Genomic DNA, 57,671 nt, shown 5'->3' with positions numbered 1-57,671 from the left:
CATGTATCCCCCAAGACAAACCCTGCCTGATGCGGCAATGATACATGAACATTGCACGCAGGGATGTATCAATCCTTTTCGGGGCGTTCGTTGTTGGGGCGATTAGAAGAATTTGAGCTTTCCAGTGTCGGGAAATCCGACCAAATCGCCCATTTGTGAAAGAGGTTAAGTATTTGAATTGGTCTTATTTTTGCGGGCGGGCTTAGGGACTGAAATATAAGATAAATTTACATTTTTTCTTCGCTGAATTAAGGTTACATGATAATCGGACAGTCAAAATTCCCTGCACGTCTTAATTGCAGGGAAAGAAGAATATAAACGGGGTATTGAAGGTTGAGTGAAAAGCGTTCAGGTGTTCAGCCGTCCGGCAAGGAACGCCATTTCAAACCAGAAGAACTGATTGTCAGCAAGACCGATCTTAAAGGTCGGATCACCTATGCCAACGAACTGTTTTTGAGCTTGGCCGACTTCAGTGAAAAGGAAGTCCTTGGTCAGCCCCATTCGCTTATCCGTCACCCCGATATGCCGCGTTGCATTTTTAAAATGCTGTGGGATGAAATTGCCGCCGGGCACGAGATTTTTGCCTATGTCGTGAATATGGGTAAAAAGGGTGATCATTACTGGGTCTATGCCCATATCACCCCGACATTTGATGCCGCGCACAAGGTGATTGGCTATCATTCCAATCGCCGGGTTGCCGACCCTAAGATTCTTAAGGAAACGATCATTCCGCTTTATGCGGAGCTGCGCAAGATCGAGGACAGTACGGCCAACCGTAAGGACGGTATGACGGCCGCATCCAAGGTTCTTGCGCAAAAGCTTTCCGATGCCGGTATGGCATACGATAAATTCATCCAAAGTCTTTAAGACCAAGAGGTTCGAGGTTCGCAATGGCGCTATTTGGTGGTTCCAAATCAGGTATTAAAAAGGCACTGGATGTGGTTCTGGCCGCAGCCGAAGGTGATTACGAAGCGCGCATCACCAATGTCGACAGTCATTCGGAGATGCGCGAATTGTTTATCGCGATCAACCGATTGATCGACCGTAATGATGCGTTCTTGCGCGAAAGTGCCGCATCGATGGGGGCCGTTTCGGAAAACCGGTATTATCGTCGGATTGTCGAAACCGGCCTTGTTGGTGAATATCTGTCATCGGCAAAACGCATCAATGCAGCGACCGCATCGATTGAAGAAAAACTGTCGGGCTTTGCATCCATCCTTGATGATTTCAAAAGCGGTTCGTTTGACGTTGTTGACGAAATTGCCAGTGCAGCCTCGGCCTTGTCCGAGGCATCGGGCGATGCCAATTCGATTGCCCATGAAACCAGTGCACGTTCGACCACGGTAGCCGCCGCAGCGCGTCAGACCGCCAGCAACGTGACCGAGGTGTCGCAGGCATCTGAAGAACTGAACCAGTCAATCCGCGAAGTGTCCGATCAGGCCCGTGAATCGGTTGAAATTGCCCATCGTGCCAATGGTCTGGCGCAGGAAACCGATGGTCGGATTGGTCAGCTTGAAGCGGCTGCCGGTGAAATTGTCGAAGTTGTCAGCTTTATCCGTGATATTGCGGCTCAGACCAACCTTCTGGCCCTGAATGCGACCATCGAGGCTGCGCGTGCGGGCGAGGCGGGCAAAGGGTTTGCCGTGGTTGCCAATGAGGTCAAAGGTCTTGCCAATCAGACCAGTAAGGCCACCGAAAGCATCGAAGAAAAAGTGCAGGATATTCAAACCGCGATTGAACAGTCGGTCGGGTCGATCCGTGAAATTGCCGGTGTGATTGATGATCTGGCCGCGCGCTCGGACATGATTTCGGGCAATGTTGAAACCCAAGCCAGCCTGTCGTCAAACATCACCCGCAATGTCGAACAGGCATCAAGCGGCGCACAGGAAGTTACCGATAACATCACGGTTGTTTCCGACATGGCCAGCCGTACTGGCGACGCCGCCGATACCACGCGCGAAATGGCCAGCCGTCTGGCGACACAGTCGGAAAATCTGCGCAATAAGCTGGGCGGGTTCCTCGATACGATTGAAAAGCTGCTCTATACCGCCAAGAAATAACCGTTTTCTAAACATATCGGGGTAGGGTGATGATCCTGGAGCATCCTTAGTGATGCTCTTTCCTTGCCCTTCTCACAGGAGAACTGTGCCGTGCGTGTTTTCTTTAATGCCCGCCACGATGCCCATGACGGTGCTGGCGAAATGCACCACGGGCGCATGGTGCCCTGTTTTGAAAATGCCCGGCGCATTCCCATCATCCGTGATGCGGTCGCACATGCGGTACAGGCGCAGCTTGTTGATCCGGCTGATCACGGCATGGATCCGATCCGTGCCATCCACGACGCCGATTACCTTGATTTCATCGAAAACGCCTGGGGCGCATGGGCCAAGGCGGGTAACAAGGGCGATGCGTTCCCCTATGTCTGGCCGAGTGCAGGGTTTTCTGGCGGCAAACCCGAACACATTAGTGCGCGTCTGGGGCAGTTTGCCATTTCATCAGATACCCCGATCACGCAAGGCACGTGGAAAGCGGCCTACTGGGGCGCGCAGACTGTTACGTCTGCTGCTGATGCGACGTGGCATGACGGCGAGGCATCCTTTGCTCTGACCCGTCCACCAGGTCATCATGCCCATGCCAACCGCTATGGCGGGTATTGTTTCTTGAATAATTGCGCCATTGCAGCCCAGAGGATGATTTCCAAGGGGGCGAAAAAGGTCGCGATCCTTGATATTGATTACCATCATGGCAATGGCGCGCAGGATATTTTCTATCAACGTGGTGATGTTCTGACCATCTCACTCCATGCCGACCCGACCCATCAGTTCCCGTTCTTCATGGGCTATGCCAATGAAACTGGACGTAATGACGGACAGGGGGCGAACCTTAATATTCCGCTTCCCGGTGGCAGTGATTTTGGCGCATGGGGGCAGGGTTATGCCAAGGCCATGCAAAAGCTTGTGACATGGCAACCCGATGCGTTGGTGATTGCACTGGGTGTTGATGCCCACGAAGCTGAACCGATTTGTGATTTCAAACTCCAGACCGATGATTTCAAACGCATCGGTCAAATGATCGGGCGCTTGGGCCTTAAAACCGTGTTTGCCATGGAAGGCGGCTACGCCCATGACGTGATCGGGCATAATGTGGCGGCGGTTCTCAGTGGATATCTGAATGAAGCCAAACGCTGATCACGTGATTAGATGTGGCTTGAAATGAAAATGCCCCGTGCTTCGTGCCGGGGCATTTTCATTTTGGATGGGCTGGATCAGGCCAACGTGTTCAACGGTCCCAAGGTGGTGTGCCGCCAAATTCACCAACCAGAAAATCGACAAAGGCGCGCACGCGTGTTGGCAGATAGCGGTTTTCCGGATACAGCGCATAGACCGCATGTGATGGCGGTTGATAGTCGGGCAGCACGACCTTCAGGCGGCCATCGCGGATATGAGCACCGACTTCCCAGTGTGATTTAAGCGCAATGCCATGGCCGTCCAGACACCAGCGGGTCAGGACTTCGCCGTTATCAGAATCCATGGAGCCCGAAACCGCCAGCGTGGCCGCGCCTTCGTCATTCGGGCCGACCAGCGTCCATTGATATTGTTGCGATCCGGGGAAGCGCAGCAACAGGCAATTGTGATGCAAAAGATCGCCGGGGACATTTGGTGTGCCGTGCTTTTCAAGATAAGCCGGGCTTGCCACCAGCATGCGTTTGTTGGCCGCCAGTTTGCGAACGATGAGCGAGCTTTCCTTAAGCTCGGCAATGCGAATGGCAAGGTCGACCTTGTCTTGCAACAAGTCCAAAAGCCGGTCTGACAGGTGCAGGCGGATTTGCACATCCGGGTTTTTTTCAACAAACTTCGGAATGATCGGCACGACATATTTGTTGCCAAATGCAATTGGGCAGGTCAGCGTTACCGGGCCGCGTGTGGTGTTTTTTTGATTGGCGATGGCATTTTCGGCCTCCTGCATTTCCGATAAGATGCGCAGGCAGTGCCGGTAATAAACATCGCCCTCCGTGGTCAGATTAACCCGGCGCGTTGTGCGGTTGAGCAAGCGAACGCCAAGGCGTTCTTCAAGGCGCGCGATGCGGTTTGACACGACGGCGGCCGAATGACGCAATTCGCGCCCGGCAGCAGAAAGGTTACCAAGTTCGGCAACGCGGACAAAAATCTGGATGTCCTCAAAGTCGGACATGGTGCGGGATGCTCCTGATCTGGTCGTGGCTTGTGGCGTTTATTCTTGCTGTTTGTTCAATTTGGTGGCGCCCACTGTGCCATTTTAAAGAATAGTTTGAAAGTCATTTCGATTATGCTCGGGGCGTTAATAATAGAGGTGCTCTGACGCCTATGGTAGGACTGGATAAGAGAGTGATTGGAATGATTCTTGGTCGGCGTGGGGACAAGCGGCGCTGGTATCATTCCCAAAAGAGGGGCAGCCCAAGTGTGACGTGATTGTCATCTGCCTTGGGCGAGACGGAGGTTTCTAACGCCGTGGATATTCTGTTTCAGGACTGGATCAATTTGATCCTGCGCTGGGCGCATCTGATTACGGGCATCGCCTGGATCGGGTCTTCGTTCTATTTTGTCTGGCTGGATTTGAGTTTGCGCAAGCGGCCAGACATGGATGAGGGTGTCTACGGCGAAGCATGGATGGTGCATGGCGGCGGGTTTTATCACGTCAATAAATGGATGGTTGCGCCCAAATCCATGCCAGCCGACCTGCATTGGTTTAAGTATGAGGCTTACTTTACCTGGCTGACCGGTTTTGCGCTTTTGGTGACCATGTATTACTGGAGTGCCGAAAGCTATTTGATCGACCCAAGTGTTCTGGCGCTGACCAAGATGGATGCGATCCTGATTGGGTTGGGCAGCCTGTTTGCCGGGTGGGTGATCTATGACATCCTGTGCAAAAGTGCGATTGGCAAAAGTACGGGTAAGCTTGCGGTCGCCCTGTTTATTCTGATTATGGTGGCGGCTTATTTCTTTACCCATGTGTTTAGTGGGCGTGGGGCCTTTATCCATGTCGGGGCGATGATTGGTACGATCATGGCCGCCAATGTGTTTCGCATCATCATTCCCAATCAGAAAAAGGTCGTTGCCAGCCTGATGGCCGGGGAAAAGCCTGATCCGGCATTGGGGCTACAGGCCAAGCAACGTTCGACCCATAATAACTATCTGACCCTGCCGGTGTTGCTGATGATGATCAGCAACCATTATTCGATGCTGTTTTCCCATGATCAGTCATGGCTGATTGTCGGGTTGATCCTGATCATCGGTGGTCTGGTGCGCCATTTCTTTAACACGCGCAATGCGGGCGGGACGGGTAAGGCAATTGTCTGGCAACTTCCAGCAGCCGGTGTTGGTATGGCGGTTTTGGCGATGTTTGCATCCTATGACCCCAATGCGGTCAAGCTTGCGGATGAAGACATCATCACCGCTGATCATGCGTTGGCGATTGTGCAAACCCGCTGCACGGCGTGTCATTCGCAAAACCCGCGCGACGAAGGGTTCGATGAAGCCCCGGCGGGTGTGATGTTTGATGATTTGGCCCAGATCGAAGCCAATGCCCAGCGTGTGCTGGCACAGGCCGTGATTGGCCGGGCGATGCCGCTTGGCAATATCACGGAAATGACCGACGAAGAACGTGCCCAGCTTGGCCAGTGGATACGTGCGGGCATGCCGGAATAGACCGTCAAATTTGCCTCAACATAATAAAGGGCGGTCGCATGATGCGGCCGCCCTTTTGCGTTGACGTGCCGGGCAAGTCCCCGGCGGAGACGGGGGATCAGACGTCGGCGCGATAGTTCATCGGTACCCAGTCATACATCGTGGCATCTTCGCGCACGTGACCAATGCCCGGGAAGGCAATGTGACAGCCCGCGACCAGATATTTGTCAGCGACCGCCTCGGCAAAGGCGGCTTCGCGACTTTTGATCGCCTGATCGGGATCGACATCAAACGGGATGGCAACGCCCGGTTCATCAAACTGCAAAACATCGCCGTGCGTGATGTCGCCCCAATAGACGAATTTCTCACCCTTGCTTTCAAACGAAAGTGCACTGTGGCCTGGTGTGTGGCCCGGGCGGTGGGCGGTGTCGATCACGCCGGGAATGGCGGACGCATCGGGCGCGTATGTTTTAAGCATCCCGCTATCGAGATAGAGTTTGGTCGCGGCAACGGCCTGATCAAAGAAAAGCTTGGCCTCATCCGGGGCCTTGTCGCGGTTTGCTGTGCTTAGCCAATAGTCCGCATCAAGTTTGGGGACATGGACCGTGGCATTGGCAAAGACCTTTTTGCCATTGAGTGTCAGCCCGCCGGTATGATCGGTGTGGATGTGGGTGATGACGACATCATCAATCTGATCGGGATGATAGCCCGATGCGATGATGTTGGCCGGCAGTTTGCCAAGGGCAGGGCCCATCAAGTCACTGGTACCCGCATCAAGCAGCACCAGCCGGTCCCCGAAATTCAGCAAGTACGCGTTGACCGATACATGTGTTGGCGTGCCCTGAAACGCATTGGCAAGGGCGGTACGGGCATGGTCGGGCGTGGTGTTAAGATATAAGTCGGCTAGTGGGAAATGGCCGGTGCCATCCGACAGGGCGGTGACTTCGACGTCGCCGACCATCAGGCGGTAATACCCCGGTGCCTGTGTTCCGGCCAAAGGGGCCTTGGCATCCGCACGCAGGGGGACAAATACGGTGCTGCCAACTGCACCGATGGCGGCGGCGGCCAATGACCCTTTGAGCATGTCGCGACGTGATAACATGGATCTTTTCCTCCTAAAGATGCCGGGCAAACCGGCGGGTTGTAAGTTTATGGGCAAAATGTATAGTCCATTTCATCAGTAATCAAATCGATGCGGGTCATGGATAATATTGATCATTTCAATTTACGGTCATTCGATCTCAACCTCATGGTTGCGTTTGACGCAATGATGCAAGAGCTTAGCGTGACCAAATCCGCCGAAAAATTGCGGATTGGTCAATCGGCGATGAGCCACAATTTATCAACACTGCGCGTGTTGTTGCAGGACGATTTGTTTGTGCGGGTCGGGCAGAAAATGCAACCAACCGCCAAGGCCCGTGCTTTGGCCGGGCCCGTGCGTACTGCCTTGTCACAGGCGCAAAATGCGCTTCAGGCGTCAGATTGCTTTGATCCGGCAACGGCGGAACGCGTTTTTCGGTTGGGGGTGACCGGTGAAATGGAAATGATCCTGCTTCCGGTGTTGTTGCGTCATTTGCAGATACACGCACCGGGAACCAAGCTGTTAAGCCGCACGATCACCACCGACAGCGTTGATCCGATGATCAATAATGGCGAGATCGATTTGGCAATCGGATGTAAAAGCCCGTTGCAATCAGGCTATTTCGGCGAGGTACTCTTTAAGTCCGAAGTGGCGTGCTGCTTTAACCCCAATCTTCTTAATCTGGGCCGCCCTTTGTCGCGTGAGGATTATCTGGCGTCACGCCACGCGGTGTTGTCGCAGACAGGTAACGTTGCGGGATGTGTCGGCGATGCGTTGCAGGGGTTGGGGATCAATTTGAACGTCGTCATGGCGGCCCCTGATTTCATGCCGCTTTTGGCTGCGGCGCGCAATGCACCAATTATCGCAACGGTTCCGTGCCGTATTGCCACCCAGTATGCCCCGTTATTTGGGCTGAGCTTTTGCCAGATGCCAATTGAAGTCGGATTTCCACCGGTGACGATGAACTGGGCAGTCTGGACCGACAAGGACGTCGGGCTGGTTTGGTTGCGCGATCAAATCCGAACCGTGATTGCGTCAATCGCCCCTGAAGATCACCTTCTGGCAGCAGAATGATTCCCGCGTTGAATGGATAACGCCCTGCGGGCGAACCCGCAGGGCGAGAAGCCGCCAATGGCAAGGCGGGATTGTGGTGCAATAACCGCAAGCGGTGGCGAAACTTCCGTCCTTGAAATAGGGGCTGGTGGCAGGCGCGTCAATGTGATTAAAAAATAATCAAATTTTAATCTATGATTGAAAAATGGTCAGATAAAATGTGGGTCACGCAAATATTTCCCGAAACTACGATGTAAAATAGTTGGATACTGCGTGGGAATCCCTCGATTCTTGATTTTATTCCATAAGAGGGTGATTCTGGCACGGTTTTAGCTAGTACCACTGCGGTGCAATAAACTCGCAGTGGAGGCTATAAATGAATAAGAAGCTTCAAGCGCTCATGGGCGCTGGGGCCTTGGCATTGTCTGTTATGACGATGTCAGCCGCACAAGCAGCAGATACCATCAAGGTAGGTGTGCTGCATTCTCTTTCGGGGACGATGGCGATTTCTGAAACCACATTGAAGGACACTGTCCTGATGCTGGTGGATGATCTGAACAAAAATGGTGGTTTGCTTGGTAAGCAGGTCGAAGCTGTGGTCGTTGACCCGGCATCTGACTGGCCGCTTTTCGCCGAGAAAGCCCGCGAACTCATCGAAAAAGATAAAGTCGATGTTGTTTTTGGCTGCTGGACCTCGGTTTCGCGTAAATCGGTTCTGCCGGTGTTTGAAGAGCTGAACAGCATGCTGTTCTATCCGGTTCAGTACGAAGGCGAAGAAAGCTCGCGCAACGTATTTTATACCGGTGCCGCGCCAAACCAGCAGGCCATTCCGGCTGTTGATTACCTGATGAGCGAAGACGGCGGTTCCGCGGAACGTATTGTTCTGCTTGGTACCGACTACGTTTATCCGCGTACCACCAACAAAATCCTGCGGTCTTATCTGAACGGTAAGGGTATCTCTGATGAAGACATCATGGAGAACTACACCCCGTTCGGTCATTCCGACTGGCAGTCGATTGTTGCGGATGTAAAAGCATTCGCGTCAGCCGGTAAGAAAACCGCCGTGGTTTCGACCATTAACGGTGATGCGAACGTTCCGTTCTACAAGGAACTCGCCAATCAGGGCATCAAAGCCGAAGACATTCCGGTTGTTGCGTTCTCTGTCGGTGAAGAAGAGCTTGCTGGTATTGATACCAAGCCGCTTGTTGGTCACCTTGCTGCCTGGAACTACTTCCAGTCGGTTGAGTCTGATGCCAACACGGCCTTTATCGAAAAATGGCATGCCTTCATTGGTGATGACGCACGTGTCACCAACGATCCGATGGAAGCAACCTACATCGGCTTTAACATGTGGAAACAGGCTGTTGAGCAGGCTGGCACCACCGATGTTGATGCGGTGCGTCAGGCCATGTATGGCCAGGAAGTTGCAAACCTGACTGGTGGTATGGCTGTCATGAACACCAACCATCACCTGTCCAAGCCGGTTCTGATCGGCGAAGTGCAGGACGATGGTCAGTTTGACACCGTTTGGGAAACCGAAGGTACGGTTGTTGGCGATGCATGGTCGGACTTCCTGCCAGAAAGCGCAAAATTGACCGCCGACTGGACCTATCCTTGGGTCTGCGGCAACTGTGAAAAACCGATGTACTAATCGGTGCTGGGCGGGCCGGTCGTGGGAACGCGACCGGCCCGTTCGCTGTCAGGCAGGCCAAGGTGCCGCCATCGTCTGATCTATTCTTTTTTCCATTTTCCATATTGAATACAAAGGTTTGGTGATCATGCGCAATGACATGTTTTCAGTGCTGCGCCGTTCCCCGTTTTCCATCACGCAGACGCGCCGGTTTGCCGTCCGGATTTGCGGTATGGTTGCCTGTTTGATGATGTTTGCTGTGGTTTCCCCCAATGTTGCGCAAGCTTTTAGCGACGAGGAACTGCGCAATATTGCCGAACAACTTAATGACAAAAGTTCGACCAAACAGGTTGCCATCATCGAAGAAATGGCCGCAGACGGCGATCCGCGCGTCGCGCCAATCCTTAAGGCGATGCTCGAAGGTGACCTTTATGTCCGTGACAGCGACGAACATGTCGTGATCGCCACCAAAAAGGGCAAGGTCTATACCCATATCGACATCATCAGTGGCGAAGAAGCCGGGGAAAGTTCATCCAAGGAACTTGATAAAATCAAGGTCAACAACCGGCTGCGCGGGGCGCTTCGCGATGCGCTGGCAACCCTGAACCTGTTTAGTCCCGACCATGCCGTGCGAACCGCTGCCGTAGAGCAGATCATGGATGCCCGTGATCCGGCGATGTTGCCGTTGCTTTTACGTGCGATTGAGCGCGAAGACGATGAAACGCTTCTGGCGCGGATGAATTTGGCGCGCGCGACCATGGCCCTGGCCGCGGGTGAAAATGCCGAGGAACGGTTGGCTGCCATCGACGTTCTGGCCAGTGAAACCACCCCGCAAATTCGCGCGGTTCTGTCGCAATTTGTTGCCAGTGCCGAGGCCGAGGGGATTGAACCCGAAGTCGTGACTGCCGCGCAGGATGCATTGGATGATGTCGAAGGTCGTCTTTCAAACTGGCAAACACTTGGCGATGTTTATCGCGGGATCAGTTTGGGGTCGGTTTTGCTCCTTGCCGCCGTCGGGCTTGCCATCACCTTTGGCGTGATGGGGGTCATTAACATGGCCCACGGCGAAATGATCATGATCGGCGCCTATACCACCTTTGTCGTGCAGCAGATTTTAAGTTCGGTTCTGCCGTCTGGCTCGCCATGGTCTTTGATCATTGCCGTGCCCGCCGCGTTTTTGGTGGCCGGGATGATCGGCGTTGTTATTGAGCGCTGTGTTATTCGTTTCTTGTACGGTCGGCCGCTTGAAACCCTTCTCGCGACATGGGGTGTCAGTCTGGTGTTGCAGCAAGCCACCAGAACGATTTTCGGGGCCACCAACCAGCAGGTCACTGCACCTGATTTCATGAGCGGTGCGATTGAATTTTCGACCGGTCTGGTCCTGACCTATAACCGGCTGTGGATCATTTTGTTTAGTCTGATTGTGGTTGCCGGGATCGCGTGCGTTCTGCGCTATACCGCCTTTGGTCTTCAGATGCGCGCCGTCACCCAGAACCGCCGCATGGCCGGGTCGGTTGGCATACGTACGGGCTATGTCGATGCGCTGACCTTTGGGTTGGGATCGGGGATCGCCGGGATTGCCGGGGTGGCGCTGAGCCAGATTTCAAACGTCAGTCCGAACCTTGGTCAGACCTATATCATCGACAGTTTCATGGTGGTTGTGTTTGGCGGTGTCGGAAACCTTTGGGGCACGGTTCTGGGCGCGTTCAGCCTTGGTATTGTGAATAAGTTCCTTGAACCATTTGCCGGTGCAGTTTTGGCCAAAATCTTTGTCCTGATTGCGCTGATCCTGTTCATCCAGAAACGACCCAAGGGGCTGTTCGCCCTTAAGGGCCGCGCGGTGGAGGCCTGATCCATGACCGATTACAGTCAAAAATATCAAATGACGCCGGTTGTGGGCTGGTTGCTTAAGGATCGCGGGGGCATGATTTTGCTCACGATCCTGATCGCCGCAGCCATTCTGGTGCCGATTGGAAACCTGTTGGTGCCTGAGACTTCGTCCTTCCACGTGCCGACATGGATGCTGAGCCTTTTGGGCAAATATCTATGCTATGCGCTGCTGGCACTTAGCGTGGATCTGATCTGGGGCTTCTGCGGGATTTTGTCGTTGGGTCATGGGGCATTCTTTGCGCTGGGCGGCTATGCCATGGGCATGTACCTGATGCGCCAGATCGGTGATCGCGGGGTGTATGGCAACCCGGAATTACCCGATTTCATGGTGTTCCTCAACTGGACCGAATTGCCGTGGTACTGGTACGGCTTTGACATGTTCTGGTTCGCCATTGTCATGGCGATGTTTGTGCCGGGATTGCTGGCCTTTGTGTTTGGCTTCCTGGCATTCAGATCACGCGTGACGGGTGTGTATCTTTCGATCATTACACAGGCGATGACCTATGCGCTTCTTCTGGCCTTTTTCCGCAACGATATGGGATTTGGCGGCAATAACGGCCTGACCGATTTCAAGGATTTGCTGGGCTATTCATTGCAATCGGACGGCACGCGGGCCGGGTTGTTTGTCGCATCCTGTGTGTTTCTTGGCATTTGTTACATCGTGGCGCGCGGCATTACCCAGTCTCGCCTTGGCAAAGTTTTAATCGCAATTCGTGATGCCGAAAGCCGGGTGCGGTTTACGGGCTACCGGGTTGAATATTACAAGCTGTTTGTCTTTACCATTTCGGCGGTGATGGCCGGTATTGCCGGTGCGCTTTATGTGCCGCAGGTCGGGATCATCAATCCGGGCGAATTTGCCCCGGCCCTTTCGATTGAAATCGTTATCTGGGTCGCCGTTGGCGGGCGTGGCACGCTTTATGGGGCGGTGCTTGGCGCGTTTATCGTCAACTATGCCAAGACCTTCTTTACCGGGGTAATGCCGGACTTCTGGCTGTTCTTCCTTGGCGGGCTGTTTATTGCGGTGACCTTGCTTCTGCCCAAAGGCGTGATTGGCGCGGTTCCGGCATTCGGGGCGCCTGACAGGCAATCAATCCTATCGTCAATGCGAAAACGCCTGAGTGCAGGAGGCAAAGCATGAGCGAAGCCATGGATATCAAACCAGACGCGCAGGTTAAAAGTGCCCGTGCTGAAACCATTCTCTATGTCGATGGGGTGTCGGTGACCTTTGATGGTTTCCGTGCGCTCAATAACCTGTCGTTTTATGTCGAACCGGGCGAGCTTCGCGCCATCATTGGTCCGAACGGGGCGGGTAAAACCACGATGATGGATATTATCACCGGTAAAACCCGGCCTGATACCGGGGACGTTTTGTTTAAAAGCGAAACGGACCTGACCAAGCTGGACGAGGCCGATATCGCCAATCTTGGCATCGGGCGCAAGTTCCAGAAACCGACCGTATTTGAAAGCCATACGGTGTTTGACAACCTCCTGCTTGCCTGTTCGGGCGGGCGTGGGGTGTTTAAGGCCCTGTTCCATCGTCTTTCGAGTGCCGAAAAGATCAAGATCGAAAAAACACTGATCACCATCATGCTTGATGAAAAGCGCGATGAGTTGGCCGCCAACCTGTCGCACGGGCAGAAACAGTGGCTGGAGATCGGCATGCTGTTGATGCAGGAACCCGAACTTCTTTTGGTCGATGAGCCGGTTGCCGGTATGACCGATTCCGAAACCGAAGAAACCGCCAAGCTTTTGCGCACAATCGCCAAGGAATATTCGGTGGTGGTGGTCGAGCACGACATGGAATTTGTCCGTGACCTTGATTGCAAGGTAACCGTGCTGCACGAAGGATCGGTGCTGGCCGAAGGCCGTCTTGATCATGTGCAAAAAGACCCGCGGGTCATTGAAGTTTATCTGGGACGCTAGGGGAAAGACTTAATCATGCTCGATGTTAGCAATATTGATCTGTTCTATGGTGCGTCCCATGCCCTGCGCAAAGTGTCGCTGAGTGCAAGCACGGGCAAAGTCACGGCCGTGCTTGGCCGCAATGGGGTGGGTAAAACATCCCTGATGCGCGCGGTCGTTGGTCAGCATCCGATTGCCGATGGCAACATCAAATGGGAAGGCAAGGATATCTCGCGCGATCCATCATGGCGGCGCTCGGTCAATGGTATCGCCATTGTCCCACAGGGGCGTGAGATTTTCCCGCTTTTGACGGTGAAGGAAAACCTTGAAACCGGGTTTGCCGCCTTGCCGCGTGCCATGCGCCATATCCCCGATGAGATTTTCGAACTGTTCCCGGTTCTGCGTGACATGCTGGGTCGTCGCGGTGGCGATCTTTCGGGCGGGCAGCAACAGCAGCTTGCCATTGGGCGCGCCCTTGTCACCCGGCCCAGATTGCTCGTGCTGGATGAGCCGACCGAGGGTATCCAGCCATCGATCATCAAGGATATCCAGCGCGTGATCAAACAGTTGGCCAATCGTGGCGATATGGCGATCCTTCTGGTCGAGCAATATTTTGAATTTGCCCATGAACTGGCCGACGAGATTGTCGTGCTGGAACGTGGCGAAGTGGTTTTATCCGGATCAAAGGACACGCTGGATCGTGAAAAAGTTCGGGCTTATCTGACTGTTTGATCAGCATTTGCCGAAAATTTGCGCAGGTTTGGGGTGATTTGCGCGCTTAAACGGGGCCGGAAATCCGTCGGTTGCGATGGATTGTCTGGTTGGCCCGCATCTTGCTGTTATGGCCGATGGAATTGCCGGAAAACGGTATCAGGTTCACGTAAAGAACCAAATCATCAGGTGGCCTTGTGCAACTTCGCAAACTCGAAACCCCGATCTCCGCACCTCAAAACGCGGATACTGGACTGACCGCAGAGAACGCGCGCATCAAAACAGATGGCCGCGCCGAGGTGACATTCCGAACGGGAACCGGCCCGACCCATCAGGGCGGGCATGCGGCACTTGATCATCTGTATTACCGCGATCCGATGAAAATCCTGTTTCCGCGCCCTGTGGCGGGGGATCTGACCACGGCTGTTTTGGTGACAACATCAGGTGGCATGGTTGGTGGCGATAAGCTGGCGTTTGAAGGTCGCGTTTCAGACGGTGCGTCTGCGCTGTTTACAGCCCAGGCGGCGGAAAAGATTTACCGATCTGCCGGGCTTGATTGTGAGATGTCGGTTGATCTGGGCGTTGGCGATGGGGGCTGGCTGGAATGGTTGCCCCATGAAACCATCCTGTTTGATCAGGCGCGCTTGCGGCGCAAAACAACCGTGGCTGCGACCGGAACGGGCATGGTCATGGCCGGTGAAATGATGGTGTTTGGCCGATTGGCGCGCGGTGAAGTGTTTACCACGGGACTTGCCCGCGATGCATGGGATGTGTCGATTGACGGGCGCCCGATCTGGCGTGATGCGCTGCATCTTGAAGGTGATGTGTTGCGGATGCTCGATCACGCGGCGGCATTTGATGGCGCGCGCGCCGCGGCGACCGCCATTTTGGTCGGTCACGGTGCCGAGGATCAGTTGGATAATGCGCGGGTATGTTTAACACAGGCGTGTGACGGTCTGGATGACGCGGCCGTTCTGTGTGCGGCAACCGCGATGAAGGGAATTGTGATTGTGCGCTTTATGGCGCGTGATCCGATGAAATTGCGCCGGGTCTACGGCGCATGGTGGAAACAGTTCCGCCATAAAACACGGGGGCTTCCCGAACGCTTGCCGCGTTTGTGGGAGATTTAAAATGGTGGATCCAAGGAGGAAGCAGGCATGAATTTGACGCCACGCGAAAAGGACAAACTGCTGATTTCGGTTGCCGCCATGGTGGCGCGCAATCGCCTTGCACGCGGTGTAAAGCTTAACCATCCCGAAGCCATCGCAATCATCACCGATTACGTTGTCGAGGGGGCGCGCGATGGTCGGTCGGTTGCCGATTTGATGCGCGACGGGGCCACTGTGATCAAACGCGATCAGGTGATGGATGGCATTGCCGAAATGATCCACGACATTCAGGTCGAAGCAACGTTCCCCGATGGAACCAAGCTTGTCACCGTTCACGAACCGATCCGTTAAGGGGGCTTATGATTATGATTCCAGGTGAAATCATTACCAAAGAAGGCAACCTGATCTTAAATGAGGGTCGTGAAACCAAGACCATCACGGTGTCCAATACCGGCGACCGTCCGGTGCAGGTTGGTTCGCACTATCATTTTTATGAAACCAATCCGGGCCTTGATTTTGACCGTGATGCGGCGCGGGGCTTCCGGCTTGATATTCCTGCGGGCAGTGCAGTTCGGTTTGAACCGGGCCAATCGCGCGAGGTCAATCTGGTCAAATACGCCGGGACCGGCACGGTTTACGGTTTTAACGCCAAAATCAACGGCAAGCTTTAAGCGGGGGAACGAGAAATGGCATACGAAATTGATCGTCCGTCCTATGCGGCAATGTTCGGTCCTACCGTGGGCGACAAGGTCCGGCTGGCCGATACTGATTTGATCATTGAAGTCGAAAAGGACTTCACGACACTTGGCGAAGAAGTAAAGTTTGGTGGTGGCAAAGTCATTCGTGATGGCATGGGTCAATCACAGGTAACCCGTGCGGATGGCGCGGTTGATACCGTGATCACCAATGCGCTGATCCTTGATTATACCGGTATCATCAAGGCCGATATCGGCATTCGCGATGGCCGTATTGCCGCCGTTGGGAAGGCCGGGAACCCCGATATTCAGCCCGGTGTTGATATCATCATTGGTCCGGGCACCGAAATTATCGCCGGTGAAGGCAACATCATTACCGCAGGTGGCATTGATGCGCACATTCACTGGATTTGCCCGCAACAGGTCGAAGACGCCCTGTATTCCGGTGTCACCAGCATGCTGGGCGGCGGGACGGGTCCGGCGGCGGGGACCAATGCGACCACCTGCACACCCGGTCCGTGGCACATTGCGCGGATGCTTCAGGCTGCCGACGGCATTCCGATGAACATCGGGTTCTTTGGCAAGGGCAATGCGACCCTGCCGGGATCGCTGATTGAGCAGGTCAAGGCGGGTGCCTGCGGGCTTAAGCTGCATGAGGACTGGGGCACGACGCCCGCCGCAATTGATACATGCCTGTCGGTCGCCGATGACCTTGATGTGCAGGTGATGATCCACACTGATACATTGAATGAAAGCGGCTTTGTCGAACATACCCGTGCCGCGTTCAAGGGCCGGACCATTCATACCTTCCACACAGAGGGGGCCGGGGGTGGCCACGCGCCCGACATTATCAAGCTGTGTGGGGAGCCTAACGTCATCCCAAGTTCGACCAATCCGACCCGGCCATTTACGGTCAATACGATTGACGAACATCTCGACATGTTGATGGTTTGCCATCACCTTGATCCAAAAATTCCCGAAGACGTCGCCTTTGCCGAAAGCCGCATTCGTCGTGAAACGATTGCCGCCGAAGACATCCTGCATGACCTTGGCGCGTTTTCGATCATTTCATCAGACAGTCAGGCGATGGGCCGTGTCGGTGAGGTCATCACCCGCACATGGCAGACTGCCGATAAAATGAAAAAGCAGCGCGGCGCACTGCCCGAGGATGCCGGGGCTGGCAATGACAATTTCCGGGCCAAGCGATATGTCGCGAAATACACGATCAACCCGGCGATTGCCCAAGGGGTCGGGTCGCATGTCGGTTCGATCGAAGTTGGCAAGATCGCCGATTTGGTGGTTTGGAAGCCGATGTTCTTTGGCACGAAGCCCGACATGGTGATCAAGGCCGGTATGATTGTGGCGGCTGCGATGGGCGATCCCAATGCCTCGATCCCGACGCCGCAGCCGGTCCATTACCGCCCGATGTTTGGCGCCTATGGCAATGCGATTGCCAAAACCAGCTTCTCGTTCGTGTCGCAAGCCGGGATTGATGCCGGAATTGCTGCCGAGTTTGGCCTGTCCAAGTCGCTTTTGGCGGTGTCAAATACGCGCAACATTGGCAAAAAAGACATGAAGCTCAATGATGCCTTGCCGAAAATGGAAGTCGATCCTGAAACCTATCAGGTCAAGGCCGACGGCGAGCTTCTGACCTGTCAGCCGGTCGATACTGTGCCGATGGCGCAGCGGTATTTCCTGTTCTGATTGGGATAGATAACGTCATGCGTCATGCCATTGAACATATCCCGGTTGATCGTGCCGATACCTCGGAAGTCCGCGGCACGGTCACCCTGGTGTTTTCCGACCGCCATCGTCGGCGCATTCGCCTGCATGATGATGCGGGCGATGCGTTCCTGCTCGATCTGCCGCATGCGGTGCGGCTGGCCGATGGGGATCGTTTGCGTCTGGCTGAGGGCGGCGTGATTGTCGTGCGCGCGGCCGATGAACCGGTTCTGACCATCACCGCGGCCGGGCCGATTGCGACCGCCAAACTGGCATGGCACATCGGCAACCGCCATACCCCGGTTCAGGTTTTGAATGATGGGCGTTTACGGATCATTGACGATCACGTGATGCGCGACATGATCCTTGGCCTTGGCGGTGTGGTGGAAAATGAAATCGCGCCGTTTGATCCGCTGAATGGTGCGTATCACGGGCTTGGCGGCGCGCATGGCCACAGCCATGGCAACGATCATTTTGATCAGGATGATGACCCGAAACACACCCATGCCCATGCCGCAGGAATCTCCCATGACCACGGATGACCTGACGCTTAACCCTGCTGGTTTGATGCGGTTGATGACGTGGCTAAGCCCGTCTTTTCCGGTCGGGTCCTATACCTATTCGCATGGTGTGGAATATGCGGTTGAGGACGGTCGGGTTGGCTCGGCCGATACCCTGATCAACTGGGTTGAGGGCGTTTTGGAATTTGGCGCGGGGCGGATTGATGCGGTGCTGTTTTGTGCCGCATGGCGGGCCGCCCTTACGGGCGATGAAGATGCCTTGTTTGACATCGGGGTTGAAGCGGACTGTTGGCGCGGCACATCTGAAATGGCGCTTGAGGCAACCGCACAGGGGCGTGCCTTTGTCTCCACCGTATCAAAAGTCTGGGGCGATGGCGTGCTGACCCGCTGGGCTGATCAAATGCGTGAGAATGATCGCCTGCCATCCTATCCGGTGGCCGTGGGAATTGCCGCTGCCGTTGCCAAAGTTCCGTTGCGCGAAGCCCTGACGGCCTTTTTACATGCCATGGCGGCAAACCTTGTTTCCAGCGCTGTACGTTTGGTGCCGCTTGGTCAGACCGATGGTGTCCGGTCCTTATCATCGCTTGATAAAGCCGTCTCAATCGCGGTCGAACACGCCATGAAAACCGAGCTTGACGACCTTGGTGCGGCCGCACCTATGGTCGACTGGACATCGATGAAACACGAAACCCAATATACGAGGTTATTTAGATCATGAGCTCACCCCTTCGTATCGGTATTGGTGGCCCGGTTGGGTCCGGTAAAACCGCGTTGTTGGAACGGCTGTGCAAGGCCATGCGCGATGAGTTTAACATCGCGGCGATCACCAACGATATTTACACCCGCGAAGATGCCGAATTCATGACCCGTTCGGGCGCATTGGATGCGGACCGCATTGCCGGGGTTGAAACCGGCGGCTGCCCGCATACGGCCATTCGCGAAGATGCCTCGATCAATCTGGCGGCAGTCGAAGACATGGCGGCCAAGCATGCCGGGCTTGAGGCGATCTTTATTGAATCGGGCGGCGACAATTTGTCGGCCACTTTCTCGCCGGAGCTTGCCGACATCACCATTTACGTCATCGACGTTTCTGCCGGTGATAAAATCCCGCGCAAGGGTGGTCCGGGCATTACGCGGTCTGACTTGCTGGTGATCAACAAAACCGATCTGGCACCACTTGTTGGTGCGGATCTGGGGGTTATGGACCGCGATGCCAAGAAAATGCGTGGCACCCGTCCGTTCCTGTTCACCAATCTTAAGGCGATGGACGGCCTTGAAGACGTTAAGAATTTCATCATCGAGACAGGGGGGCTCCGCCAATCCGCAGCGTCCTGATATGGGGATAGATGGACGCAACTCTTAAGCGGATGACGGGAGCACACATCGCCCGGCCAGCAATGGTCGGGCGTTTGTGTTTTTGGGCTTAGAACAAAATGCGCAACTTTTTAGTTGCATAATAAAAAATGCTCAGGCATCTTAAATGCAACCAGGAGGTTGCGTTATGTCAAATACGATTGAAAAGTCTATCGAGATCAATGCGTCACGTGCCCGTGTGTGGCGCGCATTAACCAGTCACACCGAATTTGGCACGTGGTTTGGTCTTGCGATTGATGCCCCGTTTGAGGTTGGCAAGGTTTCAACCGGCAAAATCACGATTGAGGGTTTCACCCATGTGCCGTGGCATTCCACCATCAAGGCGATGGAGGAGCCAGCCTATTTCGCCTATACATGGCATCCCTATGCCGTGGACCCGGACGTCGATTACAGTGGGGAGCCTGAAACACTGGTCGAATTCTGGCTCGAAGAAGGCGATGGTCAAACATCGGTTCGGGTGCGTGAAACCGGATTTGACAATCTGCCCGCTCATCGGGTTGCCGAAGCATTGCGCGCCAACACAAATGGCTGGGGCTTCCAGTTGGAAAACATCAAAAAACATGTCGAAAACTGAAAATAATCAATCAAATGTCACAAATGACGGTGATTTTTCCGTCATTTTTGCCGCCTTAGGGGATTCCACCCGGTTAGCCCTCTTTGATCGGCTGTCGGATGGCAAGCCGCGCTCAATTTCGGTGCTGTCTGATGATGCCGACATGACCCGACAGGCCGTGACCAAGCATCTGCGTGTGCTTGAGGCCGCCGGGCTTGTGCAAAATCATCGGATGGGCCGCGAAAGCCATTATGCCTTTTGCCCTGATCAGCTCAAACAGGCGCGCGCCTATCTTGATCAGGTCGCCGGGCGTTGGGATTCCGCACTGATGCGGCTTAAAACCTTTGTCGAAGGCGATGACGGCTAACATTTTGAAATCGCGCATCTATTGCGAGATGAGCCAAGGCATTTGTCCGAAAGAAGCGTCATTTTGCTTGGCGGGGCGGAAAATTACGGGTATCCCATTGCCCGTTGAGCCGGTCGGGCGGACCGGTTAACAAAAGGTCGTTTTGCGCAAGGGGTTGATTGCAAAACAGCCTTATAACGGGAATGGGAACCGTTACATGAATACCAAGGATATTGTTTATATCGCCCTGTTTGCGGCTTTGACCGCAGTTCTGGGGCTGTTTCCGCCACTTACCCTTCCGGTGACCGGCGTTCCGGTAACTGCACAGTCGCTTGGCCCGATGTTGGCGGGGGCCATTTTGGGTGCCCGGCGCGGTGGTCTGTCGATTGTGCTGTTTCTTGTGCTGGTCGCGGTGGGTTTGCCGTTGCTGTCTGGTGGACGCGGTGGTTTTGGCGTGATGATCGGGGTGACCGGTGGCTTCATCTTTGGCTGGGCCATTTCGGCCTTTGTCATTGGCCTTCTGATCGAACACTTCTGGAATGACCTTACGGTGATCAAAGCGACCCTTGCCATCGGGTTTGGCGGGATTGTCGTTCTGTATGCCCTTGGCAATGCGTGGGTGGCGGTTGCCGCCGACATCAGCTATTGGCAGGCAACTGTCGGGGCGGCTCCGTTCCTGATTGGCGATGCGATCAAGGTGGCGATTGCGGTTGCGGCCTGCCTTGCTGTACGGCGGTCCTATCCCTTGATTTCCAAGGCGCGCTAACGTCTTATGGGTGCCACGCATGGAACGCCATGTGCGACGATGCCTGGCACCCTTTATGCGCATCCTTCCACGCCCTTAAAACCCACGGATACCGCCTTATGATCCGTTTTGAAAATGTCTCTGTGCAGTTTGACCAGCGACGTGTGCTTGACGATATTTCGCTGACCCTGACTGAAAAGCGGATTGCGGTTGTCGGGGCAAATGGCTCAGGCAAAAGCACCTTTGTACGGTTGCTCAATGGGCTGCAAACCGCGACCAGCGGCACGGTGACGGTCGATGATTTCAATCCGGCCAAGGACGGGCGCAAGCTGCGCCGTCATGTCGGGTTTGTCTTTCAAAACCCTGACAATCAGATTGTTTATCCGGTGGTTGAAGAAGACCTCGCCTTTGGTCTCAAGGCGTTAAAATTACCCAAGGACGAGGTTCATCGTCGCATTGATGAAATCCTTGCGCGCTATGACCTGACGGATTTCAAAACCCATCCCAGCCACCTTCTCAGCGGCGGGCAAAAGCAGCTTCTGGCGATTTCCGGGGTGCTGGTGATGAACCCGCGATACGTCATTTTTGACGAGCCGACCACCTTGCTTGATCTTCGCAACCGCAACCGGGTCGAACGCGCAATTGCAAAGCTTGATCAAACCGTGATTACGGTGTCGCATGATCTTGACCTGATTGCCGATTATGACCGGGTGCTGGTGTTTGATCAGGGCAAGATCGCCCTTGATGATACGCCCGCCAACGCCTTGTCAAAATACCGCGAGATGATGGCATGATCGCCGGGCTTTATATCGATGGCACATCGCCGCTGCACCGCGCAGGTGCCGGGATCAAGATATTGGCGATGATTGCCCTTGGCACCGGTGTTTTTCTGATCCCTGATTGGCCGGTGGTGACAGTTATCCTTGCAACGGTACTGGCATTCTACCCGCTGTGTGGATTTGGCCCGTCTGTGATCTGGGCGCAGGTGAAGCCGATCTTCTGGCTGCTTTCGATCTTTTTTGCCGTGCAGCTTTGGCTCAATGACTGGCAGGCTGGATTGCTTGTCGTTACTCGTATTGCCGCGATTGTATTGTTCGCGTCCCTTGTGACACTAACCACCAAAACGTCCGCCATGCTGGCATCACTGGAACGCGCCATGGGGCCGTTGCGTCCGCTTGGCGTTAATCCGGAAAAGGTCAGTCTGGCGATTTCGATGGTGCTGCGGTTTATCCCGGTGATCGCCACTGTGGCATCGGAAATCCGCGATGCCCAACGCGCACGGGGCTTGGATAAATCCATCCTTGCCATGGTCGTGCCCCTGATCATCCGCACCCTTAAAATGGCCGATGATGTTGCCGATGCGATTGAAGCGCGCAGTTTTGATCCTGACGAAACGGCATCTTGATCGCGCCGCAAAAGAAAGCCCCCGGCACACCAAGGTTTGGGCGAGATGGCGTGCCGGGGAACCGCATTGCTGCGGATCTCGTGAAATCAATCCGCTTTGTTAGCTAAGCCCAAGATGCTTGGCATGAAAGCGGATGTGATCTTCGATGAAGCTTGAGATGAAGTAATAGCTATGGTCATAGCCATCCTGCATGCGCACGGTTAGTGGGTAGCTTGAGGATTTGGCCGCTGCTTCAAGCACTTCGGGTTTAAGCTGCTCGGCCAAAAAGCCGTCTGCATCGCCCTGATCGACAAGGGCGGGTGTTTGCGCATCCGGCGCTGTTGCCGATTTCATCAGTTCCGAGCTGTCCCATGCTTTCCACATTGATTTGTCATCTCCCAGATAATTGCCCAGCGCCTTTTGGCCCCACGGGCAATTGATCGGATTGCAGATCGGCGAGAAGGCTGTGACAGATTTGAATGTGCCGGGATTACGCAGCGCAATCATCAATGCCCCGTGACCGCCCATGGAATGACCGGAAATCACCGCATCGTCACTGACTGGGAAGTGATCCTTGATCAGGCTTGGCAGTTCCTTGGTGACATAGTCATACATGCGATAATTGCGCGCCCAGGGTTCCTGTGTCGCATTGACGTAGAACCCGGCACCCTTGCCAAAATCATAGGCCTCGTTCTCGTCATCGGGCACATGATCGCCGCGCGGGCTGGTGTCGGGGGCGACAATCGCAATGCCCAGTTCGGCGGCCAAGCGAAACGCACCGGCCTTTTGCATGAAGTTTTCATCGGTGCATGTCAGACCCGATAGCCAGTACATCACCGGGACCTTGGTGCCATTGCCGGCCTGTGGCGGCAGGAAAATGGCAAAGCGCATGTCACAGCCCAGAACATTGGACGGGTGGGTGTATTGCTTTTGCCAGCCGCCATAGACCTTGTTGCTTGACGCGTTCTCAATACCCATTTCGGGCTCCTCTGATCTTTTTGATCGTCGGCCAATGCCGGGGTTAAATCCGGCATTGGCGTGATAATTCAAAATGTTTTAATTTGATCAGTAATGGATTACCGAACGGATGCTTTTACCTTCATGCATCAAATCGAATGCTTCGTTGATGTCTTCAAGTTTCATGGTGTGGGTGATGAAGTCCGACAGTTTGAACTCACCGGCAAGATAGCGTTCAACATAATCAGGAAGCTGCGAACGGCCCTTGACCCCACCAAAGGCGGTGCCACGCCAGACGCGCCCGGTCACAAGCTGGAACGGACGGGTCGAGATTTCCTGACCAGCCCCGGCAACACCGATAATCACCGACTCACCCCAACCCTTGTGGCAGCACTCAAGGGCGGAACGCATGACATTTACATTGCCGATGCACTCAAAGCTCCATTCAACGCCGCCATCGGTCATCTCGACAATGACCTCCTGAATGGGTTTGTCGAATTTCTGCGGGTTGATGCAATCGGTCGCACCAAGCTGCTTGGCAAGCTCGAATTTTGACTCGTTAATATCAATGGCAACAATGCGGCCCGCACCGGCCATCTGCGCGCCAATGATCGCTGAAAGACCGATACCGCCAAGGCCAAAGACGGCAACGGAATCGCCCTTTTGCACTTTGGCGGCATTGGTGGTGGCCCCCATGCCGGTGGTCACACCGCACCCCAGCAGGCAAACTTCTTCAAGCGGGGCGGTTTTATTGATTTTCGCCAGCGAGATTTCCGGCAGAACCGAATATTCCGAGAAGGTCGAGCAGCCCATATAATGGAAGATCGGCTTGCCATTCTGGGAGAAACGCGTGGTGCCATCAGGCATCAGGCCCTTGCCCTGTGTTGCGCGGATTTTCTGACACAGGTTGGTTTTGCCCGATTTGCAGAATTTGCACTCGCCACATTCGGGAGTATAGAGCGGAATGACGTGATCGCCCACGGCCACACTGGTCACACCCTCGCCGATGGACTCAACAATGCCGCCGCCTTCATGACCAAGGATGGCAGGGAAAATTCCCTCGGGATCGTCGCCCGACAGGGTAAAGGCATCCGTGTGGCAGACACCGGTCGCAACGATCTTGATGCGCACTTCGCCGGCCTTGGGCGGGGCAACCTGAACCTCTTCAATCGACAGCGGTTTGCCTGCTTCCCAGGCAATGGCGGCTTTGCAGGTAATGGTTTCGGCACTCATGATCGTACTCCGGCTTGTATGTAAGGATGCGACCAGTATATTTATTCCATCAAGAATGATAATAATGTGATTTGGTAATTTACTTTTACCAACACGTAATAATGACGAAGGATATGGCGATGAATGCGTGGGACGGGATCAGCGAATTTATCGCCGTGTCCGAGCGCCAAAGCTTTACCGCAGCGGCCAGGCAGCTTGGCATTTCCGTCGCACAGGTCAGCCGACAGGTCACAGCACTCGAAGAAAAGCTTGGCGTGCAATTGTTTTACCGCACCACACGCAAGGTCAGCGCGACCGAGGCCGGGGTGATCTATTATCAGCATTGCCGACAATTGCTTGATGGTTTGGGGGATGCGGAGCGCGCGATTGGCAATCTGACCGAGGTGCCGCGCGGCAAGCTTAAAATCACCGCCCCGACAACCTACGGCGAAACCGTGATTGCCCCGTTGGTCAATGATTTCGTCGCCCGCTATCCTGACCTCGAAGTGCACTGTCGTTTTACCAATCAGAAACTTGATCTGGTGCTCGAAGGCTTTGATATGGCAATCCGTTTGGGGCGACTGGATGGTGCGATGGGCGGCTTGATGCATCAGCAGCTTTCAACCCGGCGGCTTTATGCCTGTGCTGCGCCAAAATACATCGCCAAACGCGGCGAGCCCTATTCACTGTCGGAGCTATCCCACCATAACTGCCTTGTCGGGACGCTTGATTACTGGCGGTTTGAAGAAGACGGGCGCGAACGCACCGTGCGTATCCACGGCACCATCCACGCCAACAGCGGACAGGCGCTTCTTGATGCCGCACGCAAGGGCATGGGGATTGTGCAATTGCCCGACTACTACGTCGATCCATGGGTCGCCAGCGGCGACCTCGTCCCGGTTCTGAGTAAATACCAGCCGTCCGACGAAGGCATCTGGGCGCTGTATCCCACCAACCGCCACCTCAGCCCCAAAATCAGGATGCTGGTGGAGCATTTGGGGCGGTATTTGGGGTAAAGGAGGCGTCGCGAACTTGGCCGTCGCATTTCACAAAATCTGGTTCCCCGCGTCAAACGGGCGATACCAGTTTTTGCGATTTGAGGAGGTAGGACATGGCAAGTTGTCGGGATTCCAACGGCGATCTTTGGGAGCTATATGAAGGCAAGGATGGCTGGCGGTGGCGGCGCACGGCACGCAACGGCAATATCGTCGGGGCATCGACGCAAGGCTATTCCAAGAAAAGCGATTGCATCAACAATGCCGAACGCAATGGCATGACCTGCATGCTTAAGGATTAAGCATGCGACGGCGGGCTACCAAAAAGCCCCTTGGCATCAATGCCAAAGGGGCTTTTCTGTCTTGTGGCGTGTGTGGCGCATTTATTGCGCGGTCCAGCCACCATCGACTGACATGTGCGTGCCCGTCATTTGATCGGCTGCGTCCGAGCACAGGAACAGGGCGGTTTTGCCGATCTGTTCAGGTGTGACGAACTGTTTGGACGGGTGTTTGTCTGACACAAGGTTGGTGGCGGCTTGTTCAATTGAAATGCCACCTTCCTTGGCCTTGGCTTCGATCTGGCGTTCGACCAGTTCGGTGCGTACCCAGCCCGGGCAAATGGAATTTGCGGTGATGCCGGTTTGCGCTGTTTCCAGTGCTGTGACCTTGGTCAGGCCCATGATGCCGTGTTTGGCCGCGACATAGGCGGCCTTTTGCGGGGAGGCGACAAGCCCGTGGGCGGAGGCGGTATTGATGATCCGGCCCCAGTCTTTTTGCTTCATAAACGGCAGGGCAAAGCGCGTGGTGTGAAACGCCGATGTCAGGTTGATCGCAATCACCGCATCCCATTTTTCCGGCGGGAAATCTTCGATCAGATCGGTGTGCTGAATGCCGGCATTATTGATCAGGATGTCGGCCCCGCCGCCAAATTTATCGGCGGCATCTTGCATCATTGCTTCGATTTGATCGGGCTTGGACAGGTCCGCACCATTATAATAGGCGGTCACACCAAAGTCGGTTTCAAGCGATTTGCGGGTGGCTTCGATCTCGTCCTTGTCGCCAAAACCATTAAGCATGATGTCCGCCCCGGCACCGGCAAGTGCCTTTGCCATCGCAAGGCCAATGCCACTGGTGGAGCCGGTTACAAGTGCGCGTTTTCCTGTCAGCATGATGTCTTCTCCCTGAGGGTGAGGCGTTGGGGCCTCTTATTAACTTAGGAGGATCATGCCGCAGCGCAATGTAAAGCGCAACGCAAGACGAAAGAAAGGCGGGTCCGGTGCTGTTTAGGTGATGTTGGGGCGGGTCGCGCGATCAATTGCCGATGCCGTATTTGCGCAGTTTGTTGGCAATGGATGTATGCGATACGCCCAGCCGTTCAGCCAGTTTGCGCGAGCTTGGGTAATCGGGATAAAGCCGGGCCAGCATTTCCCGTTCGATCATGGTCATGCCGGTGGCGAAATCCTCGGCGGCAAGGGCATCGGTGAGGATATCAGGTTGTTGGCGCGCGCCGGGGCGCATATTGCTGCCTGTGGTATCGGATGTGTGCAAGGTCGGTGTTTCGTTGGCGCGCGGCGCGGTGCCGATGGCCGCGTCATTCAGATCGCGTGCGCTTAGCACATCGCCATCGAGCAGGGCGACGGCACGAAACAGGGTGTTTTCCAGTTCCCGCACATTGCCCGGCCAGTCATGGTGCCTTAACCAATCAAGCGCGTCATTGGCAAGATAGGGTGTCGCGCGTTCGGTTTGCTGGGCGGTGCGGTCGATGAAAAACTGGGCCAGATCGTGGATATCCTCGCTCCGCTCACGCAAGGGCGGCAGGGTAATGCCAAGGACGTTGAGGCGGAAATACAGGTCTTCGCGAAACGTCCCGTCATGGGACATGGCTTCAAGATCGCGGTTGGTCGCACTGATGATCCGCACATCAACGGCGATTTCATCCGTCCCCCCGACCCGGCGGAACCGGCCATCTTGCAGAACGCGCAGCAATTTCGCCTGTAAATAGGGCGTCAGTTCGCCGATTTCATCTAAAAACAGCGTGCCACCATCGGCAAGCTCCAGCAATCCCGGCTTGCCGCCGCGCCGCGCACTGGTAAAGGCCCCGGCGGCATAGCCAAACAGCTCGCTTTCGGCCAGACCTTCTGGCATGGCGGCACAGTTCAAGGCCAAAAATGGCTGATCAATGCGGGTGCTGGCCCGATGAGATGCGCGTGCGAAGAGTTCCTTGCCCGTGCCGGTTTCGCCCAAAATCAAAAGTGGTGCGTCAATCGCGGCAAGGCGTTTGGCCTGTGATTTAACCCGCATCATCGCCCGGCTTTCGCCGATAATGTCGTCAAATCCGGTGTGGCTGCGGTCCTGAAGGGCGGTAATCACCCGGCCCAGTCGGGCGGCCCGGTGAAACACCATCACCCCGCCCCAAGGTGCGGTGTCATCCACGTCTGATCCGTCATCGACATGGCCAATCGGTTCGACCTGTAGCAAATAGGTCTGACCACCCAGAATCACCTCGCGCTCGGGTAGGTGAAAATGGCTTTGGCGTAAATCTTCAATGGATGGATCACTTAAAATGAAAGAAATATCACGATCACGAAGATCTTTTTCGGAAGTGCCGGTAATCGTCTGTGCTGCCGGATTGGCTTGGGCAATCTGGCCATTGGCATCCACCGCAATCACCGGGTTGCCAAAGGCGGCCAAGGTCGCATGAAGCTGCGCACGGCGGCGTTCAGTTGGCAGCCGGTCAATTTCGCGGATGCCCGATATGCCGGGAATTTGTTTAAGCGCATGGGACAGCAGCGGAAACCGTTCCGGGCGGATGGCCGGGATATCGGCATAGATGTAATGGGTCGTGACCTCAAAGGCGCGGATATCGAGGCCCTGATCGGTCAGCACATTGACCACATCACGGGTAATACCAAGCCTGTTTTCGCCCTGAATTTCAAACCGCATGACTGTACCGATAAGTTTACACTGTAAATAATAGTGTACAGGCGGGTTTTCAGCAAATCCACATAATTCCCGCGATTATTCAATTTTGGTGAGTAATCGACTGTAAAATATTGTTTACAGATAGCGAGAGGGCATTTTGCGGGAAAATGCCTGAAACCAGCACTTTCGATCATCTGGCACAGACCTTGCGAATATGGCGGCATAACAAACGCAATTTCGGGAGCCTCACCATGTCTGCAGACCTTAAAACCAATGCCAAAACCGGTTTCGCCACCCGTGCCATTCATCATGGGTATGATCCGCAAAGTCATAATGGGGCGCTGAACCAGCCGGTTTATATGTCTTCGACCTTTGCCTTTGAAACTGCCGAGCAGGGCGGGCGGTTCTTTGCCGGCGACGAGCAGGGCTTTATCTATTCGCGCATTGCCAACCCGACGCTTGATTTGCTGGAAAAACGTCTGGCTGTGCTTGAGGGCGGCGAAGCTTCGGTTGCGACTGCATCGGGCATGGGGGCGATTACGTCCGTGTTCTGGACCTTCATTGCGCCGGGGGATGAAATCATTGTTGATCGCACGCTTTATGGCTGCACATTTGCCTATTTCCGTCATGGTCTGGAAAAGTTTGGTATCAAGCATACCCATGTCGATTTGACCGACCCGGCGGAGCTTGAAAAAGCGATTTCCGACAAGACCAAGATTGTCTATTTCGAAACCCCGGCCAACCCGAACATGCGTCTGGTCGATATCGAAGCGATTTCCGAGATTGCCCATAAACATGGCGCGAAAGTTGTCGTCGATAACACCTATTGCACGCCGTATTTGCAGCGCCCGATTGAATTGGGGGCCGATATCGTTGTTCATTCGGCGACCAAATATCTGGGCGGGCATGGCGATTTGATGGCCGGTGCGGTGATTGGCACGGCCGAGGACATGACGCAAGTTCGATTGATCGGCTTGAAGGATATGACCGGTGCTGTTTTATCCGCACAGGATGCCAACCTTGTCATGCGCGGGCTTAAGACGCTGGAGCTGCGCATGGAACGTCATTGCGACAATGCCGAGAAAATTGCCGATTTTCTGGCGAACCATCCAAAAGTCGAAAAGGTCTTTTATCCCGGCCTTGAAAGCGATCCGCAGCACGCGCTGGCCAAAAAGCAGATGGATCGTTTTGGGGGCATGATTGCGTTTGAGCTTAAAGGCGGGATCGAAGAAGGCCGTAAATTGATGAACGGGCTGAATATGATCACCCGTGCGGTCAGCCTTGGGGACGCCGAAACGCTGATCCAGCATCCGGCATCGATGACCCATTCGACCTATACCCCCGAAGAACGTGCGGAATATCAGATCACCGATGGTTTGATCCGTCTGTCTGCCGGGCTTGAAAGCATCGACGATATTCTGGCCGATCTTTCAGCCGCCCTTGATGGGGATGAAATGGCGATTGCAGCCGAATAACGCCATTAATCCTAAGCACGATCAACTGTCGCCAATCGGATGAATGTCCATGTCCGTCAAGGAGCTTGGATTGAGTCCGATTGGCGATTTGATTTTGGGCTGGAATGTGCTGTCCGTTTTTCAGAGCTTAATCAAAAAGGCTGAACTTTTTCATGGTTTGACGTGACTTTTCCGGCAATGAACGGTTTTCTATGCGTAAAAGGTGGATTTCCCGCAGATTCACTTCTTTAAATGATGCTGTGGTTTCGCGGTGATTTTTCAGCAAGTTCAATAGCATGCCGTTTGAATAAGCCTGTTCAAGACCGGTCTGAATTGCATCGCGCAGTTGAGGTGTTTTCGGACTAACAAAGAAATAGATCGGCTGCGGGTAATAAAGCGCGATATCGGGTGATACGACAACGTTTGGCGCCTCTTGCTTCATCCAGTTCCATTCACCGATAATTTGCCAATAGGCCCTTGGGTATAGGTCGAAGCGCCGGAATTCGAGCATCCGGTGCAGTGTCTTGTAACGTCCGGGGATTACATTAAAGCCACTGTCGATCAGAATTTGACCGTCAGGCCAACCAAGCCCCTGTCCCATCGAAAATTTCCGAAGTTCATCAAGCGTTTGAATATGCGCCAATTCAATGCGCGTTTCAGGACGTGTCATGAAAAGCCGGAGCCCTGTGGTGCCAAGATAAATCGGCACGTAGGCTGCCAGAAGTTTGTCTTCACGGTCCTGCGTTGTGCCAAAAAAAACGGTATTGATCTGATCACCTGTTTGCAGCATCGAAATACGGCGTTCTTCGGTGGGGTATTCCATGCAGACCGGTGTGATGGCAATGTCCGTGGGACTGAGCCGCAGAGCCAACCGCAACAGGTCAACATGGTATTCGGAATGTTGATCCCATGTGATGCGACCGAGACAGTAATCGGACGTGGCATCCATCGGCAGGCGGACATCAACAGGGCTTTGTGCTGTGCCTGTATCTGTGGCCTGGGCCGTCGATATGGACATGTCGCCAACTGCAAGCACCACCATTGCTGCCCTGAAAATGGCGGTGCATCGGGCATGAAAACTCAGGATTGGTCGCGGTATGGACGGCAGCATGAATGAGAAAACAGTGTCCAAGGTTTGGAGTGTGCACGGCGATCAAAATCAGATGTGTAGATTTTATATATAGCCTTTCAATCTGTTAGCGATGTCTTAAGTACGCAGATAAATTGGTTCGAAAATTGGTGCGCCAAGCCTGAAAAGCGCCGAGGCAGCATTTTTCATCTGTGTTTGGATGCGGGGGACTCGTGGGAGATGCCGGAATTTCAGTAAGTACATGCATTTGTAAGGGGGCATCGAATCGCGCTGGCGTTGCCGTATTTTGATGCCGCGAAATATTGTTTCAGATGGGAAATTCGAAGGTTTTGGCAGGTTCGTCGCAGCAGATTCCACAGGTTGGTTGAAATCGCCGAATCTTGTGTGAAACTTGATGGCAGCAGCTTGATTTTTGCGCTGTCTGTTTAAAAATCGGTAATTCAATACCGGAATGTTGCGGTGAGCCGGATGGCCGCCGTGCATAACCCACATCAAAAGGTGTTACGTAAGATGTCTGCACAAGATGCCGCCTCGGAAATCGGTGAAATTATCGAAGCAAGCTCAACCGGTCAGGTAAAGGCCGAAGATCTTGAGATGCTCGGTCAAATCGAGAAAAAGGTGCGGTGGCTATCAAGCTGGACCATCCATAATGCCAACCATCTGCGGCCTAAACGCGATGGCATCAAGGTTGGTGGGCATCAGGCCAGCTGTGCGTCGATGACAACCTTGATGACAGCCCTTTATTTCAATGTTCTGCGTCCGCAGGACCGGGTGGCGGTCAAGCCGCATGCCAGCCCGGTTTTCCATGCGATCAATTACCTGTTTGGCCGTCAAACCAAGGAAAAGCTGGAAAAATTCCGCTCATTTGGCGGGGCGCAATCTTATCCATCGCGGACCAAGGATGGCGATCAGGTTGATTTTTCAACCGGGTCGGTTGGCCTTGGCGCGGCGGTAACAAACTTCGCCGCGCTAACGCAGGATTACCTGCGTTACAAGGATATGCTGCCCAAGGGCGAGGTTCCGGGGCGTATGGTCGCGCTTGTTGGCGATGCCGAACTTGATGAAGGCAATATTTACGAAGCACTGCTTGATACGTGGAAGCATGACATTCGCAATGTCTGGTGGGTGATTGATTATAACCGCCAAAGCCTTGATGGCATGATCGATGCCCATCTGTTCCGGGTCATTGGCCGGTTTTTCCGTGCGGTTGGCTGGAACGTGATCACGATCAAATATGGCCGGAAACTGCATGAAGCCTTTGCCAAGCCGGGGGGTAAATCGCTTAAGAAATGGCTGAATGACGTGCCCAACGACATCTATTCAGCCCTGACGTTTCAGGGCGGGGCGGCATGGCGTGCGCAAATCACATCCGATATGCCCGGTGATAATGCGTTGGTCAGCCTGTTGGGCGAGTATGAAGATGATGCGTTGCATGATCTGATGACCAATCTGGGCGGGCATTGCATGGAGGCAGTGCTGAGCGCCTTTGATGCTGTTCCCAATGACAAACCAACCATCTTTATCGCCTATACCGTTAAGGGATATGGCACCCCGCTTCAGGGGCATAAGGACAATCATGCGGGTCTGATGAATGTGCCGCAGATGGACGCGTTTAAGGAACAAAACCGCGTTGAGGACGGAAAAGAGTGGGATTTTGCCGCCGGATTGGATGTGTCAGAGGACAAAATCCGGAGTTATATCAAAAGCGCCCCGTTCAATGACAGCGCACCCCGCCACAAAAAGGCGGATGTGATTACCATTCCCGACATGCCCTATGCGCGGACAGATACATCAAGCACGCAGGAAGTGTTTGGTAAAATCCTCAATGAACTGGCCAAGATGAAAAACAGCGATCTGTCTGATCGCATTGTCACCACATCGCCCGATGTGACGGTATCGACCAACCTTGGCGGGTTTGTGAACCAGCGCGGGTTATTTGGCCGCGAAGACCTTGCCGATGAGTTTCGCGAACGCAAGGTCCCCTCGGCCCAGAAATGGATACGTTCGCCAAGCGGGCAGCATGTCGAACTGGGTATTGCCGAAAACAATCTGTTTTTGAATTTAGCCGCACTTGGCCTGTCGCACAGCCTGTTTGGGCAGCGGTTGTTCCCGATTGGGACGCTGTATGATCCGTTCATTGCGCGCGGGTTGGATGCGCTGAATTACGCCTGTTATCAGGACGCGCGGTTTATGGTTGTCGCCACACCAAGCGGCATTTCGCTAGCACCGGAAGGTGGTGCGCATCAGTCGATCAGCACACCGATGATCGGCATGGGGCAGCCCGGCCTGACCAGCTTTGAGCCAAGCTTTGGCGATGAAGTTGCCGCAATCATGGGCTGGTCGTTTGATCATATGCAGGCCGAGGACGGCGGGTCGATTTACATGCGTTTGTCGACCAAGCCATTGAGCCAGCCTGAGCGTGACCTTTCGGATGCGGATAAATCCGATATTGTTTCGGGTGGTTATTGGCTGCGTGAACCGGGCGATGACTGCAAGATGGTGATTGCCTATTGCGGGGCGATGGCCCCCGAAGCGATTGCCGCATGGGAAAAGCTGTCGGAAGATCATCCGGGCTTGGGGCTTTTGGCCGTGACCTCGACCGACCGTCTGTACAACGAATGGCAGGATCTTGAGCGAGCCCGTCTTGAGGGCAAGATGGATGCTCAGATGTCGCATGTGGAAAACCTGCTTAAACCGCTGGCATCCGATGCGCGCCTTGTAACCGTAATTGATGGTCATCCGGCGGCGTTAGCGTGGCTGGGCTCGGTGCGTGGACATGCGGTTGCCCCGCTTGGTGTGAACAACTTTGGCCAGTGCGGCGATAGCATCGCGCTTTATGAGCATTACCAGATCGGCACGGATGCCATCCTGCGCGCAGCCAAGCGTTGGGACTAAGGCCGTTCAGACATCACGCTGTAAGGGGAGGGCAATGTGCCCTCCCTTTTTTGTTGGGTTTCGGCGGGGAATTGTTGACCATGGATTGGAAACTAAGTACGAGAAAAATCCGCATTTTACAAAAATAAACAAAAGCCCCATGTTCAATCTTGGCCGGGGTGGTGAAACGTTCCTATGAATTTTACACGTCTTCGCGGACTTTATCCGGCGATGCCCATTAGCACGCCAAAGGAAGCCTTGCGCGCCGGAATGGGTGCGTTAATTGGCTTGGGTGTTGCGGGCTTTTTGCTGTCGTTCTTTGATTTGCAGGGGGCTGGTCTTTATCTGATTGCGCCGTTTGGCGCGTCGTCGGTGTTGTTATTTGCGGTACCCAACAGCCCGCTTGCCCAACCGTGGTCGGCGATTGTCGGCAACAGTGTGTCGGCACTGGCCGGTATTGCCGTTTGTCACGTGGTGAGTGACCCGGTTTTATGTGTGGCTTTGGCGGTTGGTGTCGCGATTGCGGCGATGATCCTTTTGCGCGCGGTTCACCCACCGGGTGGGGCGGTTGCCATGGTGGCGGCGCTCAGCCCCGATCTTGTCGCTGATCTCGGCTTTCGCTTTGCCGTCACACCGGTTGGTGTGGTGACAAGTATCCTTGTTCTGATTGCGGTGTTTTATTCCCGCGCGACGGGGCGGACATATCCGTTGCGGCATTTTGACGACAAGAGTACCCATGATACCGCAGACCGCCCGCCAATTGAGCGCCTTGGACTGGATGAGGGAGAGCTCAATGCCATCCTGCAGCAATACCGTCAGTCGCTGAACCTTGGTGTTGAAGATCTGGCACGTTTGATCAGTGCGGCGGAATTTCAGGTGGCGGCACATCGCACCGGGCCGATTACCGCCAAGCAGATCATGTCACGGGACTTGGTGACGGTGGATGCCGACACGCCGCTTGGCGAAGTTGCCGATCTTTTCCGGCGTCACGGTTTCAAGTCATTGCCGGTTATCGAAAAGGATGGCCGCTATATCGGTGTGATTTTCCAAATACATCTGATCCGCCGGGCCAGAGAAGACGCGCTGCGTCTGGGCCGTGGTTTGTTGCCAGCGATGGCGCGGCTCATTGATCTGGGGCGCACGGCCCCGGTGCGCGCAATCGAGATCATGTCGGTGACCGAACCGCGCGCAACAGCAAGTACACCCATCGCGGCCCTTTTGCCGTTGATGGCGGATGGGGCATGTGATGCTGTGCCGGTGATCGAGGATGGCAAAATCATCGGCATCGTCACCCGAACCGACCTGATTGCGGCCTTGGCACATGCAGGGCTGAATTCCCCAATGCAACCGTAAAGTCAAAAGCGTTTTGCCCGATGCGCAGGATATGAGCGGTGCATCATCGGCTTCCGCCCTTGTGCCTTGGTGCAGTGCCTTTCGGGTGTTACATACTTGTAAATACAAGTTACTTCACCCTGGTTCTATGAAATGGAATGCCCCATGAGCGATGCGGTCACTTTAACAGTCGAACAGGCAGAAAGACTTAGTCTTGCTGTGCTTGAAGGAAACGGTTTTAGCCATGATCACGCAAGCGCAATCATGCGCAGTGTTGTGGCAGCACAAACCGACGAATGCCATTCGCATGGGTTGTATCGGTTGATCGGCTGTGTGCAGGCCGCGCGCAATGGTGGACTTGATACCCATGCCGCGCCGGAAATCATGGATCAGGCGCCTGCGATCACCCGGGTCAATGCCCATAAGGGATGCTCGCTTCTTTCGTTCGAGAAGGGCTTGCCTTATTTGATTGAAAAATCGCGCCATTGTGGTGTTTCAGTGCTGGCGATCAATAACAGTTTCCATTTCTCGGCACTCTGGCCAGAGGTCGAGCAGATTTCAGCACACGGGTTGGTTGGCGTTGCCATGACACCAACCCATGCCTTCGTCGCACCAGCCGGCGGGTCCAAACCGCTTTTGGGGACCAATCCGATTGCCTTTTCTTGGCCACGGCCGGGCACAACGCCCTATACGTTTGATTTTGCGACCAGCGTGATTGCGCGTGGTGACATTGAACTGCACCGACGGGCGGGCAAAACCATCCCCGAAGGATGGGCGGTTGATCAGGCAGGTGCGCCGACCACCGATCCGGCAGAGGCCCTTGCCGGTGCAATGCTGACCTTTGGCGGGCATAAGGGATCGGCATTGTCGACCATGATCGGCCTTCTGGCCGGGCCGTTGATCGGTGATGTGCTGGGCCATGAAACCCATGCGGCAACCGAGGATGCGCCGGGCAATCCGCATCACGGCGAAATCATCATCGCCTTTTCCCCGGAAACCTTTCTGGGCGCGGATGCGCAAAAGCATCTTGATCATGCGGAAGAACTGTTTGAGCGGATCATTGAACAGGGTGCCCGCCTGCCATCACAGCGCCGGTTTGAGGCGCGTGAACGTAGTGCCCAAAATGGTGTCACGATTCCCAAGGTGCTGCATGATGAACTGACCGCATTGGCGGGGGTGTGAACGGTATCGCTTGTAAACATTAGTGGGGGCGTACATATCCCGCGCTTGATCAAAGCAGGAGCATTGACTGTGGAATATCTAATGTTGCTTGGCGGGTTGGCAGGGTTGTTTTTTGGCGGTGAGGCACTGGTACGCGGCAGTGTTGGCGTTGCACAGCGCTTATCGATGTCATCGCTTCTGATCGGGTTGACGGTTGTCGGGTTCGGCACGTCAACGCCGGAGCTTCTGGTGTCAGTTAATGCGGCGTTACGTGGCGTTCCCGATATTGCACTGGGCAATGTTATCGGATCGAACATCGCAAATGTCCTGCTGATTGTCGGTGTATCTGCACTGGTCTGGCCCATCGCGGTTTCCGGCGGGACCCTGAAACGCGATACGGCGGTGATGATGGCCGCGGCCATCATTCTGGTGCCGGTGTTTGCGCTGGGACAATTGGGGCGGAGTACCGGCGTCGTGTTGTTTGCTGCGCTGATCACGTATCTAGTTGTGGCCTATCGCCAGTCGCGTAATGTTCCGGCCGGGCAGGGAAATGCCGACCTTCCGGGAGCTGCGCCGAATGTGTGGGTTTCTCTTGCCTGGGTTTTGGGCGGGTTGATCCTGCTGATGTTCGGGGCGCGTTTCCTAGTGGATGGGGCCGTCACGATTGCGCGGACTTTTGGCATGTCCGAAGCCTTCATCGGGTTGACGATTGTCGCGGTCGGGACCTCCTTGCCCGAACTGGCAACATCACTGATTGCAGCCCTGCGCAAGCAGTCGGAGATCGCGATTGGTAATATCGTCGGGTCGAACATTTTCAACATATTGGGTATTCTCGGCCTGACGGCGGTGGTTGCACCAATCCCGGTTGCCAGCCGATTCCTGACATTTGATTTGCCGATCCTGATTTCCGTGTCGCTGATCCTGACCTTGCTGTTGCGCCGCGCGGTTATTGGCCGGGGTGTTGGTGTAGTGATGCTGGCGGCCTATGGCGGGTATGTCTGGATGGCGCAATAACCGCCAGTGCTGGACGCAAAAAGACTTGTCGTGGTGATTGAAGCTTGGCCCCGGTTTGACTGAGTTGGCTTTTCTGTTGGTGCCAATTAATCAGAAAAACGCCTGCTTGATCCCGTCGATGATGAATTGTACCGCAAGGGCGGCCAAGATCATGCCAAGCAGGCGGGAAACCACTGTGGCAACTGTCGGGCTGAGGCGTTTGGCGACCACGTTTGACAGCATGAAGAAGACGAAGGCAATCAGCATTACCACGGCGACAACGCCAATGACGCTGGCCTGCATGGCGACGTTGTCTTCGAATTTACCCATCAACAGCATCACCGATGCGATGGAGCCCGGACCAGACAGGAACGGGATCGACATCGGGAAGATCGACACATCGTCGGCTTCGTCGTCGGGGATGGTTTGATCTGTTTTTGATTTTGTGGCGGCTTTGGGTTTTGTCTTGTCACCGTCGTGGTCGTCTTCAAGTTCCTGATGAACCTGTTCGGCGCGCTCGTTGCGTTTTTGGCTGCGTTTTTCAAACAGCATTTCAAGCGCGATCAGGAAAAGAAGCGTGCCGCCTGCGATGCGAAAGGCTGGCATATGGATGCCAAAGATGCCGAGTAATCCTTCGCCAATCAGTGCGAAGGCGGCGAGAATGAAAAAGCTGGTGAGACAGGCGCGGATCGCCATGCGGCGGCGGTGGGCAGCACTTGTACCCTGTGTCAAAACGATGAAAACCGGCACCAGTCCCAACGGGTCAATGATGACGAACAGGGTAACAAAGACCGGTATCAGGTCATTGAGCATATCGGCACTTGGCATTGGTTTTCCCCGGTTGGTCACATGCAGGTGTTTCGATCCTAGTAATGATCTGACCCGTTTGCGTAAATGATAAACATATCCGGGATGGGGCAACAGTCCCGATAAAAATGGCCTTTAGCGCCGGTTTGACCATTTGCGGCCATATCGCCCGCTGTTTTCAGGCCAGTCGATATAGTCGGCGGGTTTTTTGCGCACCCATTTGATGAATTTGATCATGTCGGGGTGGCGTGTCAGCTTTTCGGGTTGATCAAAGTCACGGGCAAGGGTGGCCTCGTCAAACAGCCGGTGGATCATGCGGTGGCAGACCCGGTGCAGCCATTGGGTTTCTGTTCCGCCCTGTGATTTGGGTGTCCAGTGATGGCGGTCAATCGTTGGTCCGGCATGCATCGGGCGGCCACAGATCGGGCAGGGGCCAAGATCGGCACTGTTTTTGGGGTCGGGTTGAAACGACATGGATGATTATGAGCCGGGCATGCGCCGGCTTTCAAAGAATTTTTGCCATGTGCCGGGCTTTAGGGCGCGCAATCCATTCACCCGGGCGCGGATGCTGGGGTGGGTATCGAGTATGTGGGGCGGCTGGGTGCTGCGATAGGGGATAAGGCCCAGGCGTTTTTTGTTGATCTGATCAATATGGAGCAGAGCATCAATCATGTCTTCGGGGCCATTGAGAAGGTCACTGGCACCGTGATCGGCGGCAAATTCCCGATTGCGGATGACCGCACGTTGCAACAGGAAACTGATGGTCGGGACGATGCCAAACAGAATAATCATCCAGCCCGGTGGATTGAAGTTGCCAAACAACGCCAGTGCCAAACCAAAAATCGCAACTGTCCATGTCGCGCGATAGATCACATCGGTGATCAATAAAATGCGCGTATCGCCGTGCCATGCATGGGCGATTTCATGGGCCAGCATGGCGCGCATCTGACGCGGTGACAGGCCATGCAGGGCGTCGTTTGAAATGGCAATGCTGGTGCCCTTTTCCGTACCGGTGGTGATGGCATTGACACCTTTGCCCGGCAGGACAAACAGCTTGGGCCGTTCGGCAAGCCCGGCGCGATCACACAGAAGCCCAACCATTTCATGGGTCGCTTCGTAGAAGTGCGGATCAAGCGGTTTGGCGCGCAGGAGCTTCATGACAAATTCGGGTGACACCATGGGTGAGAAAAGCAGCATCATCGCAACCGCAAGTGCGGCTGAGACAATCATGGTAAAGCCGCCAAGCATCCACGCGCATCCTGCCAGAACACCGATCATGCAGACCAGAAGCGCCCCCGCGTGGGATGCGCCACCCGGATGGATGGCCAGAAAGCGCTGTATAAAAACAGGAAGTGGTGAGTTTTCCTCTGGCATGGGGACTTTCACTGTTTGCGATGGTTTATTGTGATCAAGGAGCGGGGCGCTTTGAGAGGGCCTGACTGATGCAAAGTGTCGCGGTTGCGTGTTGAAGTGCCATATAAATAAGGTGTGGTGTTGGGGGCTTAGGGGCAAGGAAGGCGATGGATAAAGTGATCGGGTGTACTTTGAAAATGCAACGTCGATTGGTCGCGCCAAGGCGATGAGACTCCGAAGCCGGAATTTGAGACTCGAGACATGATGGACCGCCTGATCGGTCTTTGGGGACGGGTATCAGACGGATCAGAGCAATTTTATTGACGCATAACCTAATGAAATGAAGGGTTTTGCGCCTATTTGTTAACGCATCCTTATATATTCACCTAGAATAGTGGGAGTATGCAATTGGATAGGGTACCCGTCGCAGCACTCCTGCGTGGGACCATTGCTATGCGTGCTACGACTGATGACAGTGGTAAGTGAACCGGAAGGACATCATGGGCCTGTTGGATAAAATCCGGCCAAACCGCAAAACGGATGCGGGACGCGAAGGGGATCGGACCCCGCTGGAACGCATGTTCTGGCGGTCGATTGCGCTCGTGGGCGGATTTAGCATGGTGATCAACCTGCTCAACATGGTTATTCCGATCTATTCCATGCAGGTGTTTGACCGTGTGCTTTCAAGCCGCAGTGTCGATACGCTGGCCCTTCTGACCGTTGGTATCGGGCTTGTCCTTGTGTTCATTGCCTCTATGGAACAATTGCGATCACGGGTTTTGATCCGGGTTGGTACGGCCCTTGATCTGCGTCTGGGTGGGGAGCTGTTTGCCCATGTCGTAAAGCAATCCGCGCGCGGAACACCCATGCGCCAGCGCCCGCTGCGCGATTTGTATGGGTTGCGGGGATTCCTGACCGGGAGTGGTCCCTTTGCCCTGATCGATTTCCTGTGGGCCCCGGTCTATATCGGGGTGGTGTTTGTTTTCGATACTCGGCTTGGGCTTGTGGCCTGCGGCGGGGCGGTGTTGTTGATCGTGATTGCGATTGTCAACGAAGCCGCATCCAAAATTTCCGTCGACCGATCCGAAGAAAGCCAGAACCGTGGCATCGCGCAGGAAGAAACCTATGTGCGCAATGCCGAGGCGATGGAAGCGATGGGCATGACGCCATCGGCGCGCCAGCGGTGGCAGGCGGATCAATCCGACTCGCTTTATTGGGAAGGACAGTCAAGCCGCCGGGTTGGCACATCGACCACATTGTCGCATTTCGTTCGCCTCGCGATGCAGGTGTGCTTTATCGGGGTTGGGGCTTATCTGGTTTTGTCCGAAAGCATCACAATCGGGATTATGGTGGCCTCCATGATCCTTGGAATGCGCGGGCTTGCCCCATTTGACGGGGCGGTTTCGGCGTGGCGCAGCTGGAATTCAGCGCGCAGTTCGTTTGATCGCCTTAATAAGATTTTGCTTGATAAAAAGCCGACCATTCCGGCCCCTTTGCCACGCGGTCGTGGCATGGCCGTGACGGTGGACCGGCTTGTTTTTGCGCCGCCCAACAGCCGCAATGTCCTGTTTAAGGGATTTTCGTTCAAGGCAGGACCGGGCCAGATCATTTCGATTGCCGGGTTTAACGGGGTGGGCAAAACCGCACTCTTAAAACTGATCATGGGCATCTGGTTGCCCGGATCGGGATCGGTCAAGCTTGACGAGGTCGAAGCATCGCGCATTGAGCGTGGCGATATCGGCACGCAGATTGGCTATCTGTCGCAGAACCCGTTTCTGTTTCCCGGTACGATTGCCGAAAACATTGCCCGGCTGGGCAAGGCGGACATGCGCGATATCATTCAGGCCGCCGAGCTTGCCGGGGCGCATCAGTTCATCCTCGACCTTCAGGACGGATATGAAACGCGCGTGGATCGGGGTGGACGGAACCTTTCGGGTGGGCAGCGACAATTGATTGCCCTTGCCGCGGCCCTGTTTGCCCGGCCGCGCATGCTGTTGCTTGACGAGCCGACGACGGCCCTTGATGACAATGGGGTGGCCCATATTGGCGATCTGATGGATGTTTTGCGCCGCAATGGCATTACCACCTTTATCGTCAGTCATGAGCGCGAAATTCTAAGCCGTGCGGATGCGATCCTTGCCCTTGCGGATGGGCAGATTAAAGTTGTGCCTGTACCCGGCCGAACGCCAATTCCAGCATCCGCTGCGCAGGAAATGCCGGAAATATCAGGCAATTCAGGGGCCGTTCCCCCCGTGGCATTCAAGCAGCCTGCGCCAGCAGACGGACAGATGCGCATTACGCCAAAACAAATCGCAGTGCCCAATCCAGATGCGCCGCGTCCGATTGTTGAAAAAAACAGTGCCGCCACCTCCCATCCTGCGGCGGTGAAACCCGACGTTGAAATGCCCGAAATTGCCGATTTTGGATCGGATGGTACGACAGGTGGATCCGCGCGGGCAGAGGCGGCAAAACAAGCCGCCGGGATTGCCAAACCCAAAATGGTGCCTCAGCCAACACCGGGTGGCACAATGATGACCATGCGTCCGGTCGCGGAAAAACAAGCAGATGTCGCGGCGTCCAAGTCGCCGTCGCCGACATCCAGAACCGCCTCGGAAAAACCAAAGTCACCTGTGGCATCAAGGCCCACCGTGGCAAAGCGCCCGGCGGCAAAAACCGCTGCGGCAGAGCCGCCAAAGCAGAAACCATTGAGCACCAAACGCACCGTGCGTGAGCAGGTCCAACTGACCGCGGCCGAACGTAAGAAAGCAGACGCGCAAGCGGTCATGGCCGCGCGTGAAGCCGCCGCCAGCCGGATGCGTCAATTCCGCGAAGATGCCGAACGTGAAGCCGCCAAGCGCGATGCCGAACGACCGCGACGTGCGATTGAGCAGCCCGTTGATACGCCGCCGGCCCGTCCGCGCGGCGCACGGCCGCAATTGCGTGTGGTTGAAGGATCGGCACAACGTCGACGTGGTGGGGCTTGATGGCCGGAGTGGAGCTGCCAACTGCGCGTGATCTTGATACCGATGTGAAACCGTTGGTGCGGATCGGGCTTTTGATCCTGATCCTTGGGTTTGGGTCGGTTTTGCTGTGGGCGGCAACCGCACAGGTCAATTCGGCGGCAACGGCAAGTGGGGTGGTGGCACCCTTTTCCGGTCGTCAGAGCGTTCAGCATCTTGAAGGCGGGATCATTCGCGACATTCTGGTGCGCAACGGCGCACGGGTGAAGGCCGGTGACGTGCTTATCAGCCTGGATGACACGCGCGCACGGGCAAGCTTTGACTTGCTTAACAACCGCTATCTCAATGCGCTGGCAACACAGACCCGATTGATTGCCGAACGTGGCAATCAGGATCGTCTGGTGTTCCCCGCCCCACTTGAAGACCCGCGCTATTTTTCGATTACGGATGCGCAAAGAACCCTGTTTGACAGCCGCCGCAGCGCCTTTGCCGGTGAGCTTGCGCTTTATGACGAGCGGATCAAGGAGCTGCGCCGCGAAATTGTCGCCACGCGTGAGCAAAAAACCGCCGCCGAGCAACAGGTCGGGATCGTCAAGGAAGAGCTCGCCATGGTTAAGCCGATGGTCGACCTTGGCTATGCCAGGCGCACCCGGTTGTTACAGCTTGAAAGTCGGTTGGTTGAGACGCTTGGAAATATCGGGCGGTTCTCGGCGGATGTTGCGCGAATCGAGCAGCAAATTCAGCAGGTCAAAGCCAGCCAGTCGCAATTGATGCGCGATAACTTGCAAACCATCAATACCGAGCTTCGCGATATCCAGAGCGAGATTTCCGATCTGAATGAACGTCTTCGGTCGGCCGAAGATATCCTGATACGGTCCGACATCAAGGCGCCGCGCCACGGCACGGTGACCAATATGCAGTTCACCACCGTCGGCGGTGTTGTCCCGCCCGGAGCCAAGGTGCTTGAAATCGTGCCACTTGATGACCGTTTGGTGATTGAGGCTCGTGTTTCGCCCAATGATATCGATGTGGTTTCGACCGGGCTTGGCGTGAATATCCGTGTCACCGCCTTTAGCCAGCGCTGGTTTGCGCCGGTCAAGGGGACGGTGACGGATGTGTCGCCCGACCGCCTGACCGATGCCGAAGGCCGGTCTTATTTTCAGGCAATGATTGAAATTGATGCCGACAGCCTTGCCGAGCATGAAGGCATGATACTGTCACCCGGTATGCCCGCCCAGTTGGAGATCGTGACTGGGGCTCGGACGATTCTTGCGTACCTGTTTTCGCCGATCACCACCAGCTTTGATCGCGCATTCCGCGAACAATAAAGCATGCGGAACCCATGCGGCGTGGAATATCCAAACTATACAACCTGACAGATTCTGACAGGTCATGGATTCATCTTCCAAATTCCTCTGAAATATGAAAAAACCTAACTTAATTAGATTCTGCTGCGTATATGCGGTTGCTGGATAGTTTATTCTAATCTATACTACTGTATATAAATTTGCTGCCTGAGTTTCTGGGTGGTTTTGGTAATCATAATTCCCAAGTAGGGAGTACGTGTCTTGGCCTCGCCCGCCAATCAAGATGATGGTGTCGGTCTCACCGATACAGATATCGAACAGGTCCTGGATGACCGCGCGGAAGGCAATTCCAGCGCGGGCAATTCTGATTCCGGGGCTTCCGCACAGGGCGAGGGCAACACCCCTTCTTCTGCAAATCAGGTTTTCACCAATGTTCAGAACGTCATCGGCACGGCCTATGACGATGTTCTGGTGGGTGATTCACAAGACAACACGCTGGTTGGCGGTGACGGTAACGACATTCTTGAGCCGGGCGAGGGCGAAGATGAAGTTACCGGTGGTGCCGGGCGTGATACCTTTGTGCTCGAAAGTGGTTTTGCGAAAACCACAATTACCGATTTCTCCATAGACGAAGACGAACTGGCGCTGACCGATCTTGGTGTGAATAACGCTAATGATTTGATGTCACTTGCTGTCGATGATGGTGCGGGTAATACCGTTATCACCTTTGCGACCGGTGATATTCTGGTTCTGCAAGGTGTCAGCAAGGCTGATCTTGCCAATGTTTCGTTGGTGGCTGCCCCGCAGATTTCCGATGTTTCCGTTTCCAGCGGTTCGACCAATGAAGATGGCGGGGTCGCAGGTGCGGCCGACGAAGACGCCAATGTCATTGACGGCACAGCAGGTGATGACACGATTGCCGGAACGTCTGGCGACGATGTGATCTCGTCTGGCGGTGGTGCGGACGCTGTTGTCGGCGGTGACGGCGAAGATACCCTGTCGCTTGACGGGGCCGCCGATGGCATGGATGCCGATATCGCGCAAGGCCGCGCGACAGATGTGTCAGGGGCGAATCGCGTCGAATTTAGCGACATTGAAAATCTGCGTGGTACATCGGGCAATGATGTTCTGCGCGGCGACGATGGTGACAACAGCCTGTCGGGTGGTGCCGGGGATGACACATTTGCCGCCAGTGATGGCAGCGATGTAATTGACGGTGGATCGGGCGAAAATACGCTTGATTACAGTGATGCCGAGCAGGGCGTCCATGTTGACATGGACAGCGGTGCAGCCGAAACCATTGCCGACGATGACGCCAGCGAAGAGACGTCGGGCAACTCGTCTGACGATACGTCTGGTGATGATGCTGCTTCCGGCGATGGCGATGAAACCGGATCCGGCGACGCAACAGCCGACGAAACCAATGACAGTGCTTCTGGGGACTCCGGGGACAATACGGAAACCAACGAGACTGACGGTGGTGATGAAACAGGTGCTGCCGATGGCAGTGATGGCGCGTCAGGTGAGTCGCAAGAAGATGATTCGACCGACAGTTCAGATGGCGAGGAAACGCAATCCGGTGGCGGCGAAACCAGTGGCGATGATGCCAGTGGTCGTGATTCCAGTGATAGTGACACCGGTACGTCGGGCGAAACTGATGAGACCGATGACACCACGTCTGAGGGCGCAGACGGCGATGCATCTGGATCGGGCGATGATGCTGCCGAAGACAACGCCACCGACACAGATACCACAGAAAATTCGGATGATGAGACCGGTGCAGATGACAGCACCGGTGAGTCAGGCAGTTCTGAAACAGCGGAAGATACCCCCTCGGGCGAGGCCAATTCCGGTGATTCGGAAGACGGGGGCGATTCCGGTCCCGACACCGATTCCGACACAGGTACGGAAAACGGATCAGGTGACGAAACAGAGAATACCGGTGGTTCAACAGGTAGTGACACCACCGATGCCAATGAGACTGGCGCTGAGTCCGAAGAAGAAGGTTCAACCGGTGAAGGTACGACAGGGGACAGTGGGTCAGACGAAACATCCGGTTCGGGTAGCGATGATACGCTGAATTCTGGCGAAACGGATGGCAGTGACTCCGGCGATGGTGCCGATGGCGACACTGACTCTGACATTGACACTGACACTGGTTCCGAGGGTGAGAACGACACAGATACCGGGTCGGGCAGTGCGGGCGATTCCGGTGCGACCGACGGCGAAACGACGGATGGCGGGGAGTCTGAGGACGAGGCCGCAGGTGATGATGCCTCTGATACCATATCCGAAGAGGAAACCGGCGCGGACGGCGACGACGAAGATGATACTGAAACCGGAGACGAAAGTGCCGGTGATGATACTTCTGGTACCGGTATTGACGACGGTTCGGACGAAGAACCAGAAGAGACAACCGACGAAAGCGGCGACGAAGCCGGTCAGACGGAACAGGACAACACGACCCCCGGTCTTGAAGCTGGTGCGCAAGGTGGTCAGGAATCCGATGAGTCTGAAACTGGTGAAGCTGAATCCGGTGAAACAGAAACTGGCGAAACAGACGGCGCTGATGGCGGCGATACTGAAACAGAAGAAACAGAAACTGGCGACGCTGGTGAAGGCGATGACGCGTCTGGTGAGGATGCATCGGGGGACGACGACACTAGCTCAGAAGACACTGGTTCAGGTGATTCTGGGACCGAAAATGAGTCTGAAACGGATGAAGCAGAAACCGGTGAAGGTGCCGAGGGTGAAGCTGATACCGATACTGACGTAACCGATACTGCCGACGGTGAAGACGGTTCAAACATTTATGATAACACCCCGACATCTGGCAAAGACGTCGTTCAGGGGACGGAAAATGCCGACATTCTGGGCGGTGGTGCCGGAGATGATACGCTTCAGGGCGGCGGCGGTGATGACAGCCTTGACGGCAATAGCGGCGATGACGTCCTTCAGGGCGGTCTTGGCGATGATGTCCTGCGCGGTGAAGACGGCAAGGATTTGCTTCAGGGCGGTGACGGCAATGACAGCCTGTATGGCGGTGCCGATGATGACGTCATGCAGGGTGGTCAGGGTGACGACCTTCTGGTTGGTGGTGCTGGCGACGATGTCATGCAGGGCGGTTCGGGCAATGATTTCCTGCGCGGCGGTGCTGGCAATGACCACATCCAGGGCGGTGATGGTGTTGACACAGCCAGCTACAGCGACGCAACCGGCGCGGTAACTGTTGATCTTTCGCAAAATACCGCGACCGGCGGTGCGGGCAACGACATCGTGCAGATGGTTGAAAACGTCGTTGGTTCTGATCATGACGATCACATTACCGGCGACGATAGCGATAACGTGCTCGACGGCGGTGCCGGTGTTGACACCCTGACTGGCGGGGCGGGTGATGACATCCTGACCGGTGGTTCGGGCAAAGATGATTTCGAACTGACCGAGAATTTCGGCAACGACACGATTACTGATTTTACTGGTTCCGAAGACATCATCGATCTGTCGCAGCTTGGCATTCAGGATTTTGCCACGCTCCAGTCAATGATGAGTGACGACGGCAATGGCAATACGGTTATTGATTTTGGTGATCAGGGTGTTCTGACCCTTGAAGGTGTCACCAGCGACAGCCTTGTTGCGGACCAGTTCCGTGGTTTTGGCCGCATCTTTGAAACCGAAGGCGACGATGCCGGGGGCGGCACAGACGGCAATGACGCGATTTATGGTTATGGCGGCAATGACACCCTTGGCGGTGGTGCCGGCGATGACGTTGTGTCGGGCGGCTATGGCGATGATACAGTTTCCGGCGGTGCAGGCAATGATACCCTGCGCGGTCAGGAAGGTATTGATACCGTTGATTATTCCGGTACGGATGGCAGTGTCACGGTTGACCTTGAGGCCGGAACGGCAAGCGGTGCCGATGGCAATGACATCCTCGATCGCATCGAAAACGTCATCGGGTCGAACTATGACGACGAGTTGTATGGCGACAGTGGCACCAACGTGCTGCGCGGTGGTGATGGCAATGACACCATTGTCGGGCGTGGCGGCAATGATACGCTTGACGGCGGTGCGGGCGACGACCTGTTTGTCGGGGAAGATGGCAATGACGTCTATATCGGTGGCGAAGGTACCGATACGCTGGATCTGAGTGCGCGGGAAGGTGGGCTGAAAGTCAATCTTGGCACGGGCGTTGTTTCAGACAGCACCAAAGGTGAAACTGATAACGTCTCAGGCATTGAAAATATTATTACCGGCGCTGGTAACGATCAGTTGTTGGGGACCGGAGACGATAATAATTTCAATGCTGGTGCTGGCGATGACTTGGTTGATGGCGGTGGCGGAAGCGATACGCTTGATGGCGGAGAAGGCAACGATACCGTCAGTTTCAACTCCCAGACCGGCTTGAATGTAAACCTGGCAGACGGCACGGCGATCACCGATAGCGGCACGTCCAGCATTAGCAATTTTGAAAATGTCCGTGGCTCGACGAATGCCGATACAATTACGGGTGATGACGGCAATAACATCCTGATGGGGCTTGGCGGCGATGATACGCTGTCAGGTGGTGCTGGTGACGATACACTGGTCGGTGGTGATGGTGTTGATACTGCTGACTATCGCGATGTATCGGGTGACATGAATGTCGACCTTTCACAAGGTACGGCAACCGGCGATGGCAGTGATAGTCTGTCGAGCATGGAAAACGTCCTGACCGGTGACGGCAATGACGTTGTTCGTGGCGATTCACAAGATAACCTGATTGATACCGGTGCTGGTGACGACACGGTATTTGGCAGCGCGGGCGACGATACACTGATCGGTGGCGATGGCTCGGACACATTGAGCTATTCGTCTGGCAGCGATACCCCGGGTGTCAAAGTTGATCTTGAGGCAGGTACTGTAACCGGCAGCGACTTTGTTGACCAAATTTCCGGGTTTGAGCAGGTAGAAGGCTCAGCCTTTAACGATACCATGCTCGGTAGCTCAGGCGATGACATCCTTTTGGCCGGTGCCGGGGATGACACGATTGATGGACGCGGCGGTGATGATACTCTTTCGGGTGGTGCGGGCGATGACACCTTTGTTGTCAGTGCCGATAGCGGAAATGACCTGATTACCGATTTCGATCCAGCCAATGATGTGATCGATATCCAGGGAATTGAAGATCTTGAGCTGTTTGGCGATATCGTTGATTTCATCGGCGAAGACGAAGCCGGTAATGCCACGATCACCATCGGTGATGCGGTTATCACGCTTGACGGTGTTGATCCTGATAGCCTGACCTATAAGAACTTTGTCGGCATCCGGTCACTGGAAGGCACCGAAGCCGGAGATGACCTTACCGGAACCAACCGCAGTGATGTGATCGACGCCAAGGGTGGTGACGATACCGTCTTTGGTGGTGCTGGCAATGATACGATTTCCGGTGGTGATGGAAAAGATGCCATCAGCGGTGGGTCGGGTAACGACGTTATTGACGGCGGTGCTGATAATGACGTGATTAACGGCGGTACGGGGGCTGATACCCTTGATGGGGGCGATGGTCAGGATACCGTTTCCTATCAGGGCGAAACCAAAGGCGTTACTGTCGATCTTGAGGCTGGAACCGGAACTAACGGTACAGATACTGACACCCTCAGTAATTTTGAAAATGTTACTGGATCGGGCTACGACGACATTCTGTCAGGTGATGATCAGGTCAACACGCTTAAAGGCGGTGGCGGGAATGATACGCTGATCGGTGGTGAAGGCGACGATACCCTGTTGGGTGGCACTGGTTGGGATACAGTCGATTACAGCGATGCTGCGGGCAGTGTTTCGGTTGATCTTGGAAATGGTACCGCAACTGGTGCAGATGGGAACGACACCCTTGGCGAGATCGAGAATGCCATTGGTTCTGATCACGACGATGTTCTGCGCGGATCAGCTGCCAAAAACACCCTTTCTGGTGGTGCTGGCGACGACACGATTGACGGTGGTGCCGGTCAAGATGTTCTGACTGGTGGCGCTGGCGCGGATACCTTTGTGTTTAATCAAACTTCTGGCGAAGACAAAGTTACGGACTTTGATCCGTCAGAAGACAAAATTGATCTTTCCAGCTTTGGTATTCCAAATTGGGAAGCCCTTCAGAACAAGATCGGCATTGACGATGATGGTAATGCTGTCATTACGATCAACGATCAGATCCTTACCCTGGAAGGCGTTTCGCCGGAAGAACTGACAGTTGGCAATTTTGTCGACCTTGAAACGCTTGGTGCGACCGAAGGTGACGACGTCATTAATGGTACCGACTTTGACGAAGTTATTGACGGTCTTGGTGGAAATGACACCATTTCGGCAGGCGACGGTGATGATACTGTCTTTGGTGGTGCTGGCGATGACACCCTGTCGGGCGGCGACGGCAGCGATATCCTTGATGGTGGAGATGGTCAAGATGCGGTTGATTACAGCGCGACCACTGGCGTTACAGTTGACCTTGCTGCCGGTACCGGTTCGGTTAATGGTGGCGAAACCGATACCCTAAGTAATATCGAAGACGTTATCGGGTCGGCGCAGCGTGACATCATTTCAGGTGACGATCAGTCAAATACCATTTGGGGTGGTGCTGGTGGTGACGACCTTGCCGGTGGTGGGGGTAATGATCTGATTGACGGCGGTGCCGGTGATGACACCCTTTCTGGTGGTGCAGGCGATGACACTCTTGCGGGTGGCAGCGGAACGGACCTTGCTGATTACAGCGATGCAGAAGGTGGGGTAACCGTTGATCTTGTTGCGGGAAATGCATCTGGTGCAGCTGGCAATGATACGCTTTCCAATATTGAGGATATTGCCGGGTCGGATTACAACGATACCTTGATCGGTGATGATGGTCGCAATGTCATTTCTGGCGGTGCGGGTGATGACTCGATAGACGGCGGTGCTGGTGACGACACACTTCTTGGTGGTGCCGGAAATGACATCATCGAAGGTGGCGATGGCACAGATACTGTCGATTATAGCGCAAGCGAACCGGTTACGATCAATCTTGCCGAGGGTACAGCAACCAGCGAAAGCGGCACAGATACCCTGAGCGCTGTCGAGAATGTCATTGGTTCCGCTGGTGCTGACGACATTACGGGCGACGACGGGGTGAATGTTATCAATGCCGGAAGTGGTAGTGATACGATCCGCGGCGGTGCCGGTGATGATACCCTGAGCGGTGGTTCGGGTGCTGATGTTTACAAAATCGCGATTGGCGATGGCAATGATACGGTCACGGACTTCAGTGCGTCGTCCGACAAGATTGATGTAACCGAATTGCCGGTCGAAAGTTATGGCCAGCTCTATGAGATGATGTCGGAAAACGAAAATGGTGATCTTGTCATCGATTTCGGTGACGACACCAGCATGGTTCTTAAAGGTGTCGGTATTGACGACATCTCGGCAGACAACTTCATTGGCGTACGCGACATCGTTGGCACATCGGGTGACGACATGTTGTATGGGACCAATGGCGAGGACACCTTGTCTGGTCTGGACGGCAACGACACGCTTTACGGCCTTGAAGATAGTGATCTTCTTCAGGGTGGTGCCGGTGACGATACGCTGATCGGCGGGCACGGGAACGACGTTCTTGATGGCGGTGATGGCATAGATACCGCCGATTACAGTGATGAAACAGACGACGTAACGGTTGACCTGAAAACAGGGAACGTGTCGGCGACATCTGGCAACGATACGTTACGTAATGTTGAAAATGTGGTTGCGGGTGCCGGGAATGACAGCCTGAGCGGCAGTAATGGCGACAACGTTCTGGATGGTGGTGCTGGTGACGACGTTCTGTCTGGTCTGGATGGTGACGATACACTTATCGGTGGCGATGGCGAAGATACTGCCAGTTATTCGTCGTCGACCAGCGGTGTAAATGTTGATCTGTCTGAACAGACGGCAACCGGTGGTGCCGGCAACGATACCCTCAGCGATATCGAAAATGTTATCGGTTCAAACCATTCCGATACCCTTAAAGGCGATGCTGGCGACAACGAACTTCGCGCCGGTGCGGGTGACGATATCCTGATTGCCACCGAAGGCGATGATGTGATTTCGGGTGGATCGGGTCGCGATACAGTTGATTACAGCGACGCGAGTGGTGCAGTTGATGCGGATCTTGCGCTTGGCACTGTTTCGGGGATGGGCAACGATCAGATTTTGAACGTTGAAAATCTGACAGGCAGTGATTTTGATGACAGCATTTCCGGGAACCAATTGGCCAACGTTCTTGATGGCGGAGACGGTGATGACCTGATTTCGGGCGGTGCGGGCAATGATACGCTGTTAGGCGGTGCTGGGAATGACAGCCTTGTTGGCGGCGCCGGTGCAGATCTGATTGATGGTGGCGATGGCATTGATACTGTCGATTACGCCAATGCGAGCGATGCGGTTGAAATCAGTCTTGCCACGGGTGAAACAGACGATACGACCGGCGACACGGTTCTCAATGTTGAAAATGTTATCGGCAGTACTCTTGGTGACAACATTACCGGGTCGGATGCCGATAATACCATGCTAGGTGGCGGTGGCGATGACACCTTTAACGTTAGTGCCGGTGACGATGTCATTGATGGTGGCGAAGGTGCTGATACCGTCGATTACAGCAACAGCCAAACCGGTGTTGATGTCGACCTTGATATTGGCAGTGTCGATAAGGCCGCAGGCACGGATGTTCTAACTAGCATTGAAAACGTTACCGGGTCGGATGCCGATGACGTGATTTCCGGTTCGTCTGGTACCAATACACTTCGCGGTGGCGCGGGCGATGACACCCTTGATGGGCGTGCTGGCGATGACGTGATTTCCGGCGGTGAGGGGGATGACACCCTTGCGGGCGGCGACGGTACCGATACGCTTGATTATTCCAGCGCCAATGGTGCTCAGAATATTGATCTTGCGAACGGTACTGCGACTGGCGCTGATGGTAATGACACCGTTTCGGGATTTGAAAATGTCACCGGTTCGGAGCATGACGACACCATCACCGGGGATGATGCCGATAACCGTCTTGATGGCGGCGATGGCAACGACTTCATTACCGGTGGTGCAGGGAACGATGTTCTAAGCGGTGGTGCTGGCGATGATAGCTTCGTCGGTGAATTGGGCGATGACACTTATGTCGGTGGTGAAGGTTCCGACACGCTGGATTACAGCGATGCGCAATCGGGTCTTGATATCGATCTTGCGAACAATACTGCGACCGGCGAGGGCATTGGTACCGATACCATAAGTGGCGTCGAGCAGATCATCGCGACCGATCATAACGACACCATCGTCGGCGGCAACGGCAACGAGACGATTCTGGCCGGGGCTGGCGACGATTATGTTGCCGGTGGTGCCGGGAATGACACGCTTGATGGTGGTGACGGCGAAGATACGCTTGGCTTTGCTGATGCCAACGGCGTGAGCGTAGACCTTGAAAGCAGTACAGTCAGCGGCGATGGCAATGACAGCATTGCGAACTTTGAAAATGTTGATGGTTCGGCCGGAAATGACACGATTAGTGGCGACAGCGGCGTAAATACTCTGGCCGGTAACGCGGGCAACGACGTCATCGATGGTCGCGGCGGCGACGACGTGCTGCTTGGTGGTGCTGGTAACGACATCATTCGTGGTGGCGATGGCGACGACCAAATTGATGGCGGCGTTGGCAATGATACCCTTATATCTGGGGCTGGTGATGACATTCTGGTTGGTGGCGAGGGTGTTGACCGCGCAAGTTACGCCGAATCAGACGCGGCAGTTACGGTCGATACAACGCAAAATACCGTCAGCGGTTCGGCAACTGGAACCGATACCCTCGAAGGTATCGAAGAAATCGAGGGCTCCAGCCACGATGATACTTTCATGGGGGGCGCGCAGAACGATACGTTTATCGGTGGTGCAGGCGACGATACGTTCGATGCGGGTGCAGGCGATGATACGCTAACACTTGGCGCGGGTGACGATCAGGTCATCTTTAATCCGGGCGATGGCCACGACACGATCACTGATTTTGATGTCAGCACTGACGTCATTGACCTGACGCCATTTAAGATCGCTGGCTACGGCAGCCTTGAGCATATGTTCGGCTCCGACGCTGACGGCAATTTGACCATTACATTTGATAGTGGTGACAGCATTACGCTTGAGGGTGTTAGCGCTGACCAGCTTGGTGAAGATAATTTCACTGGTGTTATTCGTCTTGGCACAAGTGATGCCGATGATATTGCCGGTGGTGCGGGCAATGACGTCATTGATGCGCTTGATGGTGATGACACCGTTTCAGGTGGCGACGGCAATGACCATCTTATGGGTGGCGACGGGAATGATACCCTTTCGGGCGATGCTGGCGACGATACGCTAAGCGGGAATGCCGGATCAGATGTCCTTTCGGGTGGTGAAGGCAACGATACCGCAGACTATTCGACCGAAAGTGCCGGTATCACAGCCGACCTTGCAACCGGAACTGTGGCGGGTGGTGATGGTGACGATACGCTTGATAGCATCGAAAACATCACCGGCACCCTTCACGACGATACCCTGATTGGGAATGACGAAAACAACACGCTGAGCGGGCTTGACGGGGATGACGTCATGGTCGGCGGTGGTGGCGATGACGTGCTGGATGGTGGTGATGGATCCGACACCGTTGATTACAGCAACGCGACCGATGCGGTTGACGTCAATCTTTCGACCGGAACGGCAACAGGTGAGGGCACGGACACCCTTACCAACATTGAAAATGTCGTTGGTTCTGACTTCAATGACAAAATTACCGGCAATGCCGGGAACAACACGATCTCGTCTGGTGCAGGCAATGATGCAATCAATGCAGGCCAGGGTGACGACATTGTTGATGCCGGAACGGGTGACGACGAAATCGCCGGTGGTGCAGGCAATGACATCCTTGATGGTGGTGCCGGAAATGATGTCCTTCTGGGTGAAGAAGGCAACGATACACTTTCTGGTGGCGAAGGTGATGACATCGTCGAGGCGGGTGCTGGTAGTGACTGGGTTTACGGCGATACCGGCGACGACATCCTTGATGGTGGCGATAGCGAGAATGACATCGATACCGTTGACTATTCCAACGTTGACGCAGGTGTTACGGTTGACCTTGTAAACCAGTATGCGTCGGGTGGTGGCGGGAATGACATCGTTCGGAACTTTGAACGTGTCATTGGCACCGATTATGCCGATACGCTGGTTGGCAGTGACGGGGTTAATACCCTTGATGGTGGGTCGGGCAACGATACGCTGTTTGGTGGTGCGGGCGATGATGTGATCATCACGGGCGACGGCGAAGATGTGATCGTTCTCAAGCCGGGCGGTGGCAATGACACCGCGACCGACTTTGATGTGACACAAGACACGATCGATCTGTCGTCCTATGGCATCGAAGATTACGCCACCTTGCGCGATCAGATGGCCGATGATGCAAATGGCAATGCGGTTATTACACTGGCGGACGGCGAAAGCATCACACTTGAAGGTGTGTCGGTTGACGACCTTGGGCCGGGTAACTTCTTTGGCTATGAAGTGATCATTGGCACCGAGTTCGAAGACAATATCATTGGCAGCCAGATCAGTGACGAAATCCACGCCCTTGAAAGCGATGACATCATCGATGGTCAGGCGGGCGACGATGATATTTACGGCGATGAAGGCAATGACACGCTGATCGGTGGTGCGGGCGACGATACCCTGCGCGGCGGCGATGGCAATGACACGGCCGATTATTCCGATACGACCGAGGGGGTTACAGTTGATCTGGGCGCAGGTACTGCGACCGGTGAAGCGGGCAACGATACCCTTGAAAGCATTGAAAACGTTACCGGTGGCGGTGGCGATGATGTCTTGATCGGTGATGAAAACGCCAACATCCTTGATGGCGGCGAAGGCAATGACACCGTCATTGGCAATGGCGGTGATGACACCCTGATCGGTGGCGAAGGTGAAGACGTTTTGTCTTATGCCGATGCTAACGAAGGTGTGACTGTTGATCTGGCCGATGGTACCGCGACTGGCGGTGCGGGCAATGACGTGATTGACGGTTTTGAAACCGTGATCGGGTCGGACCATGACGATACCATTGCCGGTGATGACATGGACAATGTCCTTGATGGCGGTGCAGGCAACGATACGCTTTTGGGTGGTGCTGGCAATGACACGCTGGTGGGCGGTGATGGCGATGATATCGTTGATTATTCCGATCAGACCGACGGCGTTGTTGTTGATCTTGAAAACGGCACAGGCATTGCGACCGATGGCACCGATACCCTTGACGGGATCGAAGGTGCGACTGGTGGTTCCGGGGATGACACGCTGACCGGTTCGGTCGGCGATAACGTCCTTGCGGGCGGTGCCGGTGATGACAGCCTTTTGGGCGGTGACGGCAATGACACCCTTGCCGGTGGCGACGGGGCCGACTTTATTGATGGCGGTGCCGGGGATGATGTTCTGTCGTTCGAAGGCGACCGTGTTGCCGCAGATGGCGACACGACCGACCATGTCGGCAGCCCGACCACCGATGGAACTGGCGACGTTGCCGATATTTCCGGCAAGAACCTCTCAGATGACAGCTTTGTCGGCGGTGACGGCAATGACACGCTGATCGCGGGCGACGGCGATGACGCCATCATTCTGGATCGGGATCATGCCGGTGGTGGAGCTGCCAATCCGTCGATTGTTGATATCGAAAATATCGATGCGGGTGCGGGCAATGACGTTGTCGACCTGACCAGCGAAACCCATTCTTATGGCGAGGTCACCATTGATGGTGGTGCCGGGGATGACACGATCTGGTCGAATGACGGCGATGACGTCATTTCGGGCGGTGATGGTGCCGATAACATCCATGGCGGTGCCGGTGCGGATGTTATCGACGGTGGTGCGGATGACGACATCCTTGATGGCGGCGAAGGGGCTGACACTCTTGACGGCGGGGCTGGCAATGACACGATCATGGCCGGGGCTGGCGACGATGTCCTGACCGGTGGTGATGGTGCCGATACGCTTGATCTTTCTGGTGCCGATGGCGCGACCATCAATCTGGCCGAAGGTACGGCAAGCAGCGACGCAACCGGGATCGACAGCATCGACGGGTTTGAAAATGTCATCGCGACGGATGGCAATGATGATATCACCGGATCGGCAGGCGACAACACGATTGATGCCGGTGCAGGCGATGACACGGTCACGCTGGATGCTGGCAATGACGACCTTGATGGTGGGGATGGCACCGATACCCTTGATCTGGGCAACACCACCGGTGGCGTGACGGTTGATCTGGCCGCAGGCACGGCAAGTGGTGCCAATACCGGTTCAGACACGGTTGCCAATTTCGAAAACATTATCGGGTCTGATGATGACGATACTCTGACCGGGTCGGATGATGCCAACCGCATTGACGGCGGTGCAGGTGATGACACCATTGATGGTGGTGCCGGTGACGATATCCTGACCGGGGGTGAAGGCGATGATCGACTGATCGCAGGCGATGGCAATGATACGCTTTCGGGCGGCAGCGGCAGTGATACTTTCGTCTTCGAAGACGGCGATGACGCCGATCTGGTCAGTGATTTTGACATTGGCAGCGATGTGATTTCCCTGCCCGATCTGGGCATTTCAGCCTGGACCGATTTGCAGCCGCTTCTGTCAGATGGGCCGGATGGCGCGGTCATCACGCTGCCTTCTGGTGGTACGGTAACCCTTGCCGGGGTGGCGGTTGATGACCTGACGCCAAGCCACTTTGAAGGCATCGAGAATGTCGGCACACCGGGCGATGATACGCTGGGCGGTGGCGACGGCAACGATACGATTGATGGCGGCGACGGCGAAGATTCCGTCGGCGGCGGATCGGGT

General features: G+C 55.0%; 43 protein-coding genes and 1 pseudogene (1 of these 44 running past the window's edge). 32 read left to right on the top strand and 12 right to left on the bottom strand.

The annotated features are described in order from the left end of the window. On the bottom strand, positions 1–3 hold the beginning of the coding sequence (locus COO92_RS19805) for a hypothetical protein (protein WP_101304693.1). Its footprint begins 342 nt before the window's first position; only the first 3 of its 345 coding nucleotides appear in the window; it begins with the start codon at positions 1–3; its stop codon lies off the left edge, out of view. 330 nt (positions 4–333) lie between these two features. Here COO92_RS19805 and COO92_RS19800 point away from each other — a divergent pair, with 330 nt between their 5' ends. From COO92_RS19800 to COO92_RS19790, 3 genes are all read left to right on the top strand, one after another. Beyond that, positions 334–867, top strand: a complete 534-nt coding sequence (locus tag COO92_RS19800) for a PAS domain-containing protein (RefSeq protein ID WP_101304692.1) — start codon at positions 334–336, stop codon at positions 865–867. Positions 868–890: 23 nt separating this feature from the next. Then, positions 891–2,060 carry a methyl-accepting chemotaxis protein gene (locus tag COO92_RS19795; RefSeq protein ID WP_101304691.1) on the top strand — a complete coding sequence of 390 codons (1,170 nt, stop codon included), beginning with the start codon at positions 891–893 and terminating at the stop codon, positions 2,058–2,060. Positions 2,061–2,150: 90 nt separating this feature from the next. After that, complete coding sequence (locus COO92_RS19790; RefSeq protein ID WP_022732599.1) at positions 2,151–3,188, top strand: histone deacetylase family protein; 1,038 nt, start codon at positions 2,151–2,153, stop codon at positions 3,186–3,188. Between the two features lie 91 nt (positions 3,189–3,279). Here the strand turns inward: COO92_RS19790 and COO92_RS19785 are convergent, their stop codons facing one another. Beyond that, positions 3,280–4,191: a LysR family transcriptional regulator gene (locus COO92_RS19785; RefSeq protein WP_101304690.1), complete on the bottom strand. Its 912-nt coding sequence runs from the start codon at positions 4,189–4,191 to the stop codon at positions 3,280–3,282. 296 nt (positions 4,192–4,487) lie between these two features. On the opposite strand from COO92_RS19785, the gene COO92_RS19780 reads away from it, so the two are divergent. Next, entirely contained in the window at positions 4,488–5,684 is a 1,197-nt protein-coding gene (locus COO92_RS19780) for a urate hydroxylase PuuD (RefSeq protein WP_101304689.1), read from the top strand. A gap of 97 nt (positions 5,685–5,781) precedes the next feature. Here COO92_RS19780 and COO92_RS19775 read toward each other — a convergent pair whose 3' ends face one another. After that, positions 5,782–6,765 carry an MBL fold metallo-hydrolase gene (locus tag COO92_RS19775; RefSeq protein ID WP_101304688.1) on the bottom strand — a complete coding sequence of 328 codons (984 nt, stop codon included), beginning with the start codon at positions 6,763–6,765 and terminating at the stop codon, positions 5,782–5,784. A gap of 99 nt (positions 6,766–6,864) precedes the next feature. Between COO92_RS19775 and COO92_RS19770 the strand changes: the two genes are divergently transcribed. The 18 genes from COO92_RS19770 (at position 6,865) to COO92_RS19685 (ending at position 22,400) form a co-directional block, all read left to right on the top strand. Continuing rightward, a complete protein-coding gene (locus COO92_RS19770; protein ID WP_165792411.1) occupies positions 6,865–7,818 on the top strand; it encodes a LysR family transcriptional regulator in 954 nt (317 codons plus the stop codon). A gap of 355 nt (positions 7,819–8,173) precedes the next feature. After that, entirely contained in the window at positions 8,174–9,448 is a 1,275-nt protein-coding gene (gene urtA, locus COO92_RS19765) for an urea ABC transporter substrate-binding protein (RefSeq protein WP_022732594.1), read from the top strand. Between the two features lie 127 nt (positions 9,449–9,575). Next, entirely contained in the window at positions 9,576–11,279 is a 1,704-nt protein-coding gene (urtB, locus tag COO92_RS19760) for an urea ABC transporter permease subunit UrtB (RefSeq protein WP_101304730.1), read from the top strand. Between the two features lie 3 nt (positions 11,280–11,282). After that, positions 11,283–12,455, top strand: coding sequence for an urea ABC transporter permease subunit UrtC (gene urtC / locus COO92_RS19755; RefSeq protein WP_022732592.1), 1,173 nt, complete (start codon positions 11,283–11,285; stop codon positions 12,453–12,455). Beyond that, on the top strand, positions 12,452–13,240 hold the full coding sequence (urtD, locus tag COO92_RS19750; RefSeq protein WP_022732591.1) for an urea ABC transporter ATP-binding protein UrtD: 789 nt from the start codon (positions 12,452–12,454) through the stop codon (positions 13,238–13,240). Before urtC ends, urtD begins: the two co-directional genes overlap by 4 nt. 15 nt (positions 13,241–13,255) lie before the next feature. Then, entirely contained in the window at positions 13,256–13,951 is a 696-nt protein-coding gene (urtE, locus tag COO92_RS19745; RefSeq protein ID WP_101304686.1) for an urea ABC transporter ATP-binding subunit UrtE, read from the top strand. Between the two features lie 176 nt (positions 13,952–14,127). After that, positions 14,128–15,060, top strand: a complete 933-nt coding sequence (locus tag COO92_RS19740; RefSeq protein ID WP_101304685.1) for an urease accessory protein UreD — start codon at positions 14,128–14,130, stop codon at positions 15,058–15,060. Positions 15,061–15,087: 27 nt separating this feature from the next. Then, a complete protein-coding gene (locus tag COO92_RS19735; protein WP_022732588.1) occupies positions 15,088–15,390 on the top strand; it encodes an urease subunit gamma in 303 nt (100 codons plus the stop codon). 14 nt (positions 15,391–15,404) lie between these two features. Beyond that, positions 15,405–15,710, top strand: coding sequence for an urease subunit beta (locus tag COO92_RS19730; protein WP_028791580.1), 306 nt, complete (start codon positions 15,405–15,407; stop codon positions 15,708–15,710). 15 nt (positions 15,711–15,725) lie between these two features. Next, positions 15,726–17,438 (top strand): urease subunit alpha, encoded by a 1,713-nt coding sequence (ureC, locus tag COO92_RS19725; RefSeq protein ID WP_101304684.1) that lies wholly within the window; start codon positions 15,726–15,728, stop codon positions 17,436–17,438. Between the two features lie 17 nt (positions 17,439–17,455). Beyond that, on the top strand, positions 17,456–17,998 hold the full coding sequence (locus COO92_RS19720; RefSeq protein WP_101304683.1) for an urease accessory protein UreE: 543 nt from the start codon (positions 17,456–17,458) through the stop codon (positions 17,996–17,998). Further along, positions 17,985–18,695, top strand: a complete 711-nt coding sequence (locus COO92_RS19715; RefSeq protein ID WP_101304682.1) for an urease accessory protein UreF — start codon at positions 17,985–17,987, stop codon at positions 18,693–18,695. The genes COO92_RS19720 and COO92_RS19715 overlap by 14 nt, the downstream gene beginning before the upstream one ends. Next, positions 18,692–19,312 (top strand): urease accessory protein UreG, encoded by a 621-nt coding sequence (gene ureG / locus COO92_RS19710; RefSeq protein WP_101304681.1) that lies wholly within the window; start codon positions 18,692–18,694, stop codon positions 19,310–19,312. The genes COO92_RS19715 and ureG overlap by 4 nt, the downstream gene beginning before the upstream one ends. 166 nt (positions 19,313–19,478) lie before the next feature. After that, positions 19,479–19,925 carry an SRPBCC family protein gene (locus COO92_RS19705; protein WP_101304680.1) on the top strand — a complete coding sequence of 149 codons (447 nt, stop codon included), beginning with the start codon at positions 19,479–19,481 and terminating at the stop codon, positions 19,923–19,925. After that, complete coding sequence (locus COO92_RS19700; RefSeq protein ID WP_101304679.1) at positions 19,912–20,271, top strand: ArsR/SmtB family transcription factor; 360 nt, start codon at positions 19,912–19,914, stop codon at positions 20,269–20,271. The genes COO92_RS19705 and COO92_RS19700 overlap by 14 nt, the downstream gene beginning before the upstream one ends. Before the next feature lie 196 nt (positions 20,272–20,467). Continuing rightward, the gene (locus COO92_RS19695) at positions 20,468–21,016 is read left to right on the top strand and encodes a biotin transporter BioY (protein ID WP_101304678.1); all 549 of its coding nucleotides are present in this window, start codon (positions 20,468–20,470) and stop codon (positions 21,014–21,016) included. Between the two features lie 98 nt (positions 21,017–21,114). Then, positions 21,115–21,789 carry an energy-coupling factor ABC transporter ATP-binding protein gene (locus COO92_RS19690; protein ID WP_101304677.1) on the top strand — a complete coding sequence of 225 codons (675 nt, stop codon included), beginning with the start codon at positions 21,115–21,117 and terminating at the stop codon, positions 21,787–21,789. Then, positions 21,786–22,400, top strand: coding sequence for an energy-coupling factor transporter transmembrane component T family protein (locus COO92_RS19685; RefSeq protein ID WP_101304676.1), 615 nt, complete (start codon positions 21,786–21,788; stop codon positions 22,398–22,400). The genes COO92_RS19690 and COO92_RS19685 overlap by 4 nt, the downstream gene beginning before the upstream one ends. Before the next feature lie 99 nt (positions 22,401–22,499). On the opposite strand, the gene fghA is transcribed toward COO92_RS19685, so the two are convergent. Next, positions 22,500–23,357 (bottom strand): S-formylglutathione hydrolase, encoded by an 858-nt coding sequence (gene fghA / locus COO92_RS19680; RefSeq protein ID WP_101304675.1) that lies wholly within the window; start codon positions 23,355–23,357, stop codon positions 22,500–22,502. Positions 23,358–23,444: 87 nt separating this feature from the next. After that, on the bottom strand, positions 23,445–24,569 hold the full coding sequence (locus COO92_RS19675) for an S-(hydroxymethyl)glutathione dehydrogenase/class III alcohol dehydrogenase (RefSeq protein WP_101304674.1): 1,125 nt from the start codon (positions 24,567–24,569) through the stop codon (positions 23,445–23,447). 101 nt (positions 24,570–24,670) lie between these two features. Between COO92_RS19675 and COO92_RS19670 the strand changes: the two genes are divergently transcribed. Next, positions 24,671–25,564, top strand: a complete 894-nt coding sequence (locus COO92_RS19670; protein WP_240626531.1) for a LysR substrate-binding domain-containing protein — start codon at positions 24,671–24,673, stop codon at positions 25,562–25,564. A 95-nt stretch (positions 25,565–25,659) separates the two neighbouring features. Beyond that, positions 25,660–25,845 (top strand): YegP family protein, encoded by a 186-nt coding sequence (locus tag COO92_RS19665; RefSeq protein WP_101304672.1) that lies wholly within the window; start codon positions 25,660–25,662, stop codon positions 25,843–25,845. An 81-nt stretch (positions 25,846–25,926) separates the two neighbouring features. On the opposite strand, the gene COO92_RS19660 is transcribed toward COO92_RS19665, so the two are convergent. Further along, positions 25,927–26,712 carry a 3-hydroxybutyrate dehydrogenase gene (locus COO92_RS19660; protein ID WP_101304671.1) on the bottom strand — a complete coding sequence of 262 codons (786 nt, stop codon included), beginning with the start codon at positions 26,710–26,712 and terminating at the stop codon, positions 25,927–25,929. Positions 26,713–26,854: 142 nt separating this feature from the next. Then, positions 26,855–28,486 carry a sigma-54-dependent transcriptional regulator gene (locus tag COO92_RS19655; RefSeq protein WP_101304670.1) on the bottom strand — a complete coding sequence of 544 codons (1,632 nt, stop codon included), beginning with the start codon at positions 28,484–28,486 and terminating at the stop codon, positions 26,855–26,857. Positions 28,487–28,716: 230 nt separating this feature from the next. Between COO92_RS19655 and COO92_RS19650 the strand changes: the two genes are divergently transcribed. Continuing rightward, a complete protein-coding gene (locus COO92_RS19650) occupies positions 28,717–29,940 on the top strand; it encodes a methionine gamma-lyase (protein ID WP_101304729.1) in 1,224 nt (407 codons plus the stop codon). A gap of 127 nt (positions 29,941–30,067) precedes the next feature. Here the strand turns inward: COO92_RS19650 and COO92_RS19645 are convergent, their stop codons facing one another. Beyond that, positions 30,068–30,937 carry a type 2 periplasmic-binding domain-containing protein gene (locus COO92_RS19645; protein ID WP_133125088.1) on the bottom strand — a complete coding sequence of 290 codons (870 nt, stop codon included), beginning with the start codon at positions 30,935–30,937 and terminating at the stop codon, positions 30,068–30,070. A 189-nt stretch (positions 30,938–31,126) separates the two neighbouring features. Beyond that, a complete protein-coding gene (locus tag COO92_RS21980; RefSeq protein WP_133125087.1) occupies positions 31,127–31,492 on the bottom strand; it encodes a hypothetical protein in 366 nt (121 codons plus the stop codon). Between the two features lie 27 nt (positions 31,493–31,519). On the opposite strand from COO92_RS21980, the gene COO92_RS19640 reads away from it, so the two are divergent. From COO92_RS19640 to COO92_RS19625, 4 genes are all read left to right on the top strand, one after another. Beyond that, entirely contained in the window at positions 31,520–33,904 is a 2,385-nt protein-coding gene (locus COO92_RS19640; protein ID WP_101304728.1) for a hypothetical protein, read from the top strand. Between the two features lie 174 nt (positions 33,905–34,078). Beyond that, positions 34,079–35,236, top strand: coding sequence for an HPP family protein (locus tag COO92_RS19635; protein ID WP_101304668.1), 1,158 nt, complete (start codon positions 34,079–34,081; stop codon positions 35,234–35,236). Positions 35,237–35,380: 144 nt separating this feature from the next. Further along, positions 35,381–36,397 (top strand): Ldh family oxidoreductase, encoded by a 1,017-nt coding sequence (locus COO92_RS19630; protein WP_101304667.1) that lies wholly within the window; start codon positions 35,381–35,383, stop codon positions 36,395–36,397. A 69-nt stretch (positions 36,398–36,466) separates the two neighbouring features. Then, entirely contained in the window at positions 36,467–37,390 is a 924-nt protein-coding gene (locus COO92_RS19625) for a calcium/sodium antiporter (RefSeq protein ID WP_101304666.1), read from the top strand. 90 nt (positions 37,391–37,480) lie between these two features. Here the strand turns inward: COO92_RS19625 and COO92_RS19620 are convergent, their stop codons facing one another. From COO92_RS19620 to COO92_RS19610, 3 genes are all read right to left on the bottom strand, one after another. After that, the gene (locus COO92_RS19620) at positions 37,481–38,197 is read right to left on the bottom strand and encodes a MarC family protein (protein WP_206186445.1); all 717 of its coding nucleotides are present in this window, start codon (positions 38,195–38,197) and stop codon (positions 37,481–37,483) included. A 114-nt stretch (positions 38,198–38,311) separates the two neighbouring features. Beyond that, positions 38,312–38,650 carry an HNH endonuclease gene (locus COO92_RS19615; RefSeq protein ID WP_109789106.1) on the bottom strand — a complete coding sequence of 113 codons (339 nt, stop codon included), beginning with the start codon at positions 38,648–38,650 and terminating at the stop codon, positions 38,312–38,314. A 6-nt stretch (positions 38,651–38,656) separates the two neighbouring features. Next, positions 38,657–39,550, bottom strand: coding sequence for a M48 family metalloprotease (locus COO92_RS19610; RefSeq protein ID WP_101304665.1), 894 nt, complete (start codon positions 39,548–39,550; stop codon positions 38,657–38,659). Between the two features lie 479 nt (positions 39,551–40,029). Here COO92_RS19610 and COO92_RS19605 point away from each other — a divergent pair, with 479 nt between their 5' ends. The 3 genes and pseudogenes from COO92_RS19605 to COO92_RS19595 form a co-directional block, all read left to right on the top strand. Then, positions 40,030–42,513, top strand: coding sequence for a type I secretion system permease/ATPase (locus tag COO92_RS19605; protein ID WP_101304664.1), 2,484 nt, complete (start codon positions 40,030–40,032; stop codon positions 42,511–42,513). Next, a complete protein-coding gene (locus COO92_RS19600) occupies positions 42,513–43,817 on the top strand; it encodes an HlyD family type I secretion periplasmic adaptor subunit (RefSeq protein WP_101304663.1) in 1,305 nt (434 codons plus the stop codon). Before COO92_RS19605 ends, COO92_RS19600 begins: the two co-directional genes overlap by 1 nt. A gap of 240 nt (positions 43,818–44,057) precedes the next feature. Next, positions 44,058–57,671 (top strand): annotated as a pseudogene (locus tag COO92_RS19595) (hypothetical protein); the annotation flags it as partial.

Source organism: Thalassospira lohafexi (assembly GCF_002844275.1).
GTDB classification, from domain to species: domain Bacteria; phylum Pseudomonadota; class Alphaproteobacteria; order Rhodospirillales; family Thalassospiraceae; genus Thalassospira; species Thalassospira lohafexi.
The sequence above is the reverse complement of the archived record's forward strand: the minus strand, read 5'-3'. Positions and strand labels throughout refer to the sequence as shown.

Bases quoted from the DNA above. Each gene is read 5' to 3' on its own strand.
- COO92_RS19675 (WP_101304674.1), bottom strand. From the start codon at position 24,569: ATGAGTGCCGAAACCATTACCTGCAAAGCCGCCATTGCCTGGGAAGCA.
- COO92_RS19730 (WP_028791580.1), top strand. From the start codon at position 15,405: ATGATTCCAGGTGAAATCATTACCAAAGAAGGCAACCTGATCTTAAAT.
- COO92_RS19795 (WP_101304691.1), top strand. From the start codon at position 891: ATGGCGCTATTTGGTGGTTCCAAATCAGGTATTAAAAAGGCACTGGAT.
- COO92_RS19610 (WP_101304665.1), bottom strand. From the start codon at position 39,550: ATGCCAGAGGAAAACTCACCACTTCCTGTTTTTATACAGCGCTTTCTG.
- COO92_RS19700 (WP_101304679.1), top strand. From the start codon at position 19,912: ATGTCGAAAACTGAAAATAATCAATCAAATGTCACAAATGACGGTGAT.
- COO92_RS19640 (WP_101304728.1), top strand. From the start codon at position 31,520: ATGTCTGCACAAGATGCCGCCTCGGAAATCGGTGAAATTATCGAAGCA.
- COO92_RS19655 (WP_101304670.1), bottom strand. From the start codon at position 28,486: ATGCGGTTTGAAATTCAGGGCGAAAACAGGCTTGGTATTACCCGTGAT.
- COO92_RS21980 (WP_133125087.1), bottom strand. From the start codon at position 31,492: ATGCACGGCGGCCATCCGGCTCACCGCAACATTCCGGTATTGAATTAC.
- COO92_RS19735 (WP_022732588.1), top strand. From the start codon at position 15,088: ATGAATTTGACGCCACGCGAAAAGGACAAACTGCTGATTTCGGTTGCC.
- COO92_RS19685 (WP_101304676.1), top strand. From the start codon at position 21,786: ATGATCGCCGGGCTTTATATCGATGGCACATCGCCGCTGCACCGCGCA.
- COO92_RS19615 (WP_109789106.1), bottom strand. From the start codon at position 38,650: ATGTCGTTTCAACCCGACCCCAAAAACAGTGCCGATCTTGGCCCCTGC.
- COO92_RS19635 (WP_101304668.1), top strand. From the start codon at position 34,079: ATGAATTTTACACGTCTTCGCGGACTTTATCCGGCGATGCCCATTAGC.
- COO92_RS19775 (WP_101304688.1), bottom strand. From the start codon at position 6,765: ATGTTATCACGTCGCGACATGCTCAAAGGGTCATTGGCCGCCGCCGCC.
- COO92_RS19785 (WP_101304690.1), bottom strand. From the start codon at position 4,191: ATGTCCGACTTTGAGGACATCCAGATTTTTGTCCGCGTTGCCGAACTT.
- COO92_RS19690 (WP_101304677.1), top strand. From the start codon at position 21,115: ATGATCCGTTTTGAAAATGTCTCTGTGCAGTTTGACCAGCGACGTGTG.
- COO92_RS19705 (WP_101304680.1), top strand. From the start codon at position 19,479: ATGTCAAATACGATTGAAAAGTCTATCGAGATCAATGCGTCACGTGCC.
- COO92_RS19620 (WP_206186445.1), bottom strand. From the start codon at position 38,197: ATGCCAAGTGCCGATATGCTCAATGACCTGATACCGGTCTTTGTTACC.
- ureG (WP_101304681.1), top strand. From the start codon at position 18,692: ATGAGCTCACCCCTTCGTATCGGTATTGGTGGCCCGGTTGGGTCCGGT.
- COO92_RS19695 (WP_101304678.1), top strand. From the start codon at position 20,468: ATGAATACCAAGGATATTGTTTATATCGCCCTGTTTGCGGCTTTGACC.
- COO92_RS19670 (WP_240626531.1), top strand. From the start codon at position 24,671: ATGACGAAGGATATGGCGATGAATGCGTGGGACGGGATCAGCGAATTT.
- COO92_RS19650 (WP_101304729.1), top strand. From the start codon at position 28,717: ATGTCTGCAGACCTTAAAACCAATGCCAAAACCGGTTTCGCCACCCGT.
- urtA (WP_022732594.1), top strand. From the start codon at position 8,174: ATGAATAAGAAGCTTCAAGCGCTCATGGGCGCTGGGGCCTTGGCATTG.
- COO92_RS19715 (WP_101304682.1), top strand. From the start codon at position 17,985: ATGACCACGGATGACCTGACGCTTAACCCTGCTGGTTTGATGCGGTTG.
- COO92_RS19770 (WP_165792411.1), top strand. From the start codon at position 6,865: ATGGATAATATTGATCATTTCAATTTACGGTCATTCGATCTCAACCTC.
- COO92_RS19665 (WP_101304672.1), top strand. From the start codon at position 25,660: ATGGCAAGTTGTCGGGATTCCAACGGCGATCTTTGGGAGCTATATGAA.
- COO92_RS19600 (WP_101304663.1), top strand. From the start codon at position 42,513: ATGGCCGGAGTGGAGCTGCCAACTGCGCGTGATCTTGATACCGATGTG.
- urtC (WP_022732592.1), top strand. From the start codon at position 11,283: ATGACCGATTACAGTCAAAAATATCAAATGACGCCGGTTGTGGGCTGG.
- COO92_RS19645 (WP_133125088.1), bottom strand. From the start codon at position 30,937: ATGTCCATATCGACGGCCCAGGCCACAGATACAGGCACAGCACAAAGC.
- fghA (WP_101304675.1), bottom strand. From the start codon at position 23,357: ATGGGTATTGAGAACGCGTCAAGCAACAAGGTCTATGGCGGCTGGCAA.
- COO92_RS19630 (WP_101304667.1), top strand. From the start codon at position 35,381: ATGAGCGATGCGGTCACTTTAACAGTCGAACAGGCAGAAAGACTTAGT.
- ureC (WP_101304684.1), top strand. From the start codon at position 15,726: ATGGCATACGAAATTGATCGTCCGTCCTATGCGGCAATGTTCGGTCCT.
- COO92_RS19660 (WP_101304671.1), bottom strand. From the start codon at position 26,712: ATGCTGACAGGAAAACGCGCACTTGTAACCGGCTCCACCAGTGGCATT.
- COO92_RS19605 (WP_101304664.1), top strand. From the start codon at position 40,030: ATGGGCCTGTTGGATAAAATCCGGCCAAACCGCAAAACGGATGCGGGA.
- urtB (WP_101304730.1), top strand. From the start codon at position 9,576: ATGCGCAATGACATGTTTTCAGTGCTGCGCCGTTCCCCGTTTTCCATC.
- urtE (WP_101304686.1), top strand. From the start codon at position 13,256: ATGCTCGATGTTAGCAATATTGATCTGTTCTATGGTGCGTCCCATGCC.
- urtD (WP_022732591.1), top strand. From the start codon at position 12,452: ATGAGCGAAGCCATGGATATCAAACCAGACGCGCAGGTTAAAAGTGCC.
- COO92_RS19720 (WP_101304683.1), top strand. From the start codon at position 17,456: ATGCGTCATGCCATTGAACATATCCCGGTTGATCGTGCCGATACCTCG.